Here is a 54327-nt window from a genome sequence, read left to right on the forward strand (position 1 = left end):
CCCGGAGAGTTGGCAGAGTGGTCGATTGCGGCAGTCTTGAAAACTGTTGAACTGTGAAAGGTTCCTGGGGTTCGAATCCCTAACTCTCCGCTGATTTTGATATCAAATTATTTAAAAGCCTGCAAATCAAATGATTGCAGGCTTTTGTTTTTATGTCAAATGCTCAAAATTGCCATCGATTCGCATCAAAAAGGAGAGCGATAAGGTGAGTGATTTTGAGATGTTAGCGACTCACCGAATTAAACATATTGTTTTGATAATCAACATGTTCAATACTTAAACATCTTGATTTCTATTAGCTGCAAGCTTAGTTTTGTTTCACTCTTTAATGTTATTTAACATGAAAACTAATTTCAGCTTGCTCTTCTATTTGAAGAAACCAAAGAACTACATTGATGGCCCTGTACCCGTGTATTTACGTATAACAGTAAACGGAAAACGGGCCGAAACTACCACATCAAGAACCTGTGAACCCACGCAATGGAACAGCAAAGCAGGCCGCTTAAAAGGCACAAAGGAATCTGTCCGAGCATTCAACGCATACATTGACACATTGCAGGCGATGGTTTATGCAGCTCACGAAAGCCTGACAACCCAAAAAGTAGCGATTACTGCTGAGCGCTTAAAAAACGTATTAAATGGTAAGCCAGAAAAGCGCTACACCATTATTGATGTTTTTAACGAGCACAACAACCAGGTCTCCGCGTTGATTGGAACTGATTTCGCTAAAGGTACTTTAGAACGTTATAAAACATCCCTAAAACACACTCAGGATTTCATCAAATGGAAATATAACGTAAATGACATTGATGTTAAGGAAATTGATCATGACTTCATAGTGAGCTATGATTTCTACCTGCGATCAGTAAGAAAATGTGCTAATAATTCAGCGGTAAAATATTTAAAGAATTTCAAGAAGATCATTCGCATCTGCATCGCAAGTGGTTGGATGGTTAATGATCCGTTCGTAAATTATAAAGCCAAGGTAAAAGTGGTTGACAGGTTATTCCTTAATGATGAGGAATTACGGCAAATGGCTGCGAAAGTTTTTGGTACAGAACGCCTGGGACAGATTAGGGATATTTTTCTGTTCAGCTGTTTTACAGGGCTTGCTTATGCCGACGTTCAAAAACTAAAAGCCACGGAGATCATTACCGGTCCTGACGGAGAGAAATGGATAAACACCCAAAGACAGAAAACAGCTACCCCTACGCGTGTGCCGTTACTTCCTCCTGCTGTTTCCATACTTAATAAGTACAGCGATTCTCCGGTATGCGAACATTCCGGTAAAGCCCTGCCTGTATCAACCAATCAAAAGATGAATGCTTATTTAAAAGAGATAGCTGATATCTGTGGCATCCCTAAAAAGCTAACTTACCATATTGCCAGGCATACATTTGCGACTACTGTAACGCTATCCAACGGCGTACCCATTGAAAGCGTGTCGAAGATGCTTGGGCACACTAACATTAAAACAACCCAGCACTACGCAAAGATCCTTGATATGAAAGTGGCGCAGGACATGTCTAAGCTAAGACAGCTTTATTAAAAGCACCTATTCAATAAGCTTGAAGCTGCCTGAGGCTTCAAGCTTATTCATTATATTCTTAACTAACACAAAAGGGGAAACAAGATTAATCATGTTCTCTTGGCCGATAGCTTTTACAGAATTAAACACTTAACGAAAATGAGCAATCACAGCAATGATAGAATTGATACACTGGAGGAAGTTACCGACAGGTCAATCGTACATAGCAAAACATATAATGACCGCATCGCTAACACGGAGAAGAACATTCATAACTATCCAAAAGTTTATTTGCCGGATTACGCTTCACAACTTGAAGAGATCGGTGTGAAACTGGATAGGCTGGTTAACCTTCAACCGGAAAACAAATTAGAATTTGCCATAGACCGTTTGGAGAAAAAAGTTGATAAAGCGATTAAATCCTCTCCGGAAAAAATAAAAATAAAATTGCTGCTTGTTTATTTCGGCCTGGTTATCGCAACAGCAATTTCCTTCGGATTTGCATTAGCTTTAAAATTAGAGGTCAACGCGTTAGTAGGCTTACTCCACGAAGAAGCAGGAAACATAAGTAAACCGGCGCCTATCCAATCTCAATCCAATAATAAAAGGTCCGCCATTAGGCCAATAGGACACAAAAGAGCGCATCAGCATCACACTATTGTAAAACAATAATTTGTAAAATCATGTATAAAATACTAAATTTGAAAGAGTTCGTTAGCCGGGATACATTTAATATTGTTTACGACGAACAAGAGAAAGCAACCGCCGTTCTGATTCCTGTAAGCCAATGGCATCCGGCAAAGGCAACGGAATTACAAAATCTAATGGAGCAACTAACTTACATACCAGTTTTTGAATGTTCTTTAAAAGAGCTTGAAGAACGGCTGCGCCCAGAAATCCAAAGCGTAGAAGCCGAAAACACTCATTTGGGTCTCTATAACGTTTACGAGCCAGCCGGGAACCCAGGGTACAGAAATCACGTTATCCGTGAATATCGCGACCATCGCGAGTTGGTTAAAGTAAACACTTCTACAGGTGAAAGCCAAATAATCAGCAGGAGATTTTAATGGAACAGCTGGAACTGTTTGTTTTTGCCGGACCAAATGGCGCCGGTAAAAGCACGCTATCATCCTCAATGGTACCACCAGGAACCCCTATTTTTGATGGCGATAAAGAATTTATGCTGCTTAAAAAGCAATTTCCAGGCTTAGACAGCGGTAATCTATATGACGCAGTTAACGGGCATGTATTTTCGGACTGGAAAGAGACCATGCAAGCCAAAAATGCAACCTGTGCTTTCGAGACTAACTTTCGGACAGAGGATATCATGAAATCAGTCAATGAATTTAAGATTAAGGGCTACAGTACCCGATTATTTTTCTTTGGCCTGGATGAAATTGCTATTTCTTTTGAGCGCGTACGTTTAAGAGTAGCTAAAGGGGGACACGATGTATCAGCAGATAACATCAAAGCAAATTATGAGCAGTCTTTAGTTAACCTGCAAAAACATTATCGTGCTTTTGACCAGGTTATCTTAATGAAAGCCGCATCTAAGGAAAAAGGGCAAAGTCTTTCAGTATATCTGAAATATGCGGGTGGTAATCTTGTCGAACATGCTCATAATTTACCAGAATGGGTAAACCGCATAGCTCAAGACATGAAAATATCCGTAGAGCAAACGCAAGTGCAACAGCATATAACAAAACCAGAACAGGGTCAAAATCTTGGGCGTTCATTGGGTAGCGGTGGCTTCAAGCTTTAATTCGTACAGGTAATTGGTAACCGTAACAGGCGCCAAGTACCTATATGCACTTGCACACACTCAGTCATATCACTGCTTAAACAACCGGAGTTGTTAGCAGGAAAATTGTCAAGGGCCACGGCGATAGCCGTGGTTTATATACCCTTGACGGTTTTCCTGCGTAGCTATCTTTGTGACTGCGGTGCTGTGACTAACCAATAATCAGCGGGTGGGACAGGCAGGTGTGTATGAGGAACGAGTACACTCCTGCATGCGCGGCGGCGAGGCTGGCGGCGCAATGAAACCCGGAGCGAAGCGCGTGGTGTAATGGAGCCGCCTGCCGTAGCCGCATGGGTCACATGATCTTTACTTAGCGTGATAGCTGTTGTCCCCGATCATAATCCTGTCCTGGTCGTTTTTTCCTTTTGCGCCTCCGGCCATCGTCTACCGTAGACGGACCATAATTTTTGGCAGCATCATCAAGCAAAACATCAATGATCCCTTTTCCATGGCTTTGCTGAAATAGCTTACCGGACTCCTGCACACTTTGTTTTTCCCGGAACTCTACTTTTTGTTCATAGCTTCCATTTTTCATAGCATTCGCATATTCAAACGATTCTTTGACCTCCCTTTCATAACTAAACATCCGGTCAAAGATCTGCTCCGCTGATTGCTTAAACGCTACCCGGTCAAACTGCCCGACAATCTTACTATGTTCAGCATTCGTTCCTTTTGAATTATTCAAAGGGCTTAACTTGATGGTATTACTGGCATCCTTCCTGCTGACGATGACCTGAACATGCATCTGCTCCCCTGGTTTGATATCGCCTCGGCTGGCCTTGCCTTTTCTCACTTCCAGATCCTTATAAGTGTAATACCTGTTGTTTTCCAGCTTGGCATAATAAACCAGGTCCTGGTTACCTTCTACCCGGTCACGCTTGAAGTTTTTAGCATAAGCATCCATTACCTCATTGGCGTAAGCTTTTAAATAATCCTTCGCACCCTCCTTTCCAAACCTCTCTTTCAGGTACAATAACTCTTTTTCACTCGGGCTGATGTTCACCAGGAAAAACTTCGCATCGTCCTTTGAAAGTTTCGCTACGTTGGTATCGATACCCGACCTTACCTCATAGGGCTGGATATTATCCCGTTCGTTGTTGAACCAATACTCCGGCTTGTAATGCTTATCCTGTGCCTCAGCAATACGGTTTTCTTTTTCCAGGTAGGCTACCAGCTGGCTGCTGCTGCCTTTATTGTTCCCGGTTTCACTTGTCGTGATATTGATGTGCATTTTTTTCTTGATTAGTTGTAAATAAAATACCCCAATACGCGCTGGCTAATTAGTGCTGTCAAAGACTTTCCAAGTGTTCCCTTGCAAAACGTACAAGCTCATCCTTATCTGCCTGCTTCGCAAATACATTTAAGTTCTCCCGCTGGGAAACGTAATGCTCCAGGATTGATTTAAAACGTGCTTTCAGGTTTCTTTTTTCCAATTGCAACCGGTCTATGATTTGCAGGTATTTCACGATCTCCTCAATCGCTTTTCTTTGGGCAGCATAAGCTTCCTTCTGCTCTTTGTTATGCGCGATGATATATTGGTTAAAATAATCCACGATCTTCAATTGGGAATTGATCATACGCTCCGAATCTTTCTTTAAAGGCATCAAAAATTCCTGCTCCTGTGTCCTGATAAACGCAACGATGTTGTCCGTCTTCCTGTTGATCGCATTTTTTAATAGCTCATCGTTCAAATCCCTCGGATCTTTCTTAGTCTTATAAAAATAGTCTACCATAAACACGAACAGGTCAAGCTTTGACAGGCCGCATTTATTAGCGATGATGACCAGCTTTTCATCTGTCTTCACCGGGAACCTGATCGTTTTTACATTTTCATCCTTGCTCATAAGTTCTTTCGTATCGCAATATTGAGTATACCGCCAGGTATACTGTTTTCTTTGTCTGTAGCATAAAAGCGGGGGGAAAGTATACCACAGGTATACGCAAAACCGCGTTGGCCCCGCAGGGCGAGCGGAAAAGTCGGGTGTGCCCGACTTCCGCTCGCTCCCCCCGCTTTCGCGAAGCGACCACCGCTTTTCTTCCTGATTTGCGAAGCAAATCTTACCGGTGCAGCCAATGGCTGCACCGGATTTATATAGCTGGATATCCGACTATACCTATATCAGAATAACTGGTTATTTCGATATGCAGTTATCGGTATAGCCCGATATTCAGGTATGCCGATACAAAATACCGGGCTACACTTCCAAACTGGCAGGCCAGTAAACCTGGCTGCCGAGCTTGGGATGGTATGACGGCTGATAACGGATGTAACCATAATCATCGAGTTCTTTGATACACTTGTGATACGTGGCAATGGATGCTATCCGGCTAAAAGCCATCAGCGTTTTCCTTGTGACAGCAAATGGACTTTTGAAACCAGCGCGCTGCCATTGGACGAATAAAGCGCTGAGCAAGCTGACGTGTGTCGTGTTCAGCCGCCCGTCCATGCTCATGCGTTTGAGCAGCTTAGTGTAACCGGCAAGCTCACTGGCCGCAATTTTATGAATACTCATTGCAGCCCTCCTTCCAGTAGCTTGTTGATGTCATCGAGTTTGTAATACATGATGCTGCCGATACGGGTAAAACTCAGTGTACCTTTGATCCGCAGGTTCTGTAAGGTACCTGGTGATATTTTTAGCAGCTTTCGTACTTCGTTACTTTTAAGCCACTTTTTGGACTGCCCCTGGCCATCCAGTTGAACCAGTTTCTTGATTTCTGTTAACAGTTCACTTTTAAATTCATTCAGATCTCCTTTGGTAATCAGTTCACTTGCTTGCATAATCGCCTCCTCATTAAACCATTTAATTAATACTTGTACCGCCGGTAACGGGTACAATGCAAAGGTGTGGGCAAAGCGATATCATTCATTACCATAGGCCAAGCTATGGTAATGGCATACAAAGCATAGTGCTGAAAAAGAGCGTACTGAATAATTTAAAGGCAATTGTTAACGTTTGCCTGCAAAAAGAAAATGAACCTAAAACCCGAACTTAATTTGCCCTGCGTTTTGCCGGAGCGATATTGAAATGCTGGTTTTCGGAGGGAATAGCAGATGACCTGCCACTCGGGTTACCAGCATCGCGCGGGTAGTAGCGCCGCACGCGGTCTAATTTGATGGGTTCACCATCTTCCTGAAAGTACCGGCAAATCAGTTTGGCCCAGGTGATGGGCATCTGCGAAAAAACCAGTTCCTTATCACCAACTTTTAATGCCTCAATCTTCTTGAAAAGGTCAACCACGGTAAGGAAATGACCGCTTGAAATATTGATGGGATAGTCGGTATCCAACTTCTCAGCCTCCCTGCGCTCATCCATCAGGCGTTGCACTTGTTCTTTGAGTATTTTGATCTGGCCTTCCTTTTCTACAATGATCTCAGCATGGGTACGGCCAAGGTTCCACTCATCGATACTTTGAAGATATTCTTTAAATCGGTTAAGGTGAAATTTGTATCGGAAGTTTTGAGCATGACTTGAAGTATACCTGTCTTTTTGCCTTAACTGTGCAATGGCATCCTGTATGACTTCCCACACATACCTGAAGAATTCCTGCTCAGTTGCATCATCATATTTGGATAAAAAGAATTGCAGGTGGTATTTATATAGTTCATTAAATTCCTGTTCACTCTTTCGATAAAGCAGGTTGAGAAAGTGATTGTCCTCAACTTTTTTATTCCAAAAAAAAGGTCGGCCTATATCGTTGGAGTCTTTGTTAAAATCGAATGGAGCCCGGTGTTTAAAATATTGTTCCCGCATAGATTAGATTTTAACTTAAAGTTAATGATTTAAGCAAACATTTGTATTCCGAAAAAGGAAGAATATCGAAGTATCTTAATTGTTAAGTTTCGTTAGTCTTATTTTACCCAACAGGACTACGTTCGAAATGCTTGATGAGTAATTTGAGAACATTTTCGGCTATTTAGCTACTGGTTAGAAGATAGTTTCAGGAGCAAATATTATTGGCATAGTTAATAAATTCGAACCAGCTTTTTGATCAAATACGCGTTTAAGCGAAATAGGGCGTTTGTCATGATCAGCAAGTCGAACATCTGATCCTTTTGTCCCGGCGTTCGGATAAGATATATTATAGGTGAATTTAAATGCCCCTTAGACCAGATGGCTGACCACGGTGATCTGTTGATCGAAAAAACAACAACTCCGACTCAGATAATCTCGGAGCATCACGATGCGTAGGTTGTAGAATTTTGTATTTAAAGATCTATGCAAATGCAGACCTGCATAGTTAAAGATATCTATAAATACAAATAGTTATCACGAAGATCATCACAGTCGCCCACCAAAAAGGGGACGTAGGGAAAGGGTATCATTTGTTAATATTTTGCGATTAATAGTTTTATACTACTTTGCCCGCCTGATGGCTTTTTCCTGCCCCGCGTTACTTTCCACTTTATTAAGCATCGCTGTTATTTTATAAACGTATAATACTCCTGGTTGTACGGTTTTATCTACGTAGGTAACCGCATTTTTAACGTCAGATACCTTGCTAAAGCTTTTCGCAGTAACAGCTTTACGGTAAACTACGTAATCATTACCCTTGTCATTTCCGGGCCAGGTAAGCTGAATGCCATCGGTTTTGTTGATCAGGTAAAAATCCGAAGGCGGGGAGATAAAATCATAGGTTGGCACTGTTAGCTCAGTAAGCGATGACAGCAAACTTTGGTTAGCAAAAGCATCAACGGAGGTAACACCATATTCATAAGTTTTGCCCGGCGTAGCGAGTGTATCCCTGAAAAACGGAAGGCGCTCCACTTTTGAGATCATCTTAAAAAAAGGCTGCCCTTTTTCTCTTCGGAATACGATATAGCCAATCACATTGTCATACACCGCAACAGTGTTTTCCCATTTAAGGCTCACAGCCCTATCGGCCCAGCGGCTTTGCACTCCTGCAGGCGATGCTACATGCTGGGCTTTTAACGGACGGATGCCTACCGGTGCGGATATATCGCTCATGTTTTGCGCCAGGTTCATTACCTGCACAGCATATACGTATTGTGTTGCCCCGTTCAGGTATTTTAACGAGTCGCGGTAAACGGTATCACGGATTGGCGGTGAAATAACCTGCATATCTTTAGCAGACGTACCACGAAGCACATAGTAAGCAAAAAGATCAAGCTCAGGGTTTTTATCCCAGCTAAGTACAATAAACCGGGTGCTATCCTGTTTGGCGGTTAGCCCACCCGGTTTTGACGGCCTCTCATTTTTTACCTGCATTGAGCCATTCGCGGTAGCGGTTGGCAGCATTTTAAAGCCCGGATAAGGTACCAGCAAAGGCCTCACCTGGTAATAATATACCATATTGGGCAGCACTTTGCGGTCGAGGTAATTAACTGCGTTTGGTGCAAGCGTATCTGCAACAACAAAATCCTTTTGCGCCGAGCGCGATTTAAGAATCTGGATCCCCGAGTAAACGGCCTGCCGTGGCAAGGCGTTCCAGCTTAAATACAACGCATTGGTGGTATCTTTAACCTTAAGACCGGTAATGGTTGCGATGCTTTTAAATGATTTGGTAAGATGGCTGCTGGGATCAGAACTTGCACCTTTGTTGCCGGCCATATCATAAGGTTGCATATAATAGGTAAGCAATTCGCCGGGGTTTACCTTTTCTGTAAAATAAACATGCAAACTATCATCGCGGTTATAAACTATCAAACGTTCGGCGGCCACAGTGAAGCGTTTTGAGATTGAAGATTTTTTATATACCGATGCGAAAACGGCAGGGTTTGCAGCCGGTGCCGGAACCGACCAGGTAAACTGAACCACACTATCGGCAACCAAAGCCCTGTTCAATTTAAACTTGGGGAAAGGCACCCGTTTTACCGCCGAAACTGCTTCTGTATAAATAACCTCCGTTTTCCCAGCAGCGTCAATACCCGAAACGCGGTAAACCGTAGCGGCCGAATTGCCTTTAATGTCAGTATCGGTCCACATCATCCCGATACCTTCCAAAAACTCTTTGGAAAGGAAAAAATAACCGATTTTTTGTACATCGCCGCTTTGCAAGGTGGCCCAGGCTTCGGCATCATCCCTGGCTTTTACCTTGATCTTAAATTCATCGGCTACCGATGATCCCGCGCGTTTTTTAAAGTCGGAATAGGAAGCCGGAAAAGTAACCACTACCTGTTTTTTAAAATCGCCTGTTCCGCTCTGGTCTTTGCTTACCTCGTAGCTTTTATACTTTCTGAAAATATTAAGAGATTTGGTACCGGCATCCGGTGCGTTCACCATAATGATCACCTGCTTGTCTGACGGCAGCAGGTGGCCGCCCACTACCCCGGTTTGTATTTGCTGCGCATTTAAACCTGTGGCCGCTATCAGTAGTAATATTATTATATTAATTTTTTTCATACTGTTTTTAAATTAAGGGCATACTGAACGGTCGCCGCCCACGTGGATACCAAAATTAAGTCCTCTGTGCTGCGCATACCCGAGGTCTACATTCGCAGTAGCGCAAACTTTGGCCCCGGCCGGCGGCCAGTCCCAGCACGTATCTATCGAGTTACAGCCCGGGCTACAGCCGCCTATGCTAAAGTCGGCCCGGCCACCGGCAGATCCTGAAATGAACCAGCCATCCGTATCATTACGACCGCCCCGGATATCATAACAAGCCTGGAAACCGGCGCTTACACATAAACCAATAGCGCAAGCTTTGGCTCCGCCGCCATATTTGCCTGATAAGCCAAGCAGGTAACTATTTTCGGCAAAATTGAGCAACAGCGTTGATTTCGATTCAGTGTAGAACCATACACTGGCACTGGCTACGTATACATCAAAACCAATAGCCCTATTTTCGGGGATGCCAAGCGAAGCGGTACTATTAAGGTAGATCCCTGAAAACTCCGTATTGATATACTCCGGCGCTGCATTGGCAAAATAATACGAAAGCCTGTCGGTACGGGTTCGCGGGTTTTTAAGGCCTATAGCCATGGCGTAATCCGCCCGGGCGTTGATCAGGCCTAACAGTGAAAGGTCCATACCGCATCCCAAAAACACATACTTGTCTGTACTTTTACCGCTTACCACCAAATCGCCCTGTATATGCGCTTTTACCAGGCCCTTTATCGGCTCAATATCTGAAATGATACCTACCGTAAAATATTGGTTAGGTATATCTAACACGAGATCGGCATGGGCCAGGTTCAGGTAATCGGCCACTTGTACAGTAGCATAACCTTTTATAACGGGGCCGCTCTCTACCGTTAGGCCTATAGGATCGAGCTTAACCAATGTACTGGTGCCGGTAAATGATAATCCTCCGTTAATATCTATTTTAAATTTCTTTTCGGCACTGTTGTAGTTGAAACCACCACCTACGTGATCAATAGTAATGATACCCACAGGAATTACTGTACCGGCGCTGAAAGCTGCCCCTACATCAATACCTCCGGTTACCTTGTAATAGTGAAAGTTAACCGAGGCATTTATAGGCGTACCAGGTATCGATAATGACCCCGCGCCGTCAAAACCATTATCCTTGATCCCCACCTCGATCTCTGATTTCATTACCGGGATATCGATAGTGGCACCAAGCTTACTTACCGAAGCTTCAATGCCGCCGCCAACTTTAGCTTTAAAGCGGATATCGCCCGCGGTAAATTTAATCATCGGCACATCTACCGTAAACTCGCCCTGTACACCAATAAAAGGGATTTGATCGGTAGTGTTAAACTGGATGCTTTGCACTTTAAATTTAGCAAATGCAAAATCGGCCGAGAAATCGGTTGGCGCGTCTATCAAAAACCGCCCGTCGGTTTGTATTTCAAAAACAGGCAGGTTGATCTCTTTAGTAATAAAAGTATCAAACTTGATCTTGCCCGATCCGGCCAGTTTATAGGCTGATGAGCCCGGTGCTTTACCAAAGCTAAGCGGCGTGCTGCCCGGCATCAGTTTTACTACATTCAGGAGGTTCAAGCCTTCATCGGGGATTTTAAAGCTGCCACCATAAAAAATATCCTTACCAACGCGCAGGTCTGAAAAGCTTACGGTAGATGGTGTGGATTTAGGGATCTGCACCGTAATGCTGCCGCCAAAATTGAAGCCGTCTTCCGTAAACACCAGTGAGGCCAGTGAAGCTTCCCAACTGCCGATGGATAGTTTGGGCAGATCGGTAGCCACTATTTTCAACTTATTGATCTGCAATTGCGGGTTCAGCACAAAATCTTCAATTTTTAAGTTGATAGTTTTTATCACGCCCAGATCAGGTGTGCTTACCGAACCTTGCATGTGAATTCCCTGCTGATCAACATAACTGCCCGCGAAGGCTATTTTAGCTTTAAAACCGTACACTTCGGCCTCCCAATCGGTCATGCCGGTGTCTCCCCCCGTAAACTTCAGCTTGGTAAGCGCCGACGGCACCCCGCCCGAGCTGAAAACAGGGACCTCGGGCGATGAGGTGTTGTCAGGTATTAACTGCGGTATATAACTTTTGGCCAGCAGGTACCCCCGACTGTCGGTTACACCGGTCATATCTAACTGCAGCTTGCCTTTTATCTCTCCTTTACCACCCGTTGTACCTGTAACAACCAGGGTTTCTCCGTCGGGTTTAAGTATCAGCGGTAAAAAGTTAAATAATTTAAGCGAGAGCTGTGTATCGTCGGTCTGTACCTTGTTACCCTCTGGTATCGGATTATTTGATGCATCAAACGTAACTTTTATGTTAGTAAACTTCAACGAAATTTTATCATGGCTGCTCAATACTGAAAATAGTGGGGTAAGATCACTGAATTTACCGGTTACGCGATAAGAATTAAGGCCGTCGGGGGTCATTTGATCGAGCGCCACCGGAAAGCCCAGTAACTTGCTTATGTTTTTACCACCGCCATCGCCAAGGGTAAAATTAACGGAAGCCGGTTCGGAGGTTAGGTTTTCCTCTTGCGTTAAAGATATAAAGCCAGATTTTGATGCTTTAAGGAAGGTTTTTCCTGCCGGAAGACTGATTTGATACCGTCCATCAACCCCTGTAACGGTATTAAGATACGGTTGACCTTCAACCTCAACAACAGCGCCGCCTAAATTGCTCCCGGCAGCGGTAACAACACCGCTAACCAGGGTACCTTTAGCAAGTGTAATGTTTTGGGGACCTTCAATACCGTTTTCCTGAACAATCACTGTATTTTCAACAGCTACCAGTCCGGAACCACCTGGGGGCGTTACGCTTACTTTGGCATTACCTCCAAAGCCTTCGTAATACCATTCGCCGTTTGTAGCCACGTGTGATGTATCAAACAGCGTGATAGTAGCATTATTTACCAGTGCACCATTCGGGTCTAAAATCCTGAACCTTATCCTGCCTGTCCGGCGTACCAGGTTACCGCAATCGCCTAGATCAATAGTACGTACCGCCGACTGCACCAGCGGATTATTATGGAGGTTTTTTGAATAAAGGTCGGCAAACAGAATGGCCGAGGCCCTCATTGCCGGGCTATTGATAAAGGCCTGATCGGTAACAGGGCCGGTTAGTACGGGGTTATTGCCCACCATATTACCTATAGGCGATGCAATTTTAGGCGTACTATTGTCAAGCACTATCGCGTTTGTTATCAGCTTTACATCGCCTATTGCCGGTGACGTAGCACTTGCCACTGTTGGCCCGGCAAAACCAAACATGCGTGTATTATAAACAAAGCCCCTGTTAATTGATGCCTGGATACTATTGGCGGTAAGAATATTAGCATTAAGCTGGTTAAGCTTTGCGATATTATCGCCGGGGTTAATTACCGGATTAATTACCCTGTTGACTGTCGAGATCACATTAGACGGGTTTTGTAACACCAGGCCGTTGCCAGGCGCAGGGTTAGCATTTGCTTTTGGCGGTGCAGGGATCACTACATCAATGGTTTGTGAAATGTATCCCTCCTTTTCAATCATCAGCTTATGGTTACCCTGGTAATAGCTTGTCTGAAAAAGCCCGTCCTCGCCCGAGTTAAAATAAACCGTTGAGTTAACAAAGTGTAAACGCGCGTTTGCAATTGCTTGCTTTGTTGACGATATAGCCCTGCCAACCACACTCACAATATCCGGTTTGATACTGAATATCACTTCCTTGTTTGATCCGTTGGCCAGCGCCTGGAAAGTTTGTACTGTATCGGGTGTTACCTCCAGATCCTGAAATTCACTGCTTACTTTAATCAATTTTACCTTAAAGCTCGCGCGATCTTTTAGCTGCGGCAAGTTCGGGATCGTGAACCTGCCAAGCGAATCGGTCTTCGCGCTATAGGGGCCGTAGTCAGCAGTTAAAACTTTTACAAGGTTCAGTTCATCTATCTTGCTTAAAACACTCTCCGCTAAAATGGTTGATTTATTCGCATTGCTTACAACCGTGTTCGATATAGGCGAGGGTGCAGTAGGTAATCCTGCAATGGCAGGCATTGGGCGGATAGTTGCCGGGCCGTTAAATTGCGCACCGCCAAGTGAAGGCGTGTTTATTATTAACGGCCTTGCGATAACCCCACTGACAACAGGCATCTGGTTATTATTGCCGCCAAGAAGGATAGCTGTTCTTGATGCTTGCCTGTTGAAATAATCAATTATTGAACCCGTGAATGGTGGTGGCCCGGGATTCAATAAATCGCTCGTATTGTATTCAATCTTAACTATGGCGCCCGTAACCGGTACAAAACCCGTTGGCAGCGACATTCTTACCTCTCCAAATACGTATGCCGGCGTGGCCGTTAACCGGTAATCTGCTTTAACATTAAGTACCAGATTAGAAGCAAGGTTGAGGTTATGCGCTTCCAAATCGGTAGTTTTACCGTTGAAACGCTGGTTATGGCTTTCAATAACCACTAAAAAACGCCCGCCATAAAACAGCTTACCATACTTTAGTGTTCCGCCACCGGTGCCCATTTTTACACTATCAACCGAAACTTCAACCACACTACGGCCGTTTATAGTTACAGCATGTTTAGATTCAAAAGGAATATTCCCTTCCTGGTATAAGTAAGGATCGTTTTCAAAATCAATCTTATTCCGGTAAATATGTACAACAGCTATCTTATCTTCCGGGCTGGCATCGGCCACATCATCTAAAGTGAGTTTTGGCGTGTAGCGCAGGGTGCGGGCCAGTAAAAGGATCTGTCCTATATCACGCATCCCCGTTGAATCCAATTTACTTATGGGGATCTCGACGGTTTTCTGCTCAAAATTTTCAGACGTTATACTGATGATCAGTTTGGTGTATTTAGCTAAGCCCATATAGGAGGGATGTGTAAAATCAATAGCGAAATTGCCTCCGCCATCGGTTTTACTGGTAGCTATCAATTCCTCCACCGGCGGTGGATCTAAGTTGTAATGGAAACCAAAACTAAAATCGAACATGGGGTTTACAAAACTGCTTGCCGGAAATGAGTACATGCCCAGGTACGAAAAATCACTCGTGTAATTTGTGGCTTGTGTGCTCGCTGTCGTGGTAGAAAAACCGTTATCCGTTTTCCAGTTTGGGTCGACAACACCTTTAATGACGATATCTGCATTAGGCAGTGCGTACCGCTCTGTTGCACTGTCAACAGCTATCGCGTCTTCGTTGTAAGAGAGGTTGGTGCCGCCCGTTGTAGTCATAACAGCGCCTGCGCCCAACCCGGCGGTGGTTTGTACAGGCACATAAGGTATCAAGGTAGGATCTACCTGCGCAGCTGCGGCTATCCTGGAATCATTTAAAACATTAGGGGCATTAAACACAGAGGTTTTTAAAATGGAAGATATCGGCCTTGAGGCGAGACCTGGTATAGGTGCGCCTGTTAATACAATTGGCGGCGGTGTAGCCTTCACTATCGTATTTATCGGAGCAGGAATATCAGCCGATACCCCGCCAAAACCAGCTGACCCAGTGTACTGCGCTTCGGTTTTCTTAAAAGTCCATACCAGCTTGCCTTTTATAGTATTGGTAGCGTATTGTACCGATTGAGCTTTTTGTTTGGCTTGTTCTTTAACTAAGTTGGTATCTACCTTCACAATTGGCGCCCCGCCATAAATAAACGACCGAACCTCGCTTCTGCCTTTATTGCGGAATGGGGTATTATTGAAAGGATCAAAGGCCTCTACCAAAAGCGCATACCTGCGCCCCGGTGTAAGCTGCGGATCGGCGGCATTATAGACATAGGAGTTGCCGACAACCTCCTTCTCAAAAAAATAAGGCTGCGTTGCCGACATAAGTGCATTACTGGGGTTTCTGTCGCCAAGTACCTCCACCATCCTAAGCTTATACCTTACTGACGACATGATTTGCGGTGATGTGCCCGGAGGCGTTGTCCATTGCATCAAAACAATTTGCCCGCCGGTTGCGGATAGCTGTGCATCCTCGATAGGCGATATAATGGTTGGCGGCTCCAGGCTGCTTATGGTAAACGTGTTACTACAGCCTACCGGTTCATCTGGACTAATGACGGCATTGGTATCATAATCAAACGCCTGTAAACAAAAACGGTAACTGCCTTCGGGCAAGCCATTTTTGTTAATGAATTCACTTTGGGTTATACCGGTGTACTTCACCTGGGTATAATCAAAAAATTTACTGAGGTCATTACCGTTAAGGCTGCGGGTTTGGCCAGGATCAAGCTCAATGGCTACGGGACTTTTGTAATTTGGCTTTACAGCAAGTATCACACCGTTATCGCCGGTAATAGTTCCCCGTAACTGGATACGTTGCCTTTTGGTTGATACGTTGGTGACCGCGATCACCATTAATTGAGGCTGCGATGCATAATCGGTGATCTTACGCGGATAGGGCGGCAAGATCTGTATCGACACGCTTACTTGTGCTTTTAAGGGCAACCAGGCAATACAAATGAGTAAAAAGAGGTACAGTTTTTTCATGTTCTTAAAAGCTTAGTAGATAACTTAATTCCCCGCGGGTTTCTGTAAAATTTGGCTGCAGCTGAGGCCCTGCCGTTTTCACTTTGTTATTGGTAAGGAAAAAATTAAAGGATACCAATTGTTTATTAGTCACCCGGTAACCCAGGTTACCGGTAGCGTTAATGATAAATGTATCCTCTCCGCCTAATGCCTTGCTGCTGGTAAAAGTGCTGCTAAGGCCGGTTTGCAGTTTTTGAAAAAAGACCTTGTTTGCCCCTGCCGTTGCCGACCGGAAGCTGTTACTCATGCCCTGCCCGCTTAGTTTGGTATCAGAAATATTGACGTAAGCGCTCAGCATTCTTTTAGTGAAGTTGATATTATAGCTCAGCATGTACTGGTTTGTTTTTATGCTGCGCGATACGGCATCGGTACTGTAAAAAGTGTTATAATCATTTAAACTATTACGGGTAAATGAGCCGGAGATCATATGGATAACATCGGCGCTGATAATCATGTACCGGGGCATGATGGTGATGGTTTGGGTGGTTTGTACAATCTTAAGCGAATCGGCAAATAAAACGGTTTGGGCCTTTTGATTATCGGAGAAGTTGGTGTAAACCGCATCTACCGACAGTGATTTGGTAATATCAACGCCCGCGTTAAACGCGCCAATAACCCGGTGATTGGTTGCCCGTTTCTGATCTTTTATATTATCGTGCTGAAAGCCCAAGCTACCGTTAAACCTTATTTTTCCTTTGGCAAGATTTGCAGAAGGGCTTACCGTCCAGTTTTCATAATCCGAGCTGAAATAGTACGCACCCATGGTCTGAAAATCTGGGTCGACACGCTTATATTTTAGTTTGAGTCCATAGTTCCGGCTTTTATAACCAAGTCCCGCCGAAAAAGCGGTGTAGTATTCGGATGTACCATTTAGCCCAAAGGTAGTGCGGAGTTTATTCAATAAAGTACTGCTTCCATTATCAAGCGAGATTGGCGAATTGACATCATTGGTATACAAACTTAACGCGCCGTCACTTTCAAACATAAAATACTTAAAAAAGCTAAACCTTGAGGTATAACCCATCACATCATTTCTGGCCGGGCTTATATAGTCTTGCTGTGGGGTAACACTTTTTGGTTTGATGGTATCGTCTTTGGCGCTTAGGTAACTCAATTCAAAAAAGTTACGATCTGTTCCATAACCCAGTTTAACGGCATATCCCTTTCGTGAAAAAGAGAAAGGTACCAGGGCCTGCGTAGTGGTATCGATAGTGGTTGCCCTGTTAAGCCGGCCATACATAAAACCCACCCTCAGCTTGCCGGGGGTTAATTCAAAACCCGCCCCAAGCATGGTATGACCGCCGAGGGTATAAGGCGAAAAAGAGATATCCCGGTAGCCGAGGTGCACGGTAACCCATTTATAAGCAGGACTTATTCCAAACTGGTTAAATGGCTGCCGGAATGATTTATCAGACTGGCTGAAACTGAAAGACAGCGGTACGTTCAAACCGTAAAAACTAACGGTTGGATTACCCGAAAAATAGTAAGTAAAAGGTGCACGGCGATCCTGGATACCCGTTGCATTATAAAAAATACCCTGAGCCTGGATAGTGCCTGATAAGGTTACAGGCTTTTGATGAGCGATATTTTCAAGATCTTGAGCGTGAAGGCTGCAGCATCCACTATAAATAAGTGCCATTAACAGCAGGTATTTTTTCATTGCAGTTAGGTTGATAACCTCAACCCACCAACCGGTAAATGCCGGTTAATGAGTTAAATGAGATATGAGTGACAAGGTGCTTTGTTACGTATGGCTTTTCAGAATGTAGTATCGCCGCTTGGTATATATATTACTGTTTTAGTGAACTGTTTCATAGGTGTTGGTTTTAATAATATTTATAGTGATAGCTTATGGTTTTACAGTCCGCAGTTATGCGAAATCCGTTTTACAAATAAACATGGTGAGACTAAGAATCTCTTTCGAGTTTGTTGCAGATACTTGCGTTTTCGTTACATTTTGAAGCAAGCGGCCCTCTTCAGCACTATGCCGGCCTGGACATTTGGCGAAGCAGGAGGTGCGTGGCTACCGCCTACGTTATTTTTTTTCGAAACACCGGATGACAAATTCACTTGGGATATTGGACGTCAAGCTTATGCTCATAAAATATAAAAGGGGAGAAAAAAATATCTTTATACTAATAGATTATTACACGGTATCACCGGTTTTCTTCGCCCGGAAGACAGTGAATGTAATGTATCGGGCACTGGTCATTTTTCCGCTCCTATATCCCCGGCAGTTACTCAGTCGAACCATTCAATCCCAAATTGGTTAAACATGATATGACGATAATCGCAAATGAATTGCATGTTAATGCAGTGCGTATAGAAGGTGAAGAAACTTCCCATCTCGTTGTGGCAACCGAAGTAGCTTACCGAGCCCGCCCGCATGTTGTTTTTAATCCCTGGAAGATGCGTGGGAGTGCCGATGAACAATTTTGTACATGAATGAAGCGACAATAAAGACAGAGAAGCTTAGAAAAAAGGTATCGATCCCGTCTTTGTAGCGGGGCTGTGAATATACTATTTTCAGCAAAGGAGCCTTCCCGGGAGAAGCCTTTAATGAACGTATTTCATAGATTATTACTAATGAAGGAGCAGCGTCTCATGGTTAGGAAAAAAGCCTGGCGATGCAGGAAGCATCTAAACGGCTGAATATAATACTTGCTAAAATTTGCGACGGTGTGCGTTCTCATTTTAACAGACTGATAACCTGTTCATCAGGAACCTGGGACGATGTAGACTGGAAATTATTTGATATTTAGGTAGATTATCATAAAAGAGGTGAGTCTGCCGAATCATACGTAACTGAATTGGAGAAGTACAAGTCAAAAAAACTTCGGTGGCGATAGAAGTTGTGCTTATGAAGCGGTGCTGAAACCGTGGCCCCAAAAGTCTTGCAATCGGGCACAATGGTGTTTGTTTAGGTTTATCGGTTCGGATTAACGGGATTATTATGTTCCCGGTTATTTTTATCTATAAGTTTTTTCTTTTTTCTGCTGTCCATAATCAGGGTTACTACAGCATATATGAATACGGCCAACATGGCCAGGATTTCCTGTGTGTTTTTTTTGACAATGCCGTCCACAATGCAAATGGGGCCCAGCACTGTCAGGCAAATAAGGGTCGGTTTTCGCGGCAATAAAATGGCCATGGTAAATAATTTAATTGGTTAGCAAATTTTGCGGTGTATAATAATTTACTGTATAACCAGGTCTGCCTCAATATTTAATTCATTATCCGCTTTCACCTTGTCCCAAATGTGTACTTTTACGTGATAGGTCTCCCCTGCTGCCATCGGTCTTGCAATGGTGATATCACCGCGCAGTTCGGTAGCGCTTGCCGGCGGATAGCCTTGAGCACCTGCAAAAAGGTCGGCAGCATTAAGTACCGTAGTTCCCTTTTTATCAGTTACCAAGAGCATCATCCCCGGGAAAACCTTTCCTTCTTTAAGCCCATAATTATTTAGGCCAAGCGCTACAATAGCTATTTGGGTGTTCAATTGTACTTTATTATCAGTCATTCGTTTATTGGCCGGGTCAATCAATAAAACATCGCGCACGATAAAGCCATTGTAGCTGAAAGATAAACCGGTGCGGAAGTCCTTTTTTGCGCCTTTACTATAGTTGCATCCGACAAATATCATACAACTTAATAGCATGAGAAGCGGTATCGCTAAGGTTGTTTTTAGGTTTTTCATTGAAGTTAAGAATGTTGTTTTGAAACCAGCCAATATGATCACTACAGATTGCAAGGCCGGTGCAATTTCTTCACAAAGAAACGTAGCTCATCCAAAAATTACTTTCGTATATGTTACAAATGCTTTTGAATTTGTTGCGTTGTAAAGCTGCCCGTTTCTAAACCTGGCATCTTATTTTGATCTAGCTGCCAGGATGTACAAGCTGATAAGCACATCAGGGTAATGTAAAGTGGTTTTGATGGGTCGTTATAGATGTTCATGCCTCACCCTGGTACGGTCAAGTTTAAACTTCACCTCGGTCTTTAGACTGTCGGCTGTTTGGTAAATCCTTAAGCGATTTATCAATTAGGCCAAGCAGAGCGCTGTGATATTAAAGCTGACAAAGATCGCCACACGCAAAAGCATGGCATTCCGTGATCATGCTCTGTACGGAAGTGCCCTATATCGTCTTACAAATGTCTGGCCCACGCCACATGCAAAACAGCAGGAATGCACATCCAACTAATCGGCGCCGATACCCTCAAAACGAGTAAACGAGTGACGAAATCACATCGTTTATTAGACGATTATGTTAGAAAGGTAATAGGCAAATACAGTGTAAACGTTTTTATTTCTCAAAATTATTTTTAAAGCCAGTTTTATTTATAGTGAGCTATTCATTGAGTAGGAAAAGCGTATCGTCATAAAACATTGATTTTAAAGCTAATAATGCCGGAGTTCAATTCCCGCTCTCTCCTACTCCCTCGCGATATAAGTCTATTTTTAATATATTTTCTTATTAATATCCTAAAGTTTGTTTTCTATAACTGCTTGGTGAGCATTAAGTGAGCAAAGCAAAAGCATACAATATATCCTTATAATTAGCTATTTAAGTTTCGGTTAAACTCCTCCGGACTCCTTAATATTACCTTTCAAAATGGTAAAACTAAAAACGACCTTCGCAATATATTAAAAGTCGTTTTGTGTACCCTACTGTGTGCTTCTCGAACCATTTCATAAGCGATTTGAAGTTATTAGCAGAATTGTAAATGGATTTTTGTAAAGCTTTGATGAAAAATCTTTGCAAGAGTTGAAACGAATGTATTAACAAACTATATTATTTCGTGAGTTTACTTTATGCATCACAGAAATGCTCCGCTTTTGACCAATATGCGCGACCTCGCTGATTTTGTTCAAAAAGAAATCATTGTAGGCTTCGATCGATTCCGTCACGATCTTTAAAATAAATCATAATCGCCCAGATACAAGGCGGCTCTGCTGCATATCCGCCCAAGCAGGCAGGGGCTTGGAACATAGTGGTTCGGTGATACAGACCACAGGTTGAATTTACCTTTGCTTAAATGAAGTAAAATTCATTTTTCCAATCTATCTTTGCAATTGATTTGCGGAATTTTTGTTCTTTTTGTTGCTACTTTAAATTGCTAATTTATTTCGGAATACTTTCCTATAAAAACTGAATAGGCTTAATATCAGAAAATGAATATACAACCATTAATTGAATATTTTAAAAAGTGCCTCCCTCTGAATTCCGATGAAATAATTTTGCTTTCCGAAAGAGTAACACACAGAAAAATAAAACGTAGACAAATGATTTTGCAGGAGGGCTTTGTTTGCAAACACTATACGTTTGTTGAGAAAGGCTGCTTTAAAATGTATGGCATCGATGAAAAAGGGACGGAACATAATCTGAGCTTTGCAGCAGAAAATGATTGGGTTGCTGACCTGGGAAGTTTCTATTCGGGAAAACCAAGCAAACTATTTATAGAAGCCATTGAACCTTCGACCATTTTGCAAATTGAGAAGCAAGACTTGCTTTATCTTTTTGTGAATTCACGAAAGTTTGACAGAAACTTTCGGGTGATCGCGGAAGAAAAATTCATTGAACTTCAAATCCGCTTGTTACAAAATTTCAGTTCAAATGCAGAGCACCGATATTTGGATTTTCTGGAACAATATACTGAACTATCTTCAAGGTTACCCAATACTCAGATAGCTTCCTATTTGGGCATTACACCTGAATTTCTCAGCAAAATCAGAAAAGGTGTATCATTAAAATAATAGTTACCCTTAAACTACATTAAGACTACTTCTTAAGCTTGTTTATTGGCTGGAAAGACATTTGTAAACCATCTTTGCATTGTATAAAACATCAGTTTTACAGGTCAAAAAATATAAAATGGAAGCATCAAAAGAATTCTTTAATCAATTTTTACAATTCATCAATAGTGCTGATGAAAATTTGGCTCAACAGTTAATAAGTCCAGCTGCGAAATTTCATGTGCCTTTTCAGGCTGATCCATTGCAAGGGCCCAAAGGTTATCTAGCGATTATCGGAATAATGCGTAGCGGCTTTCCTGATATTCAGTGGAGTATTGATGATATGATCACTGAGAATGACAAAGTGGCCGTTAGATTTACGATGAAGGGAACCCATAACGGAGCTTTCTTTGGCGTACCAGCAACCGGAAAACCAATCGCAGTTAGCGCAATGAATTTTTATCGTTTGTCTGACGACCAGATTATAGAAGAAACAGGACAACCTGATTTGCTTGGCTTAATGACTCAAATCGGAGCTATGCCGGCAATGTGATTATTACACAGGCAATATTGATTACATTAATGCGAAAGACAAAGAGAAGTATTTCTTTGGCGATATTGACCGTTACGGCAACTAGCTCACAAAATTTGCATGCTGTCATCAAAAATTATTGGCGGTATGCCTGGCACACTTAGTTACTCCAGATGTATTATCATTGGCTAACGCCGATGCTTGATATTACGGGGACGATTGACGTTGCCTTATTCTTTACATGGCTTGGTTCATCTTCAAACGAACGATCTGTTATTTATGTCCTTGATAGCGCAAACTTGCCAGGCAATCTTCAGATTTACAATCACAATTTTTTGATTTGTGGTTTGGATCTATAAGGAGTAACGCATCGCTGCTTAAACGGGACGTTACGGCATTTGTCCCAAAAGCTATCAGGATTTGGAAACGATATTGAGCTTTAAGAAGTGCTTTTTTATAAACACCAGGAATGGGATCTCGTTCTTTTTTGAATAAAACCCAGTTTCCGTTAATCGCCGAACCCGTTTCCAGCTGTCCATTAGTTACTTGGTTAACCGAATAATCAAATGGGTCATAGCAATAGAAATACACATTTCCAAACATTTTGAGACCCCAAGCTGAAATGAAATTTTTCACCCTCACCGTTTCGACTGTTATTGGCCGTAAAAAAATACCATGTTGTTATCGTTCATTGCTTTGGAAGAATGGTTACGATTACTCTTTTATATCGGGTTAGCCGGGGCGTTCCTTTATCGGTAACCTTCAAGATGAAGTGAGTCGTTTGGAGGCTACTTACCTCTGGCGCTTTTAACTCTGTAATAACAGACATGTTTTCTGCCGGAGTGACCGCTATTGTATTATGCAACGTTCCCGCTTCCCTGTATTGAAACCACTGAAAACTCAGGGCATCTCCATCAGGGTCATAGGATGCACTGCCGTCAAGACTAAATGTCTCGCCGGATTCTATAGTGAGCTGTTCAGGCATATTGAGTTTCGCAACCGGTGGGTGATTGGCAGCTTTATAATCCGTATTGCACCAAGCCATTCTTGCCGCAAAATCATTCTGGATTTCTTCTCTCCATCTCCAAATCGTTACATGATTGTCTTTGTATGTACCTGTATCTTTTACAACGGCTCTTCCCCATTTACCCTGCACCCAAGGTGTATATTCGTCTTCGGCATTTGTCCAAAATGGTCTCGTCTCTTCTTCCAGAGGAACAATCCATTTCATCTTGGGGTCAAAGGGTGGTTTATAAAATTCATAACGTCCACCCCAACCTCCCCAGTTTGGATGCTCCGGATTGCTCAGTCCATTTGGAATCAGCGATAGCCAGGACGGGGTATCACCCTCCATTCCAAAAGACACATCCGGATAGATTGCCCCGAGCGGCCCATGTCCCTGCTGGACATTTCGCATAAGCCAATCATTGCTGACAACTTCGTTGTTGGCGCCGGGAAATACGCTTAAGATTGCTGACCATGTAGCCGCATAATAATTTCCCGGGCTTACGATGTAGAACAGGTCGGGGAAATTCTTGCGTATCCATGTCCCCGAATTATCCTGATCTGAAATCGTGTATACTCTGAGCTTGCTTATCAACCTTTTTGCTTCCCCTTCGCTTTTAGTCTCCCTGATTTTCCAAAGTGCTTGCGCCAGTATATTCGGGCCGCCCCAAACAGTCACCCATAAAGAGCGGCTGTCATTCTTTTCAAGCATCTTGATGACCCAATCCGAACCTTCCGAATCTTTGCCTTTTCCTACGCCTTCCATCCCATAAACCGGAAGGCCTTTTTTTACCATACTTAATAATTTTTGCGCTGTCGGAAATCCTGGTTCATGTTTTAGAAGATTAGGTTGCACCTTCTCATAACTACGAATGACTTTTTCAATGAGTTCCGGGCTAACCTTTTTTGATTGGTGAATGGATGTTGAAGCGATGAGTCCTACAATGTCGATTTGATTTGCGTATAGCATTAACCGGACCATCGACATAAAATCATCAGGCTCGTTTCCGATATCTGTAATGACAATCAGGCGATGTTTGGCAATTGTTTGTCCAGAAGCCGCAATGTGTGTTGCAAGTACAATACTTAATACAACTAGCGCAACTGGCATTAGTCTTGTTTTCATTATTTTACTTTTTAATTTGGTAGGTTTCACGTTTTGCTAATTGATTTTGAGTCGTTTTTACTGCAATCTTACTACCACCCGCGTTGCAACAATCAAAGAACCCGGAGTCGCGTTGCCCCAAACAGGAATATTTATGTCCCTTCGCAAAACCATATTATCGCCAAATACCTTTGGCAAGGTTATCTGGGCATAACCGGATGTTTGAAAAAAGTGGAATAGCGTAAAAAAACTAATAATATCCGTTTGTTTATTTTCATTGTTTTATTCGAATAGCGTGAACTCTGATATTGTTGACTTTTAAACTTTTACAATAGCTTTTTTATACTATGCAGCAGGTTGTGGTTAGTTGTAATTTCATCTGCTTCGGCATACCCGATATTATGCATCATGACTGAACTTACAGTGAAATATACCTTGTTACATGCGTTCGCTTTGGAGGCTATACATTTGGGGAAAATTTCGCACAAGGTTCGGGGTGCGTTAAATCTATGCCGTTTTTTGATAGCTTACAGCCCCGGAAATAACCGGGGCTGTAAGCATAATAACATTAAGATATATTTTCCAATTCTCTTATTTTTTGTGTTCGTTAATTAAAAGGCTTTATTTTTCAGACGAAATGGAACCTGTTATATGAAAAAAATCAAAGTCGGCCGCCCCCCCTATATTTTTTGTAGCATAATTAAACAAAGCAAAACGATAGCCCATGAAATGCGGGAAGGTATAGGCCATTTTTAATTGTGTCCCCAATGGTATCCATGTTTTCCCGTCCAGGCTATAAAAAAAATCTGCCACGTCTTTTCTGTCCGTAAAATTGCATTCCGCCTTAAAGTATACAACTTTTTGGTTTAAGGGGATTTTTTGTGCTTCTACAGGTTTTCCGGTGCTCGCATTGATCATTACGACAGCTTTGCTATCCCCTGTTATTTTGACACCAGCCAACCCGTAATTTTTTTGCAAAAGGCCCAAACCCGCAAAATCACCATCTTTCATTTTAGAAACGTCGAGCGAAACTGTCCCGGAGCATACCGGGCCGATAGTGCGTTGTGTCAGTGAATTTCGTGCCATCAAGAAACTGGTATCGATCCTGCCGGTGGCGAGTCGTAAATACCCTTTCCGCTTTGTAACAGACCACAAACTATTATCCGGGTTATGGTTCCATTGCCAAACCAGTGGTAATGCCCGTTCGCCTTTTTTACGGGTAAACTCATCTGAAGCGACGATGCCCGGGATCAAACCTTTACCGGGCGGCAGATCGAGTGTACCGGTTACTTTGCCATTGATGCCCAAAACGGGCCATCCGTCCTCCCACTTTACAGGGACCAAATAGGGAATACGGCCCACCGAGCCATAATCACGGAACAAATAAGAATACCAGGCCCCATTTGGCGCTTCAACCAATCCGCCTTGTGCCACACCCAGGTCCTGAAGGCCAATTCGTCCTTCGTACGGGCCGGTGATTTTATCTGCCCGGTGTATGATAACAGTGCGTACGTGGCCCGGTGGCCATGTAATATTGAAAAGATAATATTTGCTGTTTATCTTAAACAGCTGAGAGCCCTCCGGACCGAGGCCGGTACCGCCCGAAGGCACATTTGCTTTTTTAATGATAACCTGGTCCGTTCCGCCGGGTTTTATACCGGAAAGGTCGTCCTTTAATTCAACTAACCTTAAATCTCCACTCCCGCCAATCATATACACTTTTCCATCATCATCAAAAAACAAGGAATGATCACCCAGGTTGGGGACAAATGACCTGGCTTTCCACGGACCTTTTTCGATATTTTTAGTACTGTAAACGTGCATTTTATTAGTATTTGCAGAAAATGTGCTTACATAGTAAATGCCATTATGGAAACGGATAGAACTTGCCCACGAACCGTCCCCATACATATTTTTGCCATTTGTTAGATTTGTTGCATCAATATTTGCTAAAGTATCATATGCATAACCCACCGTCTTCCAGGTTACCAGGTCGTTCGACTTCATAATCGGTACACCGGGACTCATGTGCATGGTTGTGCTACTCATGTAATAGCTATTGCCTACGCGCTCTATCGATATATCCGGTACATCTGCATAAATAATGGGATTAGTGGCTTTTTGCGCGTATAAACACGGCACTATAAGGGTGACAATTAAAGCCGTCATCCATAGCCTGTAGGTCGTATTTCTCATATCGACATTTGTTTCTTCGTGCTGGTTTTAATTACTTAGTTAATGTGTTTATTTGAAGCACGCTTACTGAATATGGATCGAAAGTCCTTGTAAATTTAGCGCCTGCCACTTTTATTTTGGAGGTAACCGGAACTATTTTGACCGGGTCGCTGATTGTGTTTGTGTCTTGGGGTTTATCGCCTTTTATTACCACAATAATACCCTCCGGAGAAAGCTTTCCAGCCCCCTTTAAAGCAATATCAACCTGCTGCGGCTTTCCTGTTGCATTTACTACTTTAAGAAATAATTTCCCCGTTTTGGTGTCCCGGGTAGCTACATAAAACATGCCGGGAATAGCCTCTGGCGTTTTGTTCGCCGCACTGTCCTGTTTGGTGGCTGGCCTGCTTTGGGTAGGGATATTGGCGCCAGCTACAGACACAACTTTATTGCCAATATAGCTACTAAACGTCTTCTGTACATAATATGACGGAGAACCGAAGCTTTTCAAAGCATCGTAACCTATCAGGTTCGATTGCCATTGCCAGCCCTTTGCCGCAGTTGCTGTGGCTTTATTTACATTTGCTAATAATGGAGCGTAACACGACAAGATAACCAGGTCTGAATTCCGTTCCATGCCCGTCATCCAGGCGGCATCTCCAAGGGCGGCATTTAAGTTGGTGGTTGGTTCACCTTCAGTAGTTGCCCACTCACCTACAAAAACTTTATATCCTTTGCGGTCGTAGTTATCATAATGTGCCGCGTCCTTTTCCATTTCCCAGGCATTGCGGTAATAATGTTCATCTACAATTTCGGGCTTGCGAATTGTTAATTTACCCTTTTGTCCAAGCCAATCCTTACCGCCGATGGTTGCAATACAATGAAGGTTTGGATACCTAGCTTTAATACCATCATAAAACTGGGCAAAACGTCCGTCATAACTGCCAGACCTGTCAAACCCGTCTTCGTTACCAATTTCAACATAACGGAGTTTAAAAGGCGCCGGGTGCCCGTCTGCCGCACGCTTGGCGCCCCAGGACGTGTGTACATCGCCCGTAACATATTCAATTTCATCAAGCGCATCATCTACATATGGCTTTAAAAGCGGGCCTGCGTCCACATGGTCTTCATCGAGCGAATAGCCTGCATAAACGGCAAGCAGCGGTTCCATTTTCAGGTCTTCGCACCATTCTAAAAATTCAAGTAAGCCCATTCCGTCAGTGGGCCGGTAGCCCCATGAGCCGGTATGGCCGGGCCGCCGCTCAAGTGGCCCCAAAGTAGTTTTCCAGGGAAATGCATCGTTCAATTTCGGACCTTCAAGGAAATTACCGCCCGGAAAACGTAAAAAGCGAGGTTTCATATCGGCCAATAACTTCATTATATCTATCCGGTTCCCATTCGGGCGGTTTTGATAAGTTGGCGGAAATAACGAGAGGAGGTTAAAATAATAAACCCCGGTACGGTTTGTTGAAATAACAAAACGGGCGTCGGATGTTGGTTTAACATCAACCCTTGTTGTTAATTTAAGTTCATATTTTTTCCAAAGGGTGCTTTTTACCAAATTAATGGTTCCCGAAGCATATACGGTTTTACCGTCATTGCTTTCTATGCTTACGGTGATAGGCCCGGCAGTGTTATCGGCAATTACCGGAATAGCAATTGTAGGCTTGGGGTCCCAGGGGTGGGTGGGCAATGGCCCGCTTTCTGTACCCTTCATATAAAAAGAAGCGTTATAAGTTGTATTAGGCAAAACAGGTATACCCCAATAACCTTCATTGGCAATGCCGGCCCGGCCGCCGCCGGTATCCACCAATAATCTTAAACAAGTAGTTAACGCGCCATTAATTGCATGGCGTCGCTGATCAATAGGTACATTGTTGGGATTTGGGGCAACTAATTGAATTGTGGCCTTCGCGCTACCTTCCTTGATTATGCTCCAGGCTTCCGGCGTATTTGGATTGTCCTTAAATATCCTGTTTTTGATCAACTCGGCATACACCCCCCCATCGTACGAATGGTTGATCTCTTCGGTCATCAATCCATACAATTGCGGACTTACATTTACGCCGGGTTTAGTTAAATCAAGCGTAAGCTTAGGATTTTGCGCTTTCAGGTTTGTTGCTGCGAACAGGAATAAAACTGAAATAGGTAATAAATTTTTCATCATGAAATTTAATATTATTTATTGTGTTTTTTACACTTATTAACAAGGCCAACAGGGCATTGCCATTGAAAATTATTTCCAAGCTTATCGGTATTCTGGATAGCCTGTGTGTCCAGTTTACAGATTTTCCATAAAATTAAAATGCTTCGGAAATGAGTTTATTTAACTGAGATTTTTACTGTTCTTGAAATATTACGGGATGAATTTCCTAACTCCAGGATATATTCGCCGGCCTCTGTGTTCCAGGCTTTTTTCATCTCGTCATAAAATGCCAGGTCGGTAACTTTCACCTGCATTTCCACTGTCCTGGTTTCACCGGGTTTTAAAAAGATCTTTTTAAAAGCTTTCAGCTCTTTTTCCGGACGCAATACCGAACAAACCGGGTCGCTTACATATAACTGTACCACTTCGGCCCCATACGAGTTCCCTGTATTGGTGATCTTAAACCTGGCGCGGATAGTTTCATCTTTTTTATACCCTGATTTATCCGTCAAAAATTTATTGAGAGAAAAATCGGTATAAGAAAGACCATAGCCAAAAGGAAATTGCGGTGCGATGTTCTTCGTATCATACCAGCGATATCCAACCAGTACACCTTCCTTATAGTCAGCCGTCAAACCTTTACCCGGATAGGTATTCAAACTAAATGCAGGTGAATCCTGTAAAGAAGCCGGGAAGGTAAATGGCAGCTTGCCGGATGGATTGATAGTCCCTTTTAATACGTCGGCCAATGCAGTACCAGCTTCCGACCCGTTAAACCATGACCAAACAACAGTGTGGTTTGATCTTTTAATTTCACCCAGATCGTAAGGTGCGCCGGCCATAACTACTATAATGGTATTGGGGTTAACACTGCTCACGGCATTAACTAAGGCCTGTTCGCCAAAAGGCAACTCAAGGCTTTTACGATCATGACCTTCACTTTCATATTCACGGTTTGAGCCAATACATAAAATGGCCACATCGCTGTTTTTTGCAAGCGCCACAGCCTCATCAATCAGCTTTTGATCGGGTTTATCATAGCCGCGGTTTTGCTCGTCAGTATTACTCGCCAGGTAGTTGGCCCTGTAGCCCTGCGCAAAACGGATTGTAGCCGTTTTTCCAAATCTCGATCTTATTCCTTCCAACGCGGTAACCTCATATTTAGCCTTCACACCGGCACCATAACCTCCTAAAGCGAATGTACGTACAGCATTATCTCCTATAACAGCGATCTTTTTGACCGCACTTGTTTTCAACGGCAATAAATGCTTGTCGTTTTTCAATAAAACGATAGATTCAGAGGCGATATCATAGGCGGATTTGGCATGCTCCGGCGTAACAATTGATCCTTTAGGATGATTGGTACTTAAAGAAGTATGATATATGAGCCATAAGATCCGGCTCACTTTGTCATCAATCGTTTTTTCCGAAACCTGGCCCGCTTTAACAGCGGCAAGCAAAGGCTTCGCAAGGTACCATTGATCATATGGCCCGCTTGATCCCATCTCAATGTCAAGTCCGTTGTTTGCGGCTGCAACTGTATGATGTGTCCCGGCCCAGTCTGACATAACCACGCCTTTAAAACCCCATTCGCTTTTTAGTACTTTATTTAACAGAAAATCATTCTCAGAACACCAATAACCATTCAATTTATTATAGGCAGACATCACTGTATAAGCATTTCCCTCTTGTACGGCTGCTTTAAATGCAGGGAAATAGATTTCGCGTAAGGCCCTTTCACTAACTATGGTGTTTACACTATCCCGATCAAGTTCCTGATTATTGGCGGCGAAATGTTTTATACAGGCTGCTACATGTTGACTTTGGATTCCTTTTACAGATTGAATGGCCAACTGACTGTTCAGATAGGGATCTTCAGAGTAATACTCATAGGTACGGCCGCACAGGGGCATTCTGCAAATATTAAATGCAGGAGCAAGCATTATGTTCTTTTTACGGGCATTTGCTTCCTCCCCTATAACTACGCCATATTTATTGGCCATTATAGGGTTCCATGTAGCCGCTATAGCCGATCCGTTCGGCAAAAATGTAGCAGAATCAGTTGTCCAGTTAGCTGAAGCCCAATCAAACCGTTTTATTTCTTCACGCACGCCCAATGGGCCGTCGTCACATGTTAGTTCAGGAATACCTAAACGGGGTACACCTGCCGAAGAAAACAAAGCGTTACCATGTAGCATGCCTATTTTTTCTTCCAGTGTCATTTTCCTGACAATACTGTTGATCTTCACTTTAAGGGCAGCCTGACTTTTGTTTTGTGCCGAAACTCCGCCGGTCACGAAAAATGCCATAAAACAGGCAATAGTATATTTCATAAAATATTATTTCTTTTACTTTTTGTCGAGGCTATTTATCTGCGGCTGTAATTTTCACTTTATTTCAATTTGTTGTTTGGGACAAGCGAACCATTTTCCATTTTCTTGTTTTAATTTTTCAACCTGTTGCCTGTCTAACTGAACTGGCATGCTCATATCAGCAAAGGCGTAGCTGAAACTTTATTTTGAAAGTTACATTCCATAGTGCTCTAAACATTTTTGAGTGAACTTCTTAATAAGAACCAGGCCCTCGTTACACCTTTTTCTCGATGCAGGCGTTAAGATAGGGTTACTGAAGATAGTGAGGTGCTCCTTAAGCAAAATACCAATCATATCAAAATTCTCTATTAAAGCTTTAATTTCACTTTCATCGAATTCTGGCGTTTTTAGAATAATTCGATCTTCCATATTCTCTTTTTTTAACCAGGCATTATTTGTCGCGGAAATCGTCATGCGTTCAAATAGACCACTGTTGATTTCCGTCATGTTGAAAGCAGAATTGTAATAGTTAAAAAATGCCGGGACCTCTCGGTAAAGGCCCCAGGCATCCACTTATATTCAACTAAAACTCTCTCTTATTTAATTTTCACTACTTCCAATCCATTACCGTAAAACTTAGCGTATTTTTACCCCCACCCTCTTTCTGCGGTGTCGTGCCTGCAGGCATTGTATCATTTTAAATACGATGCCCGCCTTGAAATATTCATTAGCCAAATTGGTTGAAGTAAAATTATTGATCCATAAGGATCACAGAATCTTACAGGCTTAATGGCATCCATCATACGCTGATCAAGCACCTTACCTGCTCCCAAAGAAAGGCTTAACGGTTTCACCGAATCGGCAGCAGTACCCCATTTTCATTGAACATCTACTTATAAATAGCGTCAATAAACCAGCAATCGGAATTAATAAATGAATTTCCATTCATCAAACAAAAAACCCTCTCCGTTAAATACAAAATAGATATTCCCTACTCCTTTAGGTATTTTCAGCTCTATTTGCTTTGAGAGCGTAGTCCATTCCTTCACATCGCATATAAGGGAAACACGAGCGGGGCCTTTAAGATTATTTACATAAACATCAATTTGACCTGTTCCTTTTACCCGAGCTTCGAATTTGGCAGGAATCTGTTTACTAAAATCGGCTCCCCGCACCATGAGGCATTGTCTATCTGTTTTCCCTATGGCAACCATGTTACCCTCATTACCATCAGCTTCGAACTGAACCTGCCCTGAAGTGCCTGCAGTGGTTTCTGCTTGCTGAAGAACGAATGGATTTAACAGGTTAAGTTGTGACGGACCTTTAAACGTTGCGTTGACCATGGGGATATTCACCTCACTCCCTTCATCCACCGGTGCTTCTTCGATACCCACATTGCGAAAACCGCCTTTAGTGTCAAAATAATCCTGTAAATACATGGCATGGTAAGCAAGATAATATTTCTCTTTAAACTTGAACAAATGACTGTGATTGTTTGTCAAAGGCCCCACTTTATCCCCCACGTTTTCGCCTGGATTCCTAAAGTAATTATCACGATACTGCCAGCTATCCGGATTTAAGGGTGTTTTACTCGTCATATAAGATATATTGCATGCGGTTGGTTTGGCAATATTGCTATAAGGCCATACAGTGCGCTCATCCCAATTCGTACAATAGCTATAAACCCAGGTCCCATTGATAAAGTTAAGGTCGCTGGCCTCATTAAAATAAGGGGCGGGTATCTTAGAAATACTGCCGGCCAAACTGATCATATCTGCTCCTAATTTGACGATTCTGGCATTATCCGGCATATATTTTGTTTTAGGCGTTCCGGCTCCAAAAACCAGCCAGCCTGTACCTCCACCGTCGATCACAACTCCGGGATCAAATGGAACATCGACATCCACACCGGGGACAGAACGGTCGACTATGTTCTTTCCTAATGGGTCTTTCCAGGGGCCAATGGGAGAGGTAGAAGTAAGCACGGCCGAGCCAGCACCGCTATTGGAGTAATACAAATAGAAGTGCGTTTTACCATCTGCTTCCAGCCTAGATGTAATTGAAGGCGCCCAGGACGTAAAAGTCCACGGTGCCAGCTCAGCTGTATTTATGAGGCCGTGATAAGTCCAGTTAACCATATCATCGGAAGACATCATGACCATGGTACGGATATACCCGTAACTATTTTTCCCATCCTTTCCTACCTTCTCAAACTGTTGATTATCATTCGTAGCATACACATAAATTCTTCCATTATATTCTATAGCTGTTGGATCGGCCGTAAACATAAAATCTAATAAAGGATTCCCATTATTGGTGAGAAGTTTCGGCGAAACTCTTGCGAATTTTGCTTCCAGATCTTCATTATCTGGCTGTGTAACTTGAATTTGCCTGGCATCACTATTCGAAGCTTTGATAGTCACTATCGCCTCGCGGCCAGCCCCAGTGTTGTTAGCGTTCGCAGTCAATTTAAGAGTAACATTTCCCGGGCCTCCCGATGACTGACTTATCGTTAACCATGGAAGCGAAGTGTTGGATGTCGCTGTCCAATTACTATTACTTATAATAGTAACATCAGAACTACTTCCTCCCGACTCAAAAACAATTTGTAAGGAAGAAACAGTGAATTGCGGCGGCACAATCTCCTTCTTCTTACAGGAAAAAGAAAGCGATGGGACCAGGAATAGTAGGCCTAAAAATATACTATGACCTTTTTTCATATTTATTATATCGTTTATTGTGTTAGCTTAATTTATATTTTCACAATACGGATCACATACTTCAGGCAGAAAGCGGTACTGTCTAATCTGTTCACGGTACCGTTATTCCGGAAAAAGCTTAATCCAACATTAATTTTACTTGTATCCTAACTTAATGGCATTATACATACGCTGGTCTATTACCACATTATTAGCCCTGTCTAACATATTTCCTATCTCCCACCAGAATGGTAGCATACCATTCGCTTTAGCAGTTTTGGTCGTAAAAGTTGCCCAGTGATCCACAGACCTGTTGCTCACCAATGTATCCTTAGGCATAGGCTTGTTGGGGTCAGTTCTCCTCGGGGCCGCATATTCACCCAACACCACAGGGATACCTTTATCAACAAAATTCTGTTTCATCTTTTGGTATTCAGCAGCGATCACGTCCTCTCCTCCATTGGTAGCGTTGCGGTCTGGCTCAATAGTGGAATTATTCCCACTCCCCCAGTAGTAAAACATCTTGCCCCAGCTTGCATCTCCATCCGTTAGTAACGTAAATCCAGCAGGTGTGTAGTCGTGCACCTCGACCATCAACTTGTTAGGTACCGGATCGTGAGGAAGAGTAGTCATCAAAGTGGCGGTTATAGAAGTATTAGTGTGAGGTCCCTGCACAATCAGCACCCGGTAACTGTTCCTGCCTCCGGTAGAGCGAACTGCATTGATGAATGTTTCGTGATAACCATTGAGTATGGCCATCTGCTCGGCGTTATCAGCCTTTGGTTCATTGGTGCCAGCAAATATAAGGTGCTCATCAAAATCACGCAAGGTTGTAGCAATCTGCTCCCAAATCGCCTTTTGCATTGCATTAACGGAATCTTTCTTTACCCCATTGACATTATCTTCCAGCCAGCCAAGATCCGCGTGAGCATTTATTATTACATACACATTATTAGCCACACAATATCCAACCACTTGTTTCACCCGCGCAAGCCATGCAGGGTCAATTGTTGCCTTTTTCCGATCACTTAAATGGGTCCAAACCCAGTTCATGGGAATCCGTACAGCATTGAAACCTATTTTTTTTACAAATTTCACCTGCGCGTCGGTAATTTTACCAGACACCCAGTCACCGTCGTTTGGGGAGTCCATGGTATTGCCAAAATTCATTCCCATTCCCGTTCCCATTTTTGCAGCCAGTTGCACGGCTGTGCTGGTCATACCAGTCATGTCTGGCGCTATAGGCAAGGTATTATAACTTGGGTAAATGGTGGGGGCCTGAGAAACTATCAACCTTCTTGCCTGGCCGTTGGAAGAACTTATGAATAAAATACCAGAGCGGTTTGCTCCTGTACCATTTTGCGATAATGTTGTTAAATGAATAACAGTGCTGCCGCTTTGGCCTGATGTTTTACTTAATTGCAACCACGAATAAACAGGGTTGTCGACGCTCCAATCGGCATTACCTGCAACGGTTATGTCCTGGCTTCCACCATCCCCTGTAAAATTTATTGCGGATGCACTAACTGTTAGTTGCGGGTCCGGGGTTTTCGCCTTTTTGCAGGCGAAAAGTGTAATAATCGCAGTAAGAAATACTACAGATTTAAAAAAATAGTGTTTTTTCATTTTGTTCTATCATCTAACTAAAAAAATGTGCATAAACATCCCCGCACTAAAAATATCAGCATGATATCTTTTTTTGCCTACTATCATAGAGGCTCCATTGTACGCTGATCTTTTTACTGTTAATTTCGTGGCCCAAATCCTGCTCCGTTTAACGAATCCAATGCTTTCGATTGGTAAAAAGCCCCACTGCAACTGCTGCCGTGGGGCTGTAGGCTATTTGATTTTCACACACCTGATATTGTCAATAGCGGCATAAAAACCAGTTTCGATAGACGAAGAACCGAAATTTTTAAGGGTCATATTATAACTATTCGCACCAGTAGGCCCTAATAGATCGCTTATTTGAGTAATGGATACACCATCCCCTAATTCGTTAACTGTTGATTTGAAGGCAGATAAAGGAATAATTACGGTTTCCCAACCTTTCGTTATAAAAGCTTTGGTAACATTTGAATTAGGAATTTTCCATGGCTCATAACGCGCAACATACTTGTCACCTCCCAATTCAGTTCTAATATAAAGAGTACCTCCTTTCCATGGCTGAGCCACACTTATGTCAAATTGAAGGGCCCAGTTTGCAGGAGGATCTGCAATATTTGCCACAGGCACCCAGTGATTACCCGTATTAGAATTACCCAATGGGATGTACACGCTTGCACCTCCGGCTAAAACAGGATTATCTTTAGGACAATCAATAACCATAAACTGACTATGATCTTTTCCCATCGGACCATTAAATTGGGGATATTCCCACTCCCCAGTTAAATGCTCAAATTGGCCCCAGCCAAAACCAAAATTATCCCCCCACTCAAAATCTCCTAAAAGACCTACTTTATCGCTATTTTGAGTATTTACTTTATTAACAGTAGAAACTGTTCCATAACTGGTAACAATGGTCACTGGTCCACTTGAGTAGCTATTTTCATCTGGAGCCGAAAACTTAACATAAGCGCCATGTGGACCTTCGGTGAAATTTGTAATAGCAGTGCCGCCAAAAGAAATTGACCGAACAGTCTTAAGGTAAGTACCGTAAACATAAACCGAATCACCAAGTTTGGGATTAACGTAGGAAATGCCGTAAATGATGGGCTTCGCATTTATGGTATCCAGAGCAATACCAGCTTTAGTGGTTACCGTAACTAGTTTGGTAGGAGTTAATGCTGGCATCAAAAAGCCGAGAGAGTCCCCATGAAGGCTCGAGTTAAATTTGGGGATATTGGTTCCCCCATATATCAGGTGTTGAACCAATACTAAATTTGCACCAAAAAGATAAACCGAATCGCCCGGGTTGGCAAATACATCTGAAATAGCGTAAATAGCAGGTGCTGGCGGACCCAGTTTGAAAGCAAACGAGGTGGCCCCCCCTGTTGTTGTAACCCTTAAGGTATAAAGCTTGCTGGTGTCAATAGTTGAAAACGTTATCTGGGGAATTTGCACAACAGCGCTATTTTCCGCAAGTAATGCAGAATTGAAACTTGCGGACACACCGTCAAATTCTATCCGGGTTGCACTTTTTAAATTCTGCCCGGTTATCACCACCCATTGGCCCTTTGCAACGGCGCTGGTCAAAACAGTGTCATTTGGTGAAGCAACATAACTCCTAACGCTTGTAATTACCGGTGGGTTAGAAGAGCCCTCATTGTTTTTCTTACAAGCCGGCAGTAAGGCCACTGTCATAAAGAGAAGTGACAAAAAATACAAGCTTAAGTATGATTTCTTTTTCATAACAAAATATTTTAAATGTTTTAGTTAATAATAGGGCACCGGCGGCTGCGCCAATTTAGGATCGGTGGTTAACTCCGATGATGGAATTGGCAACGTAAATGAGGCGATAGTTGCCGGAAGCGTAACTGGGGGAGCAATAGTATCCCTTGTAGCTATTTTTGTTTTAGGGTCATAAGTAAACGAGATACGACCGTGAGTGGCATCCTGGTCATTAAGAAATTTCACAGCATTAGTAGGATCGTAATAAGAATACCTAACCAGGTCTATCCAGTATTGTCCTTCAAAAGCAAGTTCAACCCTTCTTTCCGTACGCAGTAAATCCGGGGTTATCGCCTGCACTTTATCCACGCCTGCCCTTGTCCGTACAGCATTGAAATACTTTAGCGCGTTACCATCGCTTGTAGTACCATCGTTACCCAAAATAGCTTCGGCATATACCAAATACACATCGGCCAATCTAAGAATTGCATTATGTTCGGGAGATGACCAGGAATCCATTGTTGGCAAGTTGTTATCTTTTTCCGTGCCAACAATGTGTTTTTTCAGGCCGGTATTTTTTGCCGTATAACCACCACCGGCAACATTCAATTCGGGATAAAAATCTCCGGTAAGCACAATAGTGGCTTTACGCCTTACTGTATCCTTAGCCGAATACATCCGGTATAAATCATAGCTTGGCGCTATGCCCTCCCATCCGCCTTGTTGCTGAGGAGTAACGACTTTATCTGGCGCAAAATATTGTTGCAGGGCATTGCCAATACCATAACCCACACCTCCAGCCCACTGGAGCGCGAACAATGATTCAGGGCTATCGTTGTTTTGCACCTTGAAAAGATCATAATAGCTGGGAAACAAATTTAGCCCGCTATTATTACACACATTGCCCGCGTACTTTTTGGCACTGTCCAACAAGGCCTGGTCGCGGCTGCCACTTTTGCCTAAACCGGCCATCGTTAAATATACTTTGCCCAGCATTCCCTGCGCCGACCAGGTAGTCACCCGGCCTTTTTCATCTGTTTTGGGAAGATATTGCGCTGCGTAAGTCAGGTCTTTAGTAACAAATTTATACACATCCGAAACAATGTTGCGCGGAAGCAGCGGATCTTTTATTAGTTTACTGTTATCTTCAACAATGGGCACAGCCCCCCAATACACCGCCAGATGATAATAAGCAACGGCACGAATAAATTTTGCCTCAGCTATGGCCGCATTTTTGTCTGTTGCCGAAATTGACGAAGACGCCTGTTGCTGTATGGCATTAATAACGCCATTACATTGCGCTATAACATTGTACAACCCAACCCAACCATTTGTTACAAGGCCATTTTGGGCGGTAATAGTGCGTGTAAAAAGCTGTACCAAATCGCCATTATACGGAAAGCTGGCGGAACCAGCCAATACGTCGCCAAGTGGTATGTAGCCCTGAGTGTTCCATTGAAACCACTCTGAACCGGCGTACAGACTTGCCGTAGCCAGCCGTAAATCGGAAGTGGATTTGTAAAAATTATTAGAACTGATCTGCGAGTTGGACGGACGGTCCAAAAAACTCTTTTTACATCCGGCTATTGCGGCAACACATAGCAGGATGGTGATAATCTTTTTAATTGATTTCATAAACAAATATTTTTAATCGGTAATGGTTTTATTATTTCAAGGTTATGTTTGCACCCAAAGTAAATACTCTTGGCTGCGGGTAATAACCGTTGTCCCAACCTGCCTGGAGCGGGTTCCACGAACCTATCTCGGGATCCATGCCTCTATATTTTGTAATTATAAATAAGTTGGATACATTGGCATATACCCTGACAGACCGCACAGATATTTTGGATAAAAGGCTTTCTGATATCCGATAACCTAAAGTGATATTTTTGCACCGCAGGAATGAACCATCCTCAATCATTAAACTATTAGGTCGGTTATTGGTATTGGTATTATCATTTCTCAGTCCTACAACCGTTGTATTGGGGTTGGTAACATATACATTGTTAACATCGGTTGCAGAGCCTTTGGGATCTACCAGTGCCAATTTCGCATAATCTAACATCGATGTGAAAAAAGTGGCCTGCCCTCTCGGATCGGTTTCCTGTATAGCCATTTGATTGAATACTTTGTTGCCATAACTGCCGCTGAAGAAAATATTCAGGTCAAAATTTTTGTAGTTAAATGTATTATTGATACCATACTGAAATTTGGGGATCGGGGAGCCCAAAAAGGTTTGATCTTTTGAGTCGATAACACCGTCGCCATTCAAATCCTTGAACATACGGTCGCCGTACCAGATCCCCCCACCTGCCGAAGAAATCGGATAAGGGTTACCATTGGGGTCGGCAGGCCGGGCATGGTTTTGAAAATCAGATGGCTTTGCAAATATCCCATCAAATACGTAGCCGTAAAATTCGCCAATGGGCTGGCCTACCACCGTTTTTTCGATTATATCATTAATTGTATAAGATTTTTGGCTTAGGTTGGCCTGGTCTCCACCTGCACCTAAACTGGTCACTTTGTTCTTATTTCGCGATATGGTGAAAGTAGTTTTCCAGGTGAAATTTTTAGAAATAATATTGGTAGAGTTGATTTGGAAATCAAACCCTTTGTTGCTTAGCGAGCCGACATTGGCATAAGGCGCTTGCATGGATCCCGGCCCCCAGCCCGATACAGTGCCAGAGTATTCCGGAAGCGGCACCTGTAATAAAAGGCCGTGTGTTTCGCGGTCGTAAACATCTAATGAAAAACCTAACCGCCCATTCCAGAACGATGCATCGATCCCGGCATTGTAATAATCAGTTTTTTCCCACTTCACCGACGGATTTGCCAAATTGTTTTGAAACTGCGCTGTGCCTGACAGGCTGTTAGGCACCGATATAAGTTGGGTTACAAAAGTATTGCCCGGTATGCCTTGATTGTTAGTAAGCCCATAACCAAACCTCAGCTTCAACTCATTTATAGATTTTACGCCTTTTAAAAACGCCTCGTTATTAATTTTCCAGGCAAATCCACCCGAATAGGTAGTAACCCAACGATTGCCAGCCGGAAAATTTGAAGAACCATCATTCCGTATATTACCGGTGAGCAGGTATCTGTCATCCCATGAAAAATTGATACGGCCGAACCAGGATTCCTGCGCATTGCCTCCCGTGGGGGTTGATTGTGAATTATCGCCCGAGTTTGTGGCCGTGCTGGCATCCCCGCCATTAATGGCCTGCACATTGTCTGAAGCAAAATTCCTTCGCGCGCCGTAAAGAGATTCAAAAGTTCTCTCCTGCGATTCATGCCCCGCTAAGGCATCCACATGAAGTTTTTTGAAATTATGGTTATAAGTTAAAAAATTGCGTATTGCTATATAAAAATTTTGGCCGGCATTTGAGGAACCGTAATTACGGCTGACATTACCTTTGCCAAAACTATAAGTTGGTGAATACCTATTTTCCGTATTAAATTCAAAATTACCGGATAGTTCATTTCGCAGCGATAGGTCTTTAGTAAATTGTATTTCGGCGTACACATTGCCGAATATCTGATCATTCTTTCTCAGGTCTTTTACAATTTTGGCCAATGCCACCGGGTTGGCAATAGGGGCTACCCAGCCGGCGGGGTCTGTAACGCCGCCATAGGAACCATCAGGATTTTTTACCGGAATATCGGGGCTAATGCTTAGTGCGGTTCCAATTACATTACCGGAGGTTGAATTTACACTTTCATTAACATGCGCCAATTGAAGGCTGGTACCTATTTTTAGCCAATTAGTAGTTTTGTTATCTAAATTCAGCCTTAACGAGTATCTTTTAAAATTAGATCCAAGGGCTATCCCTTCCTGGTCAAAATACGAGGTCGATAGCAAATATTGGGTCCGGGCATCCCCACCGCTTACCGTAAGTGTGTGATTCATCATCGGAGCCTTCCTGAATAATTCTTTTTGCCAGTCGGTACCGGGGCCTAAATATTGCGGGTTAGCAAATTGGGGCCTCGTATCAAAGCCCCAGATAATGCCCCGGGCATTAATGATAGAAGCAAACTGCTGCAAATTCACCACAGGCATCCGTTTTAGTATTTCCTGGTAACCGGCATAGAAATCATAAGTTATCTGCGGCGCCCCGGCTTTACCCCTTTTTGTAGTAATAACAACTACTCCATTGGTTGCCTGCGAACCGTATATGGCTGTTGCCGAAGCATCTTTCAATACATCTATTGATTCAATTTCGGCAGGATTGATAGCATTTAATGGATTAGAACCATTACCGGGATCACCCACTGGTGGAATAATGATACCATCTATTACGTATAATGGCGAATTGGAGCCGCTTATTGAAGACACGCCACGTATTTGAATAGATACGCCACCACCGGGCTGGCCCGATACCTGTTGAACCACTACACCTGCAACTTTACCCTGCAGGGCCTGGTCAAAGGTTGCCGGTTGGGTTTTGTTCAATTCGTTACCCGATATGGAACTTATTGACCCTGTAAGATCTTTTCTTGCTTTCTTACCATAGCCAACAACAACAACCTCATCTAAGTTGCTGGATGTTGATTTGAGGGTGACATTAATTACGCCAGCTTGCTTAACAGTTACTTCCCTTGGAGCATACCCTAAAAAGGTAAAAACCAGCATCTTGCCAGGTTCTACCGCTATTGAATAACTTCCATCAATACTGGAAATAGACCCGAGACCCGTCCCTTTAACTTTAATGCTTGCTCCAGGTATTGGCCGGCCATCCTCAGAGCTTGTTATTTTGCCCGTGATATTTACGGTTTGTGCATGGGCTGAAAAATAAAGAAACATGCCCGCGATAAATAATGAAATCTGGTATTTCATTCTTCTTTGTAAATTTTTATCCATCTTTTAAAAGGATTTTAAGGTTTGATAATTGGTTCATTGGTGTTTGGTTAGTGTTTAATTGGTTTTTAATCTCATTTTTTCTTCATAATCTAATAGGTGATCTATATGGGTTTGATATTTATCGTTCAGTATTATTTCATGTATCAATCAGGTGTACCGCCTGAAGGCCAGGCGGTCCGATTATCCGCTCATATCAAAAAGGCTTTATATTGAGGTTACCCTAAAAGCGGGGAAACTCTCCAATAAAAAGATCCCCGCAGGGTGAAAAAATCAAAAAAACGATAAACGTTTAAACGGCGGTTTTTAGGCATAATCTGAATAATTGGTTTATAAATCAGGGCTTACATATAATAACTTGGGTTGTATTATATTGGGGCAATATACCCTGTATGCGCAGACCACCGAGTGTGCTAATGTGGCTGATTGGTATGAAAAATGTCAATCTTGCCAAAATTCAAGATATTGACAATGAGATTATTAACTTAATCAATGGGCGAAAAAAATAGTTATACCTGCCTTTTGCAAAAGGCAGTTTCTTTCACAACTATAAATCATTTGAATCGGCGGGATTGAAGTGTGAAGATCAATCTGTACTGTCCAGGTACTCAGAAGGTGTCATCAAAAACTCTTCTTTAAATACTTTAGAAAAATATTTAGCATCATTGAAACCTACCTCATAGGCAGTTTCGGCTATGGTGAATTGTTTGGTGAGTAGGAGTTGTACTGCTCTTTTTAACCTTACCGACCTGATAAACTCAACCGGAGTTTTGCCAGAAAGATTAAATACTTTATTATATAATGTTGCGCGGCTCATATTCATCTTACTGCTTAGCAATTCAACTGAAAAGCCGGCATTTGGAATATTTTCTTCGATGACCGTCAACAACTTTCTCATAAATTTCGTATCGGGAGTTTCGATTTCCAAATCGCCCGGTTTCGCTTCAATTTGCCTTCGATATGTTTCTTTTACTAGTTGTTGATTCTTAAGCAAATTGTGAACCTTGAAACGTAATATGTCAAAATTAAAAGGCTTGGAAAGATAATCGTTCGCCCCTGTTTCCAAACCGGCCAGTTGCTTTTCGTCGCCAGTAAAAGCGGTAATTAATATAAATGGTATATGTTCGGTGCGTTTATCGCTACGGATCTTTTTACAAAAATCGATGCCATCAATTTCGGCCATGTTAATATCGCTTATGATCAGATCGGGATGTAAAGCCAATGCCTTTTGCCAACCGTCTTTACCGTTTACGGCTTCGGCAATAGTATATATGTGCCTGAGATCATCTTTTAGATAAGCCCTGAAATCGGAATTATCCTCCACAATTAAAATGGTGATATTTTTATTGCGTTTTTCCTGACTTGACCTGTCGGGCTTAGGCGCTCCTACTTCTTCGGGGGTATTTTCAATACCGGTAAAGTTACTTTTCTGGGATATCTTTAATGGCAGCCGCACAATAAAACAACTCCCTTTCCCATGTTCACTTTCAACAGAAATGGTGCCACCCATCAGATCAACAAACTCTTTAGTAATTGACAAGCCAATACCACTTCCCTGGTTAATTAATGAAGCGGGCATCTCATTTTGAAAAAAACGCTCAAATATTTTATTGTGTTTTTCAGCCGGAATACCGACACCCGAATCTATTACCTTAATTTGAAGCAGGGTCATTTCCACGCTGTTGGATCCCAACAATTTTGCTTCAACAGCTACACTACCAAAGTCAGGGGTAAACTTAAATGCATTGGAAAGCAGGTTAAAAAGAATTCTTTCAATTTTATCCTGATCAAAAAAAGTAAAGCCCGAATCAGTATCACACTTAAATGAAAAACTGATATGTTTTTTATCCGCCAGATCGGTAAATAGATCGCTAGCTTCTTTAATAACTTTAATGATATCAGCTTCACGCAGATCAAGCTGAAGTTTTTTTACTGCCATTTTACTAAAATCCAATAGCTGGTTAATCATATTAAGCAGCCGCTTAGAATTTTCGTGGATCAACTGAAGCTTTCGCCGGCTATAATTATCATCAGCCTGCTTTAACAACTTTTCAACAGGTGCCATAATCAGGGCGATAGGCGTTCTGAATTCGTGACTAACGTTGGTAAAAAAATCTATTTTCATTATATCCAGCTCATGCTTATCCTGTGCTTCCTTTCGCACGCGCTCGATCTCAAACCGGGTTTCTATTTTTTTAATGCCTTGTTTTCGGATGTAATACAATACCGCTATGATGGAGAAAACATAAATAAAATAGGCGATTGGCGATTTCCAGAACGGGGGCAATACCTTAATTTTTAATTTTATATAGCTGGGTTTCCATTTCCCCTCCCGGCCAATAGCCCGTACTTTAAAAGTATAATCGCCTCCGTCAAGGTTGGTATAGGTAGCTTTCCGGGTAGCATTATTTGCAGTAAGCCACCCTTTATCAAAACCCTCCATCATATACTGATGCGTTATTTTATTGGGATTAAAGAAATTTAAGGCAGAAAATTCAATGGTAAACACATTTTCACTGTGTTTCAGCGTTATCTCCTGTGTAGCCGAAATTGCTTTAGATAATACTACATGGCCATCAACTTCTTCATTAGCTGCTATACTTTTGTTGAATAGCTGAAAGCCGGTGAAAATTAATTTAGGCTCATCTATATTCAGGTGTATACTTAGTGGGTCGAAAATATTGAAGCCATGCGAGCCACCAAATACCAATTCCCCTTTATTGGTTTTTAAAGCTGCATTTACAGTGAACTCTCTGCCCTGCAGGCCGTCTGTTTCATCAAAACTTTCAAATTGGAATTTATAGGTGCCATTGCCGGGTGTCAACGTTATCCGGCCCAGGCCGTTTGATGTACTTAGCCACATGGCCCCGCTGTTATCTTCCAATACATTCAAAACCTGGTTGTCCGGCAACCCGTCCTTTTTTGTAAGCGAGATAAAACGGCCGGTTTCGGGGTTCAATATGTTTAGTCCGTTCCTTGTTGCTATCCACATCAGGCCGCGGCTGTCCTGCGTGATATTATGAATGTCATCATTGATTAAACTGTTAGGGTCGTTTTTCTTTTTATTATAATGTATAACATCACGTCCATTTTTTAATATTTTATCTACCCCCAAATATCCTCCTACCCAGAGATTCCCTTTGGTGTCCTCAATGAGTGCGGATATATAAAGCGACCTGATATCCCTTTGCTTAAAGGGAGAGGAAAATATTTTTTTGTCTCTGTCAAACATTTGCAACCCCGCCGCAAACGTGCCTATCCATAACCGGTTCGATGAATCTTCCAAAATATTCCATACCCGGTCATCGGCAATGCTCGTAGGTACCTTGCCATTATGTTTGTAATGAATAAACTTTCTTCCGTCAAAATGATCCAGTCCGCCAAAATACGTACCTATCCATAGTTGCTGATCATGGTCAATACACAAACTAACAATAATATCACTGGTGAGGCTATTCGGATTTCCCGGATCATGTTTATACTGGGTAAACTTGCCTGTTTTGCGATCAAAATAAACTAAGCCGCCTCCATTGGTCCCGATCCATAAGTTACCGTTTTTATCTTCGACAAATTTATTGACGTCTTCAAACTTAAGGCTGGCGGGGGCTGAAGCAAAGTGCCTGTATAACGGGAACCTGATAATATTTTTATGATAATAACTTACCCCCTCTCTAAGCGTACGGGCCCACATAATACCTTTGTTGTCTTTGTAAAGCGCTACGGTGTTCTGTCCCAACGATTTTGGGTCATCTTCCCTATTTAGTAAATAAGTAATGTCCCCCCTTTTTTTATCCAATAAATTTATTCCGCCATGATCAGTGGATATCCACATGAGGCCGTCGTCGGCTTGAATAATATTAGTGATGTTGTTCGATGTAAGCGGCGTTTCTGCCGATTCTTTTGTGATGTACCGAAACCGTCCCGTACGGCGGCTGTAATAATAGACGCCGGAATCCATGTTGGGGTTAAACACCCAAAGATCGCCTTCACTGTCAATAGTTAGCGAGTAGTTCCTGCCTTTATTGTCAGCAGCCTTTTTAAAAATATCTGTATGGTAAGTAATTACATTGCGTTTTACATCAAATAGCTCTATTACGCCGTCGTCATAAGCAAGCCATACATTGCCGGTTGTATCCTGCACAATGTCTGTAACTAAACTTGAATATAATGACGGGCTTGGACTATGGTGATGATAATAATGTGTGGTAGTTTTGTTCAATTCATTATACCTGTAAATGCCCGAATCGGGATACAGAAACCAAAAGTCGCCTTTGCCGTTGTGAACTATCTTGGAAACGGAAGGATACACCGGAAGTTTAAGAGAATAAAGTACTGACGATACATCATTGTTAAACTGTTCCGTTTCGGGATCATAAAAAGAATATCCAGCCGGGGTTGTTATCCATAATTTTTTGTCAGGTCCTTCCCAAATATTATTTATGTAATCTTCATTAATGGAGTTTTTATTATTTACGTCGTGCTTGAATACTTTAAAAGTATAACCGTCATAACGGTTGAGACCAGAAGAAGTACCAAACCACATGAAGCCCTCAGAATCCTTAAAAATGCAGGTGACTTGGTTGTGTGACAGCCCGTTACTTATATTGAGCCGCGAAAACTGGTATTGACTGTTTTGCGCAAAATTGTTCGTGTAAGCAAAAAACAATGCTGAAACGACAATATAAAGTTTTACACGCATTAAAATTTAGTTGAGATATTGGAAATCAGGAACCTGGCTCTTTAGCAAGCCGGTACACTACCGTACCATAAAAGTAAAATAAATTCGCAATTAACGAGATAAAAGTGGCGATTCCTCTATTTAATCAGCGAAAAATAAACAAGCTACCTCTGAAGCAAACGAGCTGCCGATATTATGGTTACGGGCCATTCTTGAATTTACAATGAAATAACGCTTGTTACAGATTGTTGTCTAGGAGGCTATCCGGATCATTCGGTTAAAAAAGGCGACGACACGGCCTATTCACAGTTTTTGAAATGATAAATACTTACCTCCGATACCGCTTTGTCAATCTATTTCAAATAAAGTGGCTGTTTATACAAACTTTACGGATTCCATGTTTTTTGAGAAATTAACATTTAACGCCCTATTTTCTAACTTTTATCTCCCATCATTAAATTATCTCATCTGTAGTTTTACTACTCAATTAATAAGCCTTGTACAATTCAATTATCGCTAATTAAACATGCCCATTGTTCCAACCGCTGTATTATGTTGACTTTAATTGCATTGTTTTCATTAATTGTCCTTCTGCATCGAAAAACAAGATTTAACCAATTAAACAAATAAACCGTTTCAGGCCCGTTTTATCCTATCGAAAAATGAAACTAATGTTAAACTCCGCCTTATGCGGAATGGCAACTGCATTATTATCAATCTTTGAAATACCCCGTTGGTTAACGGCGGTTATCAACATAACTGCCTGTGCCAATAACTCTGTAAACCTTACAGGTAATGATAAAAACACCCTCGTTTTATCTGACTATCTGACACTTTCACACGCAATTAACCAAATTATTAATACCGGCAGATTTAAACATCGCCGGCCTAACCATTTTTTTATGAAGAAAACTTTAAGTTATTTTTTATGCATTCTTGCAATCCTGGCATTGACAAGGTGCAAGAAGCAACAAATCGCTTCCCCGGACGTTAAATCGCTTGTTAAAACGAGCACTAAAACGCTAACCGCCACCAGTTATCCGAGTTACAATATTTCGCCGCTAGTACCCGATCAAACGGGGATGACCAGTACAGCAACTCAAATCGCTGCAAATATGACGTTGGGTATTAATATTGGCAACACTATGGAAGCCCAATATAACGAAAACGGGTGGGGAAACCCCAATATTACCCAGGCACTCATCGACAGCTATAAACAAAGGGGGTTTAACGCCATAAGGATCCCTTGCAATTGGAATTGGTCACATGTAACAGATTCAACAACTGCAAAAATAGACCCGGCCTGGCTTGCCCGTGTGCAGCAGGTTGTGCAATACTGCGTCAACGATGGGATGTATGCGATATTAAATATACATTGGGACGGCGGATGGTTGGAGCTTAATTGCACTACCACCGCGCAGGCGGCCGTTAATGCCAAACAAAAAGCACTTTGGGAACAAATTGCAACACAAATGCGTGGTTTTGATCAACACCTGCTTTTTGCCAGCGCGAATGAACCTAACGCAACGGATAGCACAGAAATGAGAGTTCTGCTTTCTTATCATCAAACTTTTATCAACGCGGTGAGGTCAACCGGCGGACACAACAGCTACAGGACGCTGGTTATCCAGGGGCCCAAAGGAGGTGATATTGTTTATACGAACAATCTGATGAACACAATGCCAACAGATCCGGCATCCAACCGTTTGATGGTGGAAATCCATAACTATACTCCCTGGAACTTTTGTTTGTTGGACGCCGACCAATCATATGGTAACAGGTTTTTTTATTGGGGTTCGGGATATCACACCACCTTCGATGTTGCGAACAATCCGACTTGGGGTGAGGAATCGACCATTAACGAAAATTTTCAAATGATGAAGACAAAATTTGTTGACCATGGCATACCGGTAGTAATGGGCGAATTTGCAGTAATGGACCGAAACCTTACGGGAGACTCTTTAAACTTCAATCTTGCTTCCAGGGCGTATTGGTATAATTACAATATGCGCCAGGCATTAGCGAATGGTATTCATCCATTTCTTTGGGACACTGGGTCTCTCATTAATAGATCGACTTACGCCGTAAAGGATCAACGGGATTTGGCGGCCATTGTACAAGGGGCACAAACCGGGGCATCCCCGGCATTCCAGGTTGGTAGTGTGTACCAGATTATCAACAGGTATAGTTTTAAGCCCTTGGAGATCGGTGGCTGGGCAACTGCTAATGGGTCGCTGGCAGATCAATGGGAGTATGTAGCCGGAGCAAATCAGCAATTTAAAGTGCAAGCTGCGGCAAATGGCGGCTACATGTTAACGCCTATGCATGTTAGCGGGAAATGTTTAGAGGTATGGGGTTGGTCTGGGGCTAACGGCGGTGCCGTGGATATGTGGGATTATACAGGTACAGGCGGAGCTAATCAAAACTGGTTAATTCAGCCAACATACAACGGGTTCTATAAAATCATCAACGTAAATAGCGGAAAAGCCCTGGAAGTTACTTTAGGGACTGATCCCGCAGTTCCATTCAGAAATGGTAGCGCGGTCGACCAAAATGACTACTATGGGGGCAAAAATCAGCAATGGGGATTTGTGAAAATATAAGTAAAATAAAAGAAATCAATTAGGCTATTTCATAAATTGCCGAAAATCTCTGATGCCTCTGTTTTAAATGAGGCGTTAGAGATTTTTCTTAATGTTAGATGCTGACGGGTTAAGTTGGTTGAAAGATGCTATTCATTTCCATTTCCTAAATCTTTAGGAACTACGGTAAATGGGGTTATCACGGAAAGCAAAAACTTGCCTTTTACAGAAAGTCCTTTTTAAGTTGGCTTTCCCCAGCAAAATAATCCGTGTTGATGTAAGTTATTTTTCGATTGTGAGTCAACCGATACTTAATGTTATAAGTACCGCCTTCTTTTTTTGGTGTTTGAGTACCACTTCTTTAATTGTAGCCATACCGACGAAATCCATAAATCCATCCAGGTTTGTACATGGATGCCTTTTCGTTCTTGGTAACAATGATCGATGATATCTTTTGAAACAGGTTTAGATCAATTTATCTGTATTTCTTTAAGCCTTCAAAAAGAATGACAATCGGGGTGTCAATTCTGTTAATGGTTTGCAGTAATTGATCGTGTAGTTCGCGCTGACCAGCGAATCATTCAGAAAATCGAAAAATGATAATTTCCAGTTGATGCTGTGTTTGAATGGCTTGTTAAACAATTGCCAAAGTTCGGCAGCTTTTTCGGTGGTATCCAAATTGATCGCGAAGGGAAAAACGCGGGACGAAACTCGCTTCGTTATCATGCTCGATAATAATCCGGTAAAACGCTAAACATATATATTCACCTTGAATTTAGCGGGTGATAGCTTATTCTGCCGATAGACCGCCACAAAGCCAGTTCCTCTTTATACCTGTCATAAATTACTTCGCAATTTGTATCAATACGCATAGTCGGCCTATTGTTCAAATTGTAAGCAGGCCATTCTGGAACATCCTTCGCTGCAGGCTTACCCGTCCTGGCAAAAGTCGTCCATAGCTCTGCCATATGATGTGATGCAACAAAGCGCTCAGGCTTGTTCCCGCTCAAAAACCCAGGCTTTGCACCCAGCACTTCGTTATTGAATTTAAACGTAATATCCATGGCATGCGGCGTACCGAAAGGATAATCCGTGTCAGGGATTTTTGCTTCCGATTTATAGCCAAAATTATACAAATATACAGGCGCGCCGTGCTGCTCCGCTTTTCTTTCTGCGATGGCAATCGTCCCCAGCCCCATCATATTAATTGATTTTACAGCCATCCAAATGTCGCTTGCCGACGCGTTCGGCAGGGTTCGCCTGTAGGTCTCAATAATTTTTTTCGTATCAGCGCCAAACTCCGGTTCAAATTTTGTCTGTAATGCGTCAAATGTAAAATCGCTTTTCAGCGGGCCGACATCGTGTGAATACATGGCAAAAAATGCCCATTCATCTTCATTCCAACCGGTCATCAGCGGCTTATCCTTTGATATCTTCGGCGCAAACGGATCAAAAGGATCATGTGGCAGTGCAACACCATCCACCACCGGCGCAAAATTATTAGGAACAAAACCTACAACGCCGTGTTTGCGGATGTAGTCGCTGTTAGCCATAAGGCGGGGAACTTTATTTTGAACATCGATCAGATCCTTAACTGGGACGTCGAGGATTTTTTTCCAGTCTTTCAGATCGATGTTGAGTTCCTTGAATACCAGCTTGGTCATTTCCACTGCCGCTTCTTTTGGCAGCATCCTTAGCCCCGGGCCGCTTTCGATGGAGGCTTTGTTAAAATAGGGTGCAGCCGCCGGCATCGCATATAAACAGCTTGTTTTTGCCCCGCCGCCTGATTCTCCAAATATCATCACGTTCTCAGGGTCGCCCCCAAATGCCGCAATATTCTTTTTCACCCATTTTAAACCATCGACGATATCCAGAAGACCATTGTTGCCAGAACCTGCATATTCCGGGCCTGCAATATCTTCGAGATACAGAAAAGCCATCAGCCCTAACCGGTGGTTTGTTTCCACAACTACTACATCAAAGTATTTTGCCAGGTTTGCACCGTCCTGACCGGGTGCCGCGCCGGAGCCATTTGCAAAACCGCCGCCATGATTATAAACCATTACCGGTCGCTTTTTGCCGTCGTTGGCCGGTGTCCAGATATTAAGAAACAAGCAATCCTCTCTTGACGACGGATTGAAAGTATCGCCCTGAATAGCTGGCGGCCCGAACTCCAGGGCATCCCTGACACCTTGCCACGGTTCCAGTTTGGCGGGCCTTTTAAACCGCCTGTCGCCCGAGAGCCTTCCGGCGTAGGGAACGCCCTTAAATAAGCAAACCCCATCCTTTCTTACACCCCTAAGCTTGCCTTCAGCCGCCTCAACTATTATGAATTCCTCATCGGCCTGAACTGAAGATCTCGCAAACTTAGGAAGGGTAATAGCCGCGGTAATAACTGACAACTGCCCTAAGAATTTCCTTCTGTTTGACACGTACATAATTTTGTATTAAATATTTTGACCAGATGCTTATTCAGTTAATTCTTTGTTTTTTGCGCCCCATCCCAATGTTCCGCCAGTTTGCCGTTTTCAATTCTAAACATGTCGCACCATGTTGTAGTATAGGTTTTCGTGCTGTCGGTTGGTTCGGGCAATTTCGCGGCAAAACTTATTACCACCAGGTCACCCTCGGCTACAATAGCTACAACAGGCGCTTTTATGGTGTCGACAATTGGCCTCGGCTTTGCAAATTTTGAAAATAATTCAACAAATCCTTTTCGTCCTGTGGGAACATTTGGGTTATGCTGTATATAGCTTTCGGCGAGATATTTATCTGCCAATTCAAGATGGCCGGCTTCCAGCACTTCCCGCCAGCAATCATACACAAGTTTTTTATTGGTTGCAAGTTTAGGGTTGCTGCTTTGCAGCAAGGATTTTTGATTTCCAAGCGGTATTACAGGCAACTGAGCATAAGCCTGGCGAGTGACAAAAGTAGTTAATACAATGGCAATGATGAATTTCTTCATTATATTATTGCTTAAGAAAAATACAGGTTTAATCGCGTACAGACTCGAAGCATATCATTTCTTATCAGATTATAGCTTTGATAGGATAATTTGTGTGCATCGGGCTGACAAAGGAAAGTAAATTGCTTGATCGGCATTATCAATTAGCTTTCGCAAACTCGCCGTCAGCTGCAATTTCTACCTCGTCGCTCACAAGTACATTGGGAGTGCCCGAACCAATATCAAAGTCTGAACGCTTTAATGTACCCCTCAATTTAAAACCGGCATCGTTTTTCTTGCTATTTGGGTTTTCTTTTGTGCCACGGTACCAAAGGTCCATTGTTACAGGCTTGGTAACGCCATGCATGGTTAGGTTGCCGGTAAGCTTATACTTGTTCGCTCCATCTGCCTTTATTGATGAGCTTTTGAAAACGATAGCCGGATATTTTGCAGCATCAAAAAAGTTAGCACTTCTTAAATCATTATCCCGCATTTCAACTTCGGTGTTGATTGAAGACACGTCGGCTGATAGCTCAAAAACGGCATCGCTAAAATCGGGTTTGGCCGCTGTTATGGTCACATCAAATTTTTTGAACAAACCATCTACATCCGAAAGCAAATGGTGAGTAACAGTAAACTTAAGTTTGGAATGCATTTTATCATTTTTCCAGGTAGTGTTTTGGGCAAATAACGAGGTTTGTAAAAGCAGCATCACCGCAGATAGTAATAATTTCTTCATGTTTTAATAATTGATTTTTTAGTTAAACGAATGCTTCAGCGCCGACAAACCTGCGTTTTAACGCTTAATTTGACAACAGGAAGCTTCGGCATAAAAGTAGAGTGAAACCCATTCCCTTATCTTGACATGAATCAAGAAATAATATTGATTTCGATCAATTCTTCAGTCTTTTTTTACAAAGATTTTTTTTCTGACACGGCTTAGCGTTTCAGGTGTTGACCCAAGATATGAAGCGATCATGTGTTGTGGTACCCGCTGCGTAATATCCGGATATATGCTTAAAAGTTTGGTGTATCGTTCTTCAATCGACAACATGAACATGTCTGTTAATCTTTTTTGCAGCGACATATAGGCACCGCGATATTGCATGTAATTAAATTTGTAAAATCCGGGGACAGCAGTTTCCAGATATACATGTGCAGTTTTGCTTATCAATATCAATTCAGAATCTTCCACAGCCTCAATATTCAGAGTGGAAATATCTTCTATTATGAAACTATTTAGGTCAGAAATAAACCAACCCTCCGGTGCAAATTGTATAATGTGTTCGTTATTTTTTTTGTCCACCAGGTAAGAGCGGAGCATACCTTTACACACAAAGACCACCGATTTACAAACTTCTCCTTCTTGCAACAGATATTGATGTTTTCTCAGTCTCTTTACACTGATATGCTGCCTGAAAATTGTTTTGTCAGCTTCTGTCAGTGTTATCGCTTTTGAAAGTTTATTAAAAAAATTATCGAGCATGATTAGAGCACTAAATTAGCAATTTTTTGCCTCTTGATTACCAGTATATTGTCCAATATTTCCGGCGCCCGGCTAAAAGAATTTCGCGAAATGGAGTTGATGTGATTTGCCTGGCAACTGTATCAATGCCATTAAATATGGTGCACAAATCAGTGGTCTCTTATATCACCCTAAAATTGGATATGTGTTTATTTCACGATTAAATAAAGTTAATCTTTTAGCGATGAATAAGCAATCCAGGCTGACTTAGTTGGGACATTCCCCGGGATCGGGCTGCCGCTAAATCTTTTTAAAATGGATGCAGTTGCGAAATCTTTCGTACTTGGTTTGCCTCCGACTAGAGGGCTTAAAGTAAATCCATTCGATTCGAACATACGTTTTTATAAATAAAAAGACTTGTTTTTTTCCTTTTTTTGTATATTTGAATATAGCGTTTGCAGCTATATACTTATAAATAAAAAGTGGTGAGTAATTCGGTGAGTACGAATTGAAAACCATTCAAGATATCAAATAAGCGCAGAAAATTAAGGTTAAAACAAATCCCTAACTCTCCGC

Annotated in this window: 34 protein-coding genes, 1 tRNA gene and 1 pseudogene; 10 read left to right on the top strand and 26 right to left on the bottom strand. The window is 42.5% G+C overall.

Annotation, left to right across the window (positions count from 1 at the left end; translation table 11 throughout):
• The first annotated feature begins 3 nt into the window (after positions 1-3).
• From FHW88_RS29550 to FHW88_RS29570, 5 genes are all read left to right on the top strand, one after another.
• A tRNA-Ser gene (locus tag FHW88_RS29550) sits at positions 4-90 on the top strand.
• Between the two features lie 250 nt (positions 91-340).
• Positions 341-1549, top strand: a complete 1209-nt coding sequence (locus FHW88_RS29555; RefSeq protein WP_176629068.1) for a site-specific integrase — start codon at positions 341-343, stop codon at positions 1547-1549.
• 99 nt (positions 1550-1648) lie between these two features.
• Positions 1649-2200 carry a hypothetical protein gene (locus FHW88_RS29560; RefSeq protein ID WP_176629069.1) on the top strand — a complete coding sequence of 184 codons (552 nt, stop codon included), beginning with the start codon at positions 1649-1651 and terminating at the stop codon, positions 2198-2200.
• An 11-nt stretch (positions 2201-2211) separates the two neighbouring features.
• Positions 2212-2595 carry a hypothetical protein gene (locus FHW88_RS29565; RefSeq protein ID WP_176629070.1) on the top strand — a complete coding sequence of 128 codons (384 nt, stop codon included), beginning with the start codon at positions 2212-2214 and terminating at the stop codon, positions 2593-2595.
• A complete protein-coding gene (locus FHW88_RS29570; RefSeq protein ID WP_176629071.1) occupies positions 2595-3290 on the top strand; it encodes an AAA family ATPase in 696 nt (231 codons plus the stop codon). The genes FHW88_RS29565 and FHW88_RS29570 overlap by 1 nt, the downstream gene beginning before the upstream one ends.
• Before the next feature lie 349 nt (positions 3291-3639).
• On the opposite strand, the gene FHW88_RS29575 is transcribed toward FHW88_RS29570, so the two are convergent.
• The 8 genes from FHW88_RS29575 to FHW88_RS29610 form a co-directional block, all read right to left on the bottom strand.
• The gene (locus FHW88_RS29575) at positions 3640-4560 is read right to left on the bottom strand and encodes a DUF5712 family protein (protein WP_176629072.1); all 921 of its coding nucleotides are present in this window, start codon (positions 4558-4560) and stop codon (positions 3640-3642) included.
• 58 nt (positions 4561-4618) lie between these two features.
• A complete protein-coding gene (locus FHW88_RS29580) occupies positions 4619-5173 on the bottom strand; it encodes a BfmA/BtgA family mobilization protein (protein WP_176629073.1) in 555 nt (184 codons plus the stop codon).
• Positions 5174-5524: 351 nt separating this feature from the next.
• The gene (locus FHW88_RS29585; RefSeq protein WP_176629074.1) at positions 5525-5842 is read right to left on the bottom strand and encodes a hypothetical protein; all 318 of its coding nucleotides are present in this window, start codon (positions 5840-5842) and stop codon (positions 5525-5527) included.
• A complete protein-coding gene (locus FHW88_RS29590; RefSeq protein WP_176629075.1) occupies positions 5839-6108 on the bottom strand; it encodes a helix-turn-helix domain-containing protein in 270 nt (89 codons plus the stop codon). The genes FHW88_RS29585 and FHW88_RS29590 overlap by 4 nt, the downstream gene beginning before the upstream one ends.
• Before the next feature lie 211 nt (positions 6109-6319).
• Positions 6320-7081, bottom strand: a complete 762-nt coding sequence (locus FHW88_RS29595; protein ID WP_176629076.1) for a hypothetical protein — start codon at positions 7079-7081, stop codon at positions 6320-6322.
• Positions 7082-7684: 603 nt separating this feature from the next.
• Positions 7685-9691, bottom strand: a complete 2007-nt coding sequence (locus tag FHW88_RS29600; protein WP_176629077.1) for a fibronectin type III domain-containing protein — start codon at positions 9689-9691, stop codon at positions 7685-7687.
• A 12-nt stretch (positions 9692-9703) separates the two neighbouring features.
• Positions 9704-16153: a carboxypeptidase-like regulatory domain-containing protein gene (locus tag FHW88_RS29605; RefSeq protein WP_176629078.1), complete on the bottom strand. Its 6450-nt coding sequence runs from the start codon at positions 16151-16153 to the stop codon at positions 9704-9706.
• Positions 16154-16157: 4 nt separating this feature from the next.
• Entirely contained in the window at positions 16158-17852 is a 1695-nt protein-coding gene (locus tag FHW88_RS29610; RefSeq protein ID WP_176629079.1) for a hypothetical protein, read from the bottom strand.
• Positions 17853-18176: 324 nt separating this feature from the next.
• On the opposite strand from FHW88_RS29610, the pseudogene FHW88_RS30470 reads away from it, so the two are divergent.
• A pseudogene (locus FHW88_RS30470) lies at positions 18177-18476 on the top strand (1-deoxy-D-xylulose-5-phosphate synthase N-terminal domain-containing protein).
• A 912-nt stretch (positions 18477-19388) separates the two neighbouring features.
• On the opposite strand, the gene FHW88_RS29625 reads toward FHW88_RS30470, so the two are convergent.
• Positions 19389-19835: a hypothetical protein gene (locus tag FHW88_RS29625; RefSeq protein ID WP_176629081.1), complete on the bottom strand. Its 447-nt coding sequence runs from the start codon at positions 19833-19835 to the stop codon at positions 19389-19391.
• Positions 19836-19848: 13 nt separating this feature from the next.
• Between FHW88_RS29625 and FHW88_RS29630 the strand changes: the two genes are divergently transcribed.
• The 3 genes from FHW88_RS29630 to FHW88_RS29640 all read left to right on the top strand — a co-directional run bounded on the left by FHW88_RS29630 (position 19849) and on the right by FHW88_RS29640 (position 22479).
• Positions 19849-20034: a hypothetical protein gene (locus FHW88_RS29630; protein WP_176629082.1), complete on the top strand. Its 186-nt coding sequence runs from the start codon at positions 19849-19851 to the stop codon at positions 20032-20034.
• A 1331-nt stretch (positions 20035-21365) separates the two neighbouring features.
• Positions 21366-21947, top strand: a complete 582-nt coding sequence (locus FHW88_RS29635; protein ID WP_176629083.1) for a Crp/Fnr family transcriptional regulator — start codon at positions 21366-21368, stop codon at positions 21945-21947.
• 118 nt (positions 21948-22065) lie between these two features.
• On the top strand, positions 22066-22479 hold the full coding sequence (locus tag FHW88_RS29640) for an ester cyclase (RefSeq protein ID WP_176629084.1): 414 nt from the start codon (positions 22066-22068) through the stop codon (positions 22477-22479).
• 252 nt (positions 22480-22731) lie between these two features.
• Here FHW88_RS29640 and FHW88_RS29645 read toward each other — a convergent pair whose 3' ends face one another.
• The 12 genes from FHW88_RS29645 to FHW88_RS29705 form a co-directional block, all read right to left on the bottom strand.
• Positions 22732-23094 carry a hypothetical protein gene (locus FHW88_RS29645; protein WP_176629085.1) on the bottom strand — a complete coding sequence of 121 codons (363 nt, stop codon included), beginning with the start codon at positions 23092-23094 and terminating at the stop codon, positions 22732-22734.
• A gap of 52 nt (positions 23095-23146) precedes the next feature.
• The gene (locus FHW88_RS29650) at positions 23147-24589 is read right to left on the bottom strand and encodes a DUF1593 domain-containing protein (RefSeq protein ID WP_218117338.1); all 1443 of its coding nucleotides are present in this window, start codon (positions 24587-24589) and stop codon (positions 23147-23149) included.
• 600 nt (positions 24590-25189) lie between these two features.
• Positions 25190-26764 (bottom strand): glycoside hydrolase 43 family protein, encoded by a 1575-nt coding sequence (locus FHW88_RS29655; protein ID WP_176629086.1) that lies wholly within the window; start codon positions 26762-26764, stop codon positions 25190-25192.
• Positions 26765-26795: 31 nt separating this feature from the next.
• Positions 26796-28907 carry an alpha-L-arabinofuranosidase C-terminal domain-containing protein gene (locus FHW88_RS29660; RefSeq protein ID WP_255485491.1) on the bottom strand — a complete coding sequence of 704 codons (2112 nt, stop codon included), beginning with the start codon at positions 28905-28907 and terminating at the stop codon, positions 26796-26798.
• A 155-nt stretch (positions 28908-29062) separates the two neighbouring features.
• Positions 29063-31219, bottom strand: a complete 2157-nt coding sequence (locus tag FHW88_RS29665; protein WP_176629087.1) for a glycoside hydrolase family 3 C-terminal domain-containing protein — start codon at positions 31217-31219, stop codon at positions 29063-29065.
• A 192-nt stretch (positions 31220-31411) separates the two neighbouring features.
• Complete coding sequence (locus FHW88_RS29670) at positions 31412-31705, bottom strand: hypothetical protein (RefSeq protein WP_176629088.1); 294 nt, start codon at positions 31703-31705, stop codon at positions 31412-31414.
• A gap of 419 nt (positions 31706-32124) precedes the next feature.
• Entirely contained in the window at positions 32125-33918 is a 1794-nt protein-coding gene (locus tag FHW88_RS29675) for a family 43 glycosylhydrolase (RefSeq protein WP_218117339.1), read from the bottom strand.
• A gap of 135 nt (positions 33919-34053) precedes the next feature.
• Complete coding sequence (locus tag FHW88_RS29685) at positions 34054-35523, bottom strand: cellulase family glycosylhydrolase (RefSeq protein WP_176629089.1); 1470 nt, start codon at positions 35521-35523, stop codon at positions 34054-34056.
• A gap of 213 nt (positions 35524-35736) precedes the next feature.
• The gene (locus tag FHW88_RS29690; RefSeq protein WP_176629090.1) at positions 35737-37248 is read right to left on the bottom strand and encodes a glycan-binding surface protein; all 1512 of its coding nucleotides are present in this window, start codon (positions 37246-37248) and stop codon (positions 35737-35739) included.
• 24 nt (positions 37249-37272) lie between these two features.
• Positions 37273-38862, bottom strand: a complete 1590-nt coding sequence (locus FHW88_RS29695; RefSeq protein ID WP_176629091.1) for a RagB/SusD family nutrient uptake outer membrane protein — start codon at positions 38860-38862, stop codon at positions 37273-37275.
• 31 nt (positions 38863-38893) lie between these two features.
• Complete coding sequence (locus tag FHW88_RS29700; RefSeq protein WP_255485492.1) at positions 38894-42061, bottom strand: SusC/RagA family TonB-linked outer membrane protein; 3168 nt, start codon at positions 42059-42061, stop codon at positions 38894-38896.
• 607 nt (positions 42062-42668) lie between these two features.
• Entirely contained in the window at positions 42669-46781 is a 4113-nt protein-coding gene (locus FHW88_RS29705) for a hybrid sensor histidine kinase/response regulator transcription factor (RefSeq protein ID WP_176629093.1), read from the bottom strand.
• 881 nt (positions 46782-47662) lie between these two features.
• Here FHW88_RS29705 and FHW88_RS29710 point away from each other — a divergent pair.
• Positions 47663-49363, top strand: a complete 1701-nt coding sequence (locus FHW88_RS29710) for a cellulase family glycosylhydrolase (RefSeq protein WP_176629094.1) — start codon at positions 47663-47665, stop codon at positions 49361-49363.
• Between the two features lie 468 nt (positions 49364-49831).
• On the opposite strand, the gene FHW88_RS29715 is transcribed toward FHW88_RS29710, so the two are convergent.
• From FHW88_RS29715 to FHW88_RS29735, 5 genes are all read right to left on the bottom strand, one after another.
• Positions 49832-50068 (bottom strand): hypothetical protein, encoded by a 237-nt coding sequence (locus FHW88_RS29715; protein WP_176629095.1) that lies wholly within the window; start codon positions 50066-50068, stop codon positions 49832-49834.
• Between the two features lie 38 nt (positions 50069-50106).
• A complete protein-coding gene (locus tag FHW88_RS29720; protein WP_176629096.1) occupies positions 50107-51780 on the bottom strand; it encodes a carboxylesterase/lipase family protein in 1674 nt (557 codons plus the stop codon).
• Positions 51781-51818: 38 nt separating this feature from the next.
• Positions 51819-52307 (bottom strand): nuclear transport factor 2 family protein, encoded by a 489-nt coding sequence (locus tag FHW88_RS29725; RefSeq protein ID WP_176629097.1) that lies wholly within the window; start codon positions 52305-52307, stop codon positions 51819-51821.
• Positions 52308-52446: 139 nt separating this feature from the next.
• Complete coding sequence (locus tag FHW88_RS29730) at positions 52447-53025, bottom strand: YceI family protein (RefSeq protein ID WP_176629098.1); 579 nt, start codon at positions 53023-53025, stop codon at positions 52447-52449.
• A gap of 162 nt (positions 53026-53187) precedes the next feature.
• Positions 53188-53772 carry a Crp/Fnr family transcriptional regulator gene (locus tag FHW88_RS29735; protein WP_176629099.1) on the bottom strand — a complete coding sequence of 195 codons (585 nt, stop codon included), beginning with the start codon at positions 53770-53772 and terminating at the stop codon, positions 53188-53190.
• Positions 53773-54327: the final 555 nt, after the last annotated feature.

This window comes from Mucilaginibacter sp. SG538B (assembly GCF_013376065.1).
GTDB classification, from domain to species: Bacteria; Bacteroidota; Bacteroidia; order Sphingobacteriales; family Sphingobacteriaceae; genus Mucilaginibacter; species Mucilaginibacter rubeus.

Bases quoted from the DNA above. Each gene is read 5' to 3' on its own strand.
- FHW88_RS29555 (WP_176629068.1), top strand. From the start codon at position 341: ATGAAAACTAATTTCAGCTTGCTCTTCTATTTGAAGAAACCAAAGAAC.
- FHW88_RS29565 (WP_176629070.1), top strand. From the start codon at position 2,212: ATGTATAAAATACTAAATTTGAAAGAGTTCGTTAGCCGGGATACATTT.
- FHW88_RS29570 (WP_176629071.1), top strand. From the start codon at position 2,595: ATGGAACAGCTGGAACTGTTTGTTTTTGCCGGACCAAATGGCGCCGGT.
- FHW88_RS29575 (WP_176629072.1), bottom strand. From the start codon at position 4,560: ATGCACATCAATATCACGACAAGTGAAACCGGGAACAATAAAGGCAGC.
- FHW88_RS29580 (WP_176629073.1), bottom strand. From the start codon at position 5,173: ATGAGCAAGGATGAAAATGTAAAAACGATCAGGTTCCCGGTGAAGACA.
- FHW88_RS29585 (WP_176629074.1), bottom strand. From the start codon at position 5,842: ATGAGTATTCATAAAATTGCGGCCAGTGAGCTTGCCGGTTACACTAAG.
- FHW88_RS29590 (WP_176629075.1), bottom strand. From the start codon at position 6,108: ATGCAAGCAAGTGAACTGATTACCAAAGGAGATCTGAATGAATTTAAA.
- FHW88_RS29595 (WP_176629076.1), bottom strand. From the start codon at position 7,081: ATGCGGGAACAATATTTTAAACACCGGGCTCCATTCGATTTTAACAAA.
- FHW88_RS29600 (WP_176629077.1), bottom strand. From the start codon at position 9,691: ATGAAAAAAATTAATATAATAATATTACTACTGATAGCGGCCACAGGT.
- FHW88_RS29605 (WP_176629078.1), bottom strand. From the start codon at position 16,153: ATGAAAAAACTGTACCTCTTTTTACTCATTTGTATTGCCTGGTTGCCC.
- FHW88_RS29610 (WP_176629079.1), bottom strand. From the start codon at position 17,852: ATGAAAAAATACCTGCTGTTAATGGCACTTATTTATAGTGGATGCTGC.
- FHW88_RS29625 (WP_176629081.1), bottom strand. From the start codon at position 19,835: ATGATATTTGTCGGATGCAACTATAGTAAAGGCGCAAAAAAGGACTTC.
- FHW88_RS29630 (WP_176629082.1), top strand. From the start codon at position 19,849: ATGAGAAGCGGTATCGCTAAGGTTGTTTTTAGGTTTTTCATTGAAGTT.
- FHW88_RS29635 (WP_176629083.1), top strand. From the start codon at position 21,366: ATGAATATACAACCATTAATTGAATATTTTAAAAAGTGCCTCCCTCTG.
- FHW88_RS29640 (WP_176629084.1), top strand. From the start codon at position 22,066: ATGGAAGCATCAAAAGAATTCTTTAATCAATTTTTACAATTCATCAAT.
- FHW88_RS29650 (WP_218117338.1), bottom strand. From the start codon at position 24,589: ATGAAAACAAGACTAATGCCAGTTGCGCTAGTTGTATTAAGTATTGTA.
- FHW88_RS29655 (WP_176629086.1), bottom strand. From the start codon at position 26,764: ATGAGAAATACGACCTACAGGCTATGGATGACGGCTTTAATTGTCACC.
- FHW88_RS29660 (WP_255485491.1), bottom strand. From the start codon at position 28,907: ATGATGAAAAATTTATTACCTATTTCAGTTTTATTCCTGTTCGCAGCA.
- FHW88_RS29665 (WP_176629087.1), bottom strand. From the start codon at position 31,219: ATGAAATATACTATTGCCTGTTTTATGGCATTTTTCGTGACCGGCGGA.
- FHW88_RS29670 (WP_176629088.1), bottom strand. From the start codon at position 31,705: ATGACGGAAATCAACAGTGGTCTATTTGAACGCATGACGATTTCCGCG.
- FHW88_RS29675 (WP_218117339.1), bottom strand. From the start codon at position 33,918: ATGAAAAAAGGTCATAGTATATTTTTAGGCCTACTATTCCTGGTCCCA.
- FHW88_RS29685 (WP_176629089.1), bottom strand. From the start codon at position 35,523: ATGAAAAAACACTATTTTTTTAAATCTGTAGTATTTCTTACTGCGATT.
- FHW88_RS29690 (WP_176629090.1), bottom strand. From the start codon at position 37,248: ATGAAAAAGAAATCATACTTAAGCTTGTATTTTTTGTCACTTCTCTTT.
- FHW88_RS29695 (WP_176629091.1), bottom strand. From the start codon at position 38,862: ATGAAATCAATTAAAAAGATTATCACCATCCTGCTATGTGTTGCCGCA.
- FHW88_RS29700 (WP_255485492.1), bottom strand. From the start codon at position 42,061: ATGAAATACCAGATTTCATTATTTATCGCGGGCATGTTTCTTTATTTT.
- FHW88_RS29705 (WP_176629093.1), bottom strand. From the start codon at position 46,781: ATGCGTGTAAAACTTTATATTGTCGTTTCAGCATTGTTTTTTGCTTAC.
- FHW88_RS29710 (WP_176629094.1), top strand. From the start codon at position 47,663: ATGAAGAAAACTTTAAGTTATTTTTTATGCATTCTTGCAATCCTGGCA.
- FHW88_RS29715 (WP_176629095.1), bottom strand. From the start codon at position 50,068: ATGATAACGAAGCGAGTTTCGTCCCGCGTTTTTCCCTTCGCGATCAAT.
- FHW88_RS29720 (WP_176629096.1), bottom strand. From the start codon at position 51,780: ATGTACGTGTCAAACAGAAGGAAATTCTTAGGGCAGTTGTCAGTTATT.
- FHW88_RS29725 (WP_176629097.1), bottom strand. From the start codon at position 52,307: ATGAAGAAATTCATCATTGCCATTGTATTAACTACTTTTGTCACTCGC.
- FHW88_RS29730 (WP_176629098.1), bottom strand. From the start codon at position 53,025: ATGAAGAAATTATTACTATCTGCGGTGATGCTGCTTTTACAAACCTCG.
- FHW88_RS29735 (WP_176629099.1), bottom strand. From the start codon at position 53,772: ATGCTCGATAATTTTTTTAATAAACTTTCAAAAGCGATAACACTGACA.